Source organism: Qipengyuania pelagi, from assembly GCF_009827295.1.
Lineage (GTDB): Bacteria > Pseudomonadota > Alphaproteobacteria > Sphingomonadales > Sphingomonadaceae > Qipengyuania > Qipengyuania pelagi.
This window is the reverse complement of sequence record NZ_WTYD01000002.1, coordinates 452,706-510,115: the sequence shown is the minus strand read 5'-3', so window position 1 is coordinate 510,115 and position 57,410 is coordinate 452,706. Positions and strand designations below refer to the sequence as shown.

The 57,410-nt window shown below is 65.6% G+C and carries 50 protein-coding genes (2 of these 50 cut by a window edge); 30 read left to right on the top strand and 20 right to left on the bottom strand.

Going from position 1 to position 57,410, the window contains the following annotated elements; translation table 11 throughout:
• The 4 genes in view from GRI47_RS13230 to GRI47_RS13215 are tightly spaced (each overlapping or abutting the next) and all read left to right on the top strand, a layout consistent with a single transcriptional unit that may run on beyond the window.
• Positions 1-614: the 3' end of a sensor histidine kinase gene (locus GRI47_RS13230; protein ID WP_160661813.1), read on the top strand. It extends 925 nt beyond the left edge of the window; 614 of the gene's 1,539 nt are visible here — the last part of the coding sequence; its start codon lies beyond the left edge, outside the window; it ends in the stop codon at positions 612-614.
• Positions 611-1,144, top strand: coding sequence for a DUF995 domain-containing protein (locus GRI47_RS13225; RefSeq protein ID WP_160661812.1), 534 nt, complete (start codon positions 611-613; stop codon positions 1,142-1,144). The genes GRI47_RS13230 and GRI47_RS13225 overlap by 4 nt, the downstream gene beginning before the upstream one ends.
• Positions 1,141-1,917, top strand: a complete 777-nt coding sequence (locus GRI47_RS13220; RefSeq protein ID WP_160661811.1) for an ATP-binding cassette domain-containing protein — start codon at positions 1,141-1,143, stop codon at positions 1,915-1,917. Before GRI47_RS13225 ends, GRI47_RS13220 begins: the two co-directional genes overlap by 4 nt.
• Positions 1,914-3,461 carry an ABC transporter permease/substrate-binding protein gene (locus tag GRI47_RS13215; RefSeq protein WP_160661810.1) on the top strand — a complete coding sequence of 516 codons (1,548 nt, stop codon included), beginning with the start codon at positions 1,914-1,916 and terminating at the stop codon, positions 3,459-3,461. Before GRI47_RS13220 ends, GRI47_RS13215 begins: the two co-directional genes overlap by 4 nt.
• Before the next feature lie 3 nt (positions 3,462-3,464).
• Here GRI47_RS13215 and GRI47_RS13210 read toward each other — a convergent pair whose 3' ends face one another.
• The 3 genes from GRI47_RS13210 to lgt are packed head-to-tail and all read right to left on the bottom strand — an operon-like array spanning position 3,465 to position 5,873.
• A complete protein-coding gene (locus GRI47_RS13210; RefSeq protein ID WP_160661809.1) occupies positions 3,465-3,884 on the bottom strand; it encodes a DUF2147 domain-containing protein in 420 nt (139 codons plus the stop codon).
• Positions 3,885-3,930: 46 nt separating this feature from the next.
• Positions 3,931-5,016: a class I SAM-dependent methyltransferase gene (locus GRI47_RS13205; RefSeq protein ID WP_419957001.1), complete on the bottom strand. Its 1,086-nt coding sequence runs from the start codon at positions 5,014-5,016 to the stop codon at positions 3,931-3,933.
• Positions 5,013-5,873, bottom strand: coding sequence for a prolipoprotein diacylglyceryl transferase (gene lgt / locus GRI47_RS13200; protein ID WP_160661808.1), 861 nt, complete (start codon positions 5,871-5,873; stop codon positions 5,013-5,015). Before lgt ends, GRI47_RS13205 begins: the two co-directional genes overlap by 4 nt.
• 145 nt (positions 5,874-6,018) lie before the next feature.
• Between lgt and GRI47_RS13195 the strand changes: the two genes are divergently transcribed.
• From GRI47_RS13195 to GRI47_RS13185, 3 genes are all read left to right on the top strand, one after another.
• Entirely contained in the window at positions 6,019-7,707 is a 1,689-nt protein-coding gene (locus tag GRI47_RS13195) for a class I adenylate-forming enzyme family protein (RefSeq protein WP_160661807.1), read from the top strand.
• On the top strand, positions 7,704-10,463 hold the full coding sequence (locus GRI47_RS13190) for a [protein-PII] uridylyltransferase (RefSeq protein ID WP_160661806.1): 2,760 nt from the start codon (positions 7,704-7,706) through the stop codon (positions 10,461-10,463). The genes GRI47_RS13195 and GRI47_RS13190 overlap by 4 nt, the downstream gene beginning before the upstream one ends.
• Before the next feature lie 83 nt (positions 10,464-10,546).
• A complete protein-coding gene (locus tag GRI47_RS13185; RefSeq protein ID WP_202387530.1) occupies positions 10,547-13,309 on the top strand; it encodes a TonB-dependent receptor in 2,763 nt (920 codons plus the stop codon).
• Positions 13,310-13,406: 97 nt separating this feature from the next.
• Here GRI47_RS13185 and GRI47_RS13180 read toward each other — a convergent pair whose 3' ends face one another.
• Positions 13,407-14,078 (bottom strand): YggS family pyridoxal phosphate-dependent enzyme, encoded by a 672-nt coding sequence (locus tag GRI47_RS13180; protein ID WP_160661805.1) that lies wholly within the window; start codon positions 14,076-14,078, stop codon positions 13,407-13,409.
• Positions 14,079-14,099: 21 nt separating this feature from the next.
• Between GRI47_RS13180 and GRI47_RS13175 the strand changes: the two genes are divergently transcribed.
• The 5 genes from GRI47_RS13175 to ald all read left to right on the top strand — a co-directional run bounded on the left by GRI47_RS13175 (position 14,100) and on the right by ald (position 21,010).
• Positions 14,100-14,663 carry a thiamine phosphate synthase gene (locus tag GRI47_RS13175; RefSeq protein WP_160661804.1) on the top strand — a complete coding sequence of 188 codons (564 nt, stop codon included), beginning with the start codon at positions 14,100-14,102 and terminating at the stop codon, positions 14,661-14,663.
• Positions 14,664-14,746: 83 nt separating this feature from the next.
• A complete protein-coding gene (locus GRI47_RS13170) occupies positions 14,747-17,095 on the top strand; it encodes an FtsK/SpoIIIE family DNA translocase (RefSeq protein WP_160661803.1) in 2,349 nt (782 codons plus the stop codon).
• Positions 17,096-17,112: 17 nt separating this feature from the next.
• The gene (locus GRI47_RS13165; RefSeq protein WP_160661802.1) at positions 17,113-17,544 is read left to right on the top strand and encodes a hydrogenase; all 432 of its coding nucleotides are present in this window, start codon (positions 17,113-17,115) and stop codon (positions 17,542-17,544) included.
• Between the two features lie 127 nt (positions 17,545-17,671).
• Positions 17,672-19,753, top strand: a complete 2,082-nt coding sequence (locus GRI47_RS13160) for a S9 family peptidase (RefSeq protein ID WP_237452801.1) — start codon at positions 17,672-17,674, stop codon at positions 19,751-19,753.
• Between the two features lie 135 nt (positions 19,754-19,888).
• Positions 19,889-21,010: an alanine dehydrogenase gene (gene ald / locus GRI47_RS13155; protein ID WP_160661801.1), complete on the top strand. Its 1,122-nt coding sequence runs from the start codon at positions 19,889-19,891 to the stop codon at positions 21,008-21,010.
• 105 nt (positions 21,011-21,115) lie between these two features.
• On the opposite strand, the gene GRI47_RS13150 is transcribed toward ald, so the two are convergent.
• Together GRI47_RS13150 and GRI47_RS13145 are read right to left on the bottom strand one after the other, a co-directional pair.
• On the bottom strand, positions 21,116-21,508 hold the full coding sequence (locus tag GRI47_RS13150) for an acyl-CoA thioesterase (protein WP_337190697.1): 393 nt from the start codon (positions 21,506-21,508) through the stop codon (positions 21,116-21,118).
• A 2-nt stretch (positions 21,509-21,510) separates the two neighbouring features.
• Positions 21,511-23,697: a S9 family peptidase gene (locus GRI47_RS13145; RefSeq protein WP_160661800.1), complete on the bottom strand. Its 2,187-nt coding sequence runs from the start codon at positions 23,695-23,697 to the stop codon at positions 21,511-21,513.
• A 144-nt stretch (positions 23,698-23,841) separates the two neighbouring features.
• Here GRI47_RS13145 and GRI47_RS13140 point away from each other — a divergent pair, with 144 nt between their 5' ends.
• The 3 genes from GRI47_RS13140 to GRI47_RS13130 all read left to right on the top strand — a co-directional run bounded on the left by GRI47_RS13140 (position 23,842) and on the right by GRI47_RS13130 (position 26,920).
• The gene (locus GRI47_RS13140) at positions 23,842-25,674 is read left to right on the top strand and encodes an aminopeptidase P family protein (RefSeq protein WP_160661799.1); all 1,833 of its coding nucleotides are present in this window, start codon (positions 23,842-23,844) and stop codon (positions 25,672-25,674) included.
• Positions 25,675-25,747: 73 nt separating this feature from the next.
• The gene (locus GRI47_RS13135) at positions 25,748-26,149 is read left to right on the top strand and encodes a VOC family protein (RefSeq protein WP_160661798.1); all 402 of its coding nucleotides are present in this window, start codon (positions 25,748-25,750) and stop codon (positions 26,147-26,149) included.
• Between the two features lie 51 nt (positions 26,150-26,200).
• Entirely contained in the window at positions 26,201-26,920 is a 720-nt protein-coding gene (locus tag GRI47_RS13130; RefSeq protein ID WP_160661797.1) for a penta-EF hand family protein, read from the top strand.
• 50 nt (positions 26,921-26,970) lie between these two features.
• Here the strand turns inward: GRI47_RS13130 and GRI47_RS13125 are convergent, their stop codons facing one another.
• On the bottom strand, positions 26,971-28,497 hold the full coding sequence (locus GRI47_RS13125) for a helicase HerA-like domain-containing protein (RefSeq protein WP_160661796.1): 1,527 nt from the start codon (positions 28,495-28,497) through the stop codon (positions 26,971-26,973).
• Positions 28,498-28,575: 78 nt separating this feature from the next.
• On the opposite strand from GRI47_RS13125, the gene pabB reads away from it, so the two are divergent.
• From pabB to GRI47_RS13100, 5 genes are all read left to right on the top strand, one after another.
• Entirely contained in the window at positions 28,576-30,387 is a 1,812-nt protein-coding gene (gene pabB / locus GRI47_RS13120) for an aminodeoxychorismate synthase component I (protein ID WP_160661795.1), read from the top strand.
• The gene (locus GRI47_RS13115; RefSeq protein ID WP_160661794.1) at positions 30,384-31,055 is read left to right on the top strand and encodes an RluA family pseudouridine synthase; all 672 of its coding nucleotides are present in this window, start codon (positions 30,384-30,386) and stop codon (positions 31,053-31,055) included. The genes pabB and GRI47_RS13115 overlap by 4 nt, the downstream gene beginning before the upstream one ends.
• Complete coding sequence (arfB, locus tag GRI47_RS13110; protein ID WP_160661793.1) at positions 31,055-31,459, top strand: alternative ribosome rescue aminoacyl-tRNA hydrolase ArfB; 405 nt, start codon at positions 31,055-31,057, stop codon at positions 31,457-31,459. The genes GRI47_RS13115 and arfB overlap by 1 nt, the downstream gene beginning before the upstream one ends.
• A gap of 148 nt (positions 31,460-31,607) precedes the next feature.
• Positions 31,608-31,775: a 50S ribosomal protein L33 gene (rpmG, locus tag GRI47_RS13105; protein ID WP_067682697.1), complete on the top strand. Its 168-nt coding sequence runs from the start codon at positions 31,608-31,610 to the stop codon at positions 31,773-31,775.
• An 89-nt stretch (positions 31,776-31,864) separates the two neighbouring features.
• Positions 31,865-32,524 carry a LolA family protein gene (locus tag GRI47_RS13100; protein WP_160661792.1) on the top strand — a complete coding sequence of 220 codons (660 nt, stop codon included), beginning with the start codon at positions 31,865-31,867 and terminating at the stop codon, positions 32,522-32,524.
• A 526-nt stretch (positions 32,525-33,050) separates the two neighbouring features.
• Here GRI47_RS13100 and GRI47_RS13095 read toward each other — a convergent pair.
• Positions 33,051-34,478, bottom strand: a complete 1,428-nt coding sequence (locus GRI47_RS13095) for an alkaline phosphatase (RefSeq protein ID WP_237452800.1) — start codon at positions 34,476-34,478, stop codon at positions 33,051-33,053.
• 100 nt (positions 34,479-34,578) lie between these two features.
• Between GRI47_RS13095 and xth the strand changes: the two genes are divergently transcribed.
• Both xth and ribA read left to right on the top strand, forming a co-directional pair.
• Complete coding sequence (gene xth / locus GRI47_RS13090) at positions 34,579-35,388, top strand: exodeoxyribonuclease III (protein ID WP_160661790.1); 810 nt, start codon at positions 34,579-34,581, stop codon at positions 35,386-35,388.
• Positions 35,385-36,455 (top strand): GTP cyclohydrolase II, encoded by a 1,071-nt coding sequence (gene ribA, locus GRI47_RS13085; protein ID WP_237452829.1) that lies wholly within the window; start codon positions 35,385-35,387, stop codon positions 36,453-36,455. Before xth ends, ribA begins: the two co-directional genes overlap by 4 nt.
• A 9-nt stretch (positions 36,456-36,464) precedes the next feature.
• Here the strand turns inward: ribA and GRI47_RS13080 are convergent, their stop codons facing one another.
• Positions 36,465-37,412: a right-handed parallel beta-helix repeat-containing protein gene (locus tag GRI47_RS13080; RefSeq protein WP_160661789.1), complete on the bottom strand. Its 948-nt coding sequence runs from the start codon at positions 37,410-37,412 to the stop codon at positions 36,465-36,467.
• 53 nt (positions 37,413-37,465) lie between these two features.
• Positions 37,466-39,286: a DNA helicase RecQ gene (gene recQ / locus GRI47_RS13075; RefSeq protein WP_160661788.1), complete on the bottom strand. Its 1,821-nt coding sequence runs from the start codon at positions 39,284-39,286 to the stop codon at positions 37,466-37,468.
• Positions 39,287-39,439: 153 nt separating this feature from the next.
• On the opposite strand from recQ, the gene GRI47_RS13070 reads away from it, so the two are divergent.
• The 5 genes from GRI47_RS13070 to phhA are packed head-to-tail and all read left to right on the top strand — an operon-like array spanning position 39,440 to position 43,152.
• Positions 39,440-39,793 carry a hypothetical protein gene (locus tag GRI47_RS13070; protein WP_160661787.1) on the top strand — a complete coding sequence of 118 codons (354 nt, stop codon included), beginning with the start codon at positions 39,440-39,442 and terminating at the stop codon, positions 39,791-39,793.
• A 4-nt stretch (positions 39,794-39,797) separates the two neighbouring features.
• Positions 39,798-40,082, top strand: a complete 285-nt coding sequence (locus GRI47_RS14855) for a hypothetical protein (RefSeq protein ID WP_202387526.1) — start codon at positions 39,798-39,800, stop codon at positions 40,080-40,082.
• A complete protein-coding gene (locus GRI47_RS13065; RefSeq protein ID WP_237452799.1) occupies positions 40,079-41,281 on the top strand; it encodes an acyl-CoA dehydrogenase family protein in 1,203 nt (400 codons plus the stop codon). The genes GRI47_RS14855 and GRI47_RS13065 overlap by 4 nt, the downstream gene beginning before the upstream one ends.
• A gap of 14 nt (positions 41,282-41,295) precedes the next feature.
• The gene (locus GRI47_RS13060; RefSeq protein WP_160661786.1) at positions 41,296-42,150 is read left to right on the top strand and encodes an FAS1-like dehydratase domain-containing protein; all 855 of its coding nucleotides are present in this window, start codon (positions 41,296-41,298) and stop codon (positions 42,148-42,150) included.
• Positions 42,151-42,210: 60 nt separating this feature from the next.
• On the top strand, positions 42,211-43,152 hold the full coding sequence (gene phhA / locus GRI47_RS13055; RefSeq protein ID WP_237452798.1) for a phenylalanine 4-monooxygenase: 942 nt from the start codon (positions 42,211-42,213) through the stop codon (positions 43,150-43,152).
• A gap of 392 nt (positions 43,153-43,544) precedes the next feature.
• On the opposite strand, the gene GRI47_RS13050 is transcribed toward phhA, so the two are convergent.
• From GRI47_RS13050 to GRI47_RS13030, 5 genes are all read right to left on the bottom strand, one after another.
• A complete protein-coding gene (locus GRI47_RS13050; protein WP_160661785.1) occupies positions 43,545-43,787 on the bottom strand; it encodes a hypothetical protein in 243 nt (80 codons plus the stop codon).
• 73 nt (positions 43,788-43,860) lie between these two features.
• Positions 43,861-44,115, bottom strand: a complete 255-nt coding sequence (locus tag GRI47_RS13045; protein WP_160661784.1) for a GlsB/YeaQ/YmgE family stress response membrane protein — start codon at positions 44,113-44,115, stop codon at positions 43,861-43,863.
• A 136-nt stretch (positions 44,116-44,251) separates the two neighbouring features.
• The gene (locus tag GRI47_RS13040; protein WP_160661783.1) at positions 44,252-45,061 is read right to left on the bottom strand and encodes an undecaprenyl-diphosphate phosphatase; all 810 of its coding nucleotides are present in this window, start codon (positions 45,059-45,061) and stop codon (positions 44,252-44,254) included.
• Positions 45,062-45,138: 77 nt separating this feature from the next.
• Positions 45,139-47,322 (bottom strand): M13 family metallopeptidase, encoded by a 2,184-nt coding sequence (locus GRI47_RS13035; protein WP_160661782.1) that lies wholly within the window; start codon positions 47,320-47,322, stop codon positions 45,139-45,141.
• A gap of 160 nt (positions 47,323-47,482) precedes the next feature.
• Complete coding sequence (locus tag GRI47_RS13030; protein WP_237452827.1) at positions 47,483-49,210, bottom strand: ABC transporter transmembrane domain-containing protein; 1,728 nt, start codon at positions 49,208-49,210, stop codon at positions 47,483-47,485.
• Between the two features lie 294 nt (positions 49,211-49,504).
• On the opposite strand from GRI47_RS13030, the gene GRI47_RS13025 reads away from it, so the two are divergent.
• Positions 49,505-50,725, top strand: coding sequence for a polyhydroxyalkanoate depolymerase (locus GRI47_RS13025; protein ID WP_160661781.1), 1,221 nt, complete (start codon positions 49,505-49,507; stop codon positions 50,723-50,725).
• Between the two features lie 44 nt (positions 50,726-50,769).
• Here the strand turns inward: GRI47_RS13025 and GRI47_RS13020 are convergent, their stop codons facing one another.
• From GRI47_RS13020 to GRI47_RS14850, 5 genes are all read right to left on the bottom strand, one after another.
• Entirely contained in the window at positions 50,770-51,486 is a 717-nt protein-coding gene (locus tag GRI47_RS13020; RefSeq protein WP_160661780.1) for a hypothetical protein, read from the bottom strand.
• Positions 51,487-51,762: 276 nt separating this feature from the next.
• On the bottom strand, positions 51,763-52,941 hold the full coding sequence (locus GRI47_RS13015) for an acetyl-CoA C-acyltransferase (protein WP_160661779.1): 1,179 nt from the start codon (positions 52,939-52,941) through the stop codon (positions 51,763-51,765).
• 79 nt (positions 52,942-53,020) lie between these two features.
• A complete protein-coding gene (locus GRI47_RS13010; protein ID WP_160661778.1) occupies positions 53,021-53,470 on the bottom strand; it encodes a MaoC family dehydratase in 450 nt (149 codons plus the stop codon).
• Between the two features lie 96 nt (positions 53,471-53,566).
• Positions 53,567-54,973, bottom strand: a complete 1,407-nt coding sequence (locus GRI47_RS13005; protein WP_337190696.1) for a DUF5935 domain-containing protein — start codon at positions 54,971-54,973, stop codon at positions 53,567-53,569.
• Entirely contained in the window at positions 54,970-55,149 is a 180-nt protein-coding gene (locus GRI47_RS14850) for a hypothetical protein (protein WP_202387524.1), read from the bottom strand. The genes GRI47_RS13005 and GRI47_RS14850 overlap by 4 nt, the downstream gene beginning before the upstream one ends.
• Positions 55,150-55,237: 88 nt before the next feature.
• On the opposite strand from GRI47_RS14850, the gene GRI47_RS13000 reads away from it, so the two are divergent.
• On the top strand, positions 55,238-56,467 hold the full coding sequence (locus GRI47_RS13000) for a TIGR04063 family PEP-CTERM/XrtA system glycosyltransferase (protein WP_160661777.1): 1,230 nt from the start codon (positions 55,238-55,240) through the stop codon (positions 56,465-56,467).
• Between the two features lie 18 nt (positions 56,468-56,485).
• On the top strand, positions 56,486-57,410 hold the 5' portion of the coding sequence (locus tag GRI47_RS12995; RefSeq protein WP_160661776.1) for a hypothetical protein. It continues 245 nt past the right edge of the window; the window shows 925 of its 1,170 coding nt (coding positions 1-925); it begins with the start codon at positions 56,486-56,488; its stop codon lies beyond the right edge, outside the window.

The following is a 57,410-nucleotide window of genomic DNA, read 5'->3' as shown; positions in this document are numbered from 1 at the left end:
GCGACCTGCTCGCGCGGGAGCTGTCGCACCGGATCAAGAACATCTTCGCCGTCATCAACGGGCTGATCTCGCTCCAGGGGCGCAAGCATCCCGGCGCCGAGGAACTGGTCAAGGAATTGTCCGGCACGATCCGCACGTTGGGCAAGGCACACGATTTCGTCCGCCCCTTCGCCGGGCGGACCGAAAGCTCGCTGAACGGGCTCATCACCGAATTGCTGACGCCCTATGGCAGGATCGGCGGAGATCGCATCGCGATCAGCGGATGCGGCTGCCCGATCGGCGAGAAGGCGGCGACCCCGCTTGCCCTGATCTTCCACGAGCTGGCGACGAATTCCGCCAAATACGGGGCGCTGTCGCATTCCAACGGCCAGCTCAGGGTGGAAATCATCGATCGCGGCGCCGATGTCGCGGTCACCTGGCGTGAAACCGGCCTCAATCCGCAGGACAGTGCCGAAGACGCGGAGGCTCGCGGGGACGAAGCGGGGGAAGGCTTCGGCTCGCGGCTGCTGCGCACGGCTGTCGAAGGCCAGCTGACGGGCAAGTTCACGCGCCGCATTACCGAGGATTCGCTCGAGGTGGAACTGCTGCTGCCATGCGAGAAGCTGGAAGCATGAGCGCGGGGCGCGGTTTCCTGGCGGTCGCGGTGCTGGCCCTCACGGTCGCCTGTTCGCCGGACACGCCCGAGAACGAGGCCGCCGCCAATGATGCGCTGCAATCTGCGGAGAGCGCAGCGTTGGGCGAGCAGGCGGGCGACCAGAGCGGCGGACAGCAAGGCGCCGATCCGGCACTCAATGGCGAAGATATTCCCACCGATTTCGCGCGCACCGCATGGCGCATCGAGGATTCGGACGGCGCTCGCTACACCACCTATCTCGACGATGGCGGCCGCTATCGCGATTTCCGCAATGGCGATCCCTGGCACTCGGGTAGCTGGGAGGTGGACGATGAAGGACGGCTCTGCCTCACCCCCGAAGCCGACGAGACCTCTGACGAAACCGCTCCGGTCACCTGCTGGACCCCGCGCGGCATGGACGGGGATAGCGGCATGATCGTCCAGGCGAGCAGCGGCAAGCGGGTGCGCCTGCAACAGGTGGAATATCGGGCAGCGGAAGACCCTGCTGCGGAGGCGTCCGCGCCGGCATGAGCGAGGGCGAAGCCGCCCTCCGTTTCGACCATGTCGGCCGCCATTACGGCGATCTGCGCGCAGTCGATGATGTCTCGCTTGCGATCCCAAACGGCCAGTTCGTCGCGCTTGTCGGGGCATCGGGTTCGGGCAAATCGACTCTGCTCAAGACCGTCAATCGCCTGACCGTGCCTGATACCGGCCGCGTCCTGATCCATGGCGAGGATGCGGCGGACCTGCCGGTCGCGGCCCTGCGCCGCCGGATCGGATACGTCTTCCAGGGGATCGGCCTGTTCCCGCATATGAGCGTCGCCGAAAACATCGCCATCGGCCCGCGCCTTTCGGGCGAGCGGCTGGGCGAGGCGCGGATCAGCGAATTGCTGGCACTCGTCGAACTCGATACCGCGATGGCCCGAAGGATGCCCGACGCCCTGTCAGGTGGGCAGCGGCAGCGCGTCGGCGTGGCACGTGCGCTGGCGGGCGAGCCGAACCTGCTCTTGATGGACGAACCCTTCGGCGCGCTCGATCCGATCACGCGCGATGCGCTGGGCGAGCGCGTCAGGGCGCTCCACCACAATCTCGGCCTGACCACGGTGATGGTCACGCACGACATGGCCGAGGCGCTGCTGCTGGCCGAGCGCGTGCTGGTCATGGATCGCGGCAGGATCGTCGCGGATGAGACGCCGCTGGCCTTGCTGGAAGGCGCGGGCGGTTCGATCGCCCAGGGGCTCGTCGCGGTCCCGCGCGAGCAGGCGCGGCGTCTTGCGGCCCTTCCCGGCGCTGGTCCGGCATGAGCGGGTTCTGGCCGACCCTGTTCGGATTGGGCGACAAGCTCGCCGCCCATGTCGTCCTGTCGGCGAGCGCGATCGCTCTCGGCATCGCGGTCGCGCTGCCGCTGGCGGTCTGGGCCAGCCGCTCGCGCACTGTCGCGCGCACCGCATTGGGCTTTGCAAGCCTCGTTCAGACCATTCCCGCCCTAGCTCTGCTGGCGCTGTTCTTCCCGATCCTGCTGAGCCTGCGCGCGGTGTTCGGCGAGAATCTTCCGACGCTCGGCTTCCTGCCCGCTCTGCTCGCGCTCGCGCTCTACGCCTTGCTGCCGATCCTGCGCAACGCGGTGACCGCGCAGGCCAATCTCGACCCCGAAATCATGGAAGCGGCGGACGGGGTGGGGATGAGCGCGTGGCAGAAATTGCGCCTCGTCGAAGCGCCGCTGGCCGCGCCCTTCGTGATGGCGGGCATCCGCACCGCAGCGGTGTGGACCATCGGCGCGGCCACGCTTTCGACCACGATCGGCCAGCCGAGCCTCGGCGATCCGATCTTCGCCGGATTGCAGACGCAGAACTGGGTGCTGGTGCTGGCGGGCTGTTTCGCGAGCGCCGCCTTGGCGCTCGCCGCGGACCTGCTGCTCGGCCTGATCGAACGCGGCTTCGCCCTGCGCAGGCGGGCGCTCTGGCTCGGTGGGATGGTCACCGTCTCGCTCGGCGTGGGCGCGGCCCTGTTCGCGCAATTCGCCCCCGTCTGGCGCGGCGAGGCGCGCGACACGATCGTGATCGCAGCCAAGAGCTTTTCCGAACAATACATCCTCGCCCGGTTGATCGGCCAGAGGCTGGAAGATGCGGGCTATCGCGTGGAATATCGCGACGGTCTGGGGTCCGCCGTCGTTCACCGCGCGGTGACGAGCGGGGCGATCGACATCAGTGTCGATTACACCGGCACGCTCTGGGCGAACGAATTGGGGCGCGACGACAATCCGGGGCGCGAGGCGATGTATCGCGAACTCGTCGACTGGAAGGCGCGAACGAGCGACGCCCGCATTTTCGGGCGGCTCGGTTTCGAGAACGCCTATGCCTTCGCCATGCGGAGCGACCGGGCGCGCGAACTCGGTGTGGCGTCGCTGACCGATCTCGCGCGCGTGGCCCCGCGCCTGACCGTGGGGGGCGATCCCGAATTCTTCGAGCGCCCCGAATGGATCGCGGTGCGCGACGCCTATGGGCTGCGGTTTGCCGAGATGCGCAATTTCTCGCCCACCTTCATGTACGACGCGCTGCAATCGGGCGAAGCGGACGTCATCAGCGCCTACACCTCCGACGGGCGCATCGCCGCCGATCGCCTGACCGTGCTCGCAGATCCTCAGGAAGCCCTGCCGAGCTATGACGCGCTGATTGTGCTGAGCCCCAAGGCCAGCCGGGACGACAGGCTGCGCGCCGCGCTCGAACCTCTGCTGGGTGCGATCGACGTCGCGCGGATGCAGGCGGCGAATTACGCGGTCGACCGGACCGAGGACAAGCGCACCCCGGATCGGGCCGCCGAGGAGCTGGCGGACGCGATCGGGTTGTGACGGTCAGTTTGCGCGGGTCCAGTTCTGGGTCTGGCAGAACGGACCGATACAGCCCTGGACTTCGAGCTTCGACGCGGATGTGCGGCGAATGACCGAACGGTAATCCTTGCCCGATTTCGGATCGTAGATCCGTCCGCGCCACAAATCGCCATCCTCGCTGAACGAAGTCAGCACCGGCGTGCCCAGAAGCTTGCGGCTGCGCTTCGCCTTGTCGGGATTGTTGATGTCGCGCTGATCGACGCCCTGGGGCGGAGCGACCAGGAACTTGCTGATCTTGCCGCACAGGCTGGCACCGCACGGCGCGATGGTGATGACGGCATCGCGATCCTCGGTGATCCAGCGTCCGGTGATCGGATCGGCGGCCGAAGCGGGCACGGCGAGTGCCATGGCGACCCCGGCAAGGGTGAAAGCGGCGCGTTTCATCGAAATCTCCTTCGAAGGGATCAACAGTCGGGAAGCCAGATCGTTTCTATGGGGGCCCAGAACCGGCCCCGAAGCCAGCAGCGGCTGGCCAGCCCCCACCCCCGAGCGCCATCACCTTGAACAGATCGCCCATTTCGTCGGCGTGAACGAGGCGGTGGAGATCGCGCGCGATGGCTTCGCCGCCCAAAGCTGCCGCCCGCGCCTCGATCCCCAGCGCGCGCAGCCAGGCGCCCTGCGTGGTCGCGGACAGCCATTCGGCCCCGCCCGTCCGGGCGATTTCCGCCAGCGCGGCGAAATCGACCAGCGCGGTGAGATCGGCGCTGCCGGGAAAGGCGAGCGGATCGACCTTGCGATGGCCCTTCACCGCCTGAAGCGTCGATCCGAAGCGCGGCGCGAGATACCCGTAATCGATGAACAATGCCGCCCCGCCCTGATGGCCAAGCCGCCTTACGACCTCGCCCATCACCGCCGCCGCGCCGGGATTGGTCTCGATGATCGTGCCCGGTTCGGCCATCCGGCGATCTTGCGGCACGGCGTCAACCATCGGGTTGGGACCGGCGGCGAAGACGAAACCATCGTCCTCGTCCAGCGCGATCATCCTCTCGCGCCAGCCGGTTTCGGTGCGGACCAGCTGGCGCACCGGAAGCGCGTCGAGAAATTCGTTGGCGACGAGTAGTATGGGCGCATCTTCGGGCACGCTCGCCAGATCGTCGTGGAATTGGGCTTCGGGCAGTGCCGCGCGCTGCTTTGCGCGCAGGACGGGCGAGCCTTCGACCAGATGGATGCGCGGCGTGAGGCCCTGGCGGTGCATCACTCGCAGCGCGTCGCTCGCCAGCGTACCCCGCCCCGGCCCCAATTCGACATAGAGGATATCCTGCGGCCGTCCGGCACGCATCCACAGATCGGCGCACCACAATCCGACCATTTCACCGAACATCTGACTGATATCGGGCGCGGTGACGAAATCGCCCCCGCCCTCGGTTTCGCCATCAGGACCGGGCGCACCCAACGGATCGCGGCTCGCATAATAGCGGGCGTTGCTCTCCCCCATGAAGCGCGCCACCGGCATCGGGCCGTGGCTGCGGATCAGGCGCCGGAAGCGGGCGCCCAGATCGTCCGTCTCTCCGCTCACGCCGCCCGTGGTTCACTCGGCGTGGCGGGGGCGGGCTGGCGCGTCAGGCTGTAGGCGATCACGGCGAGGCCGATGGCGATCATCGGGAGCGTCAGCCATTGTCCGCGGCTCAACCCGGTTTCCGCGACGACATAGGCGAGATGGGCGTCAGGCTCGCGGAAGAATTCGTTGACGAAGCGCGCCAGCGAAATCCCTACGGTGAACACGCCGACCAGCAGGCCCGGACGATAGCGGGCGCGGGTATACCAGAACAGCGGCAGCAGGATCGCGATCATCAGCGCGCCTTCCAGCGCCGCCTGATAGAGCTGGCTGGGATGCCGCGCGAGGCCGAGCGGATCGGACGGGAACACCATCGCCCAGCTGACATCGGTCGGGCGTCCGTACAATTCCCCGTTCACGAAATTGGCGAGGCGGCCGAACATCATCCCGAACGGCACGTTGACCGCGATATAGTCGCACACGCGCAGCCAGTTCAGCCCGCCGCGCCAGGCGACCCAGGCGATCGCGATCAGCACGCCGATCACCCCGCCATGGAAGCTCATCCCCCCGGTCCACAATTTGAACAGAGCGAGGCTGCCGAACAGTTCGGGCTGATAGAAGGCGGCATAGCCCAGCCGTCCGCCCAGAATGATGCCGAGCGTGCAGTAGAAGAACAGGTCGTCGACATGGCGCTGCGCCATCGGGGCGCCGGGGCTCTTGACCATCTTGGAGAGGTGCCAATAGCCCAGCAGGATGCCGGCGAGATAGGCGAGGCTGTACCACCGCAGCGTGAAAAAGCCGAGATCGATCCCCGGCGTCAGGCCTAGCTCGGCCCACTGGATCGGGTTCGCGCCCGCATTCGCGAGTAGTGACAGCACTGGGTTATCCCTTATAGATGGACCGAAAGCCGCCACCGGGCGACCTCGTCGGAGGGCGGCTTTTGGCACAGCCCGGCGATGCGCGAAAGACTGCACGCCGCTCTGTTACGCCTTCGGAGACTTTTGGAGAGGATAGCCGCAACCCATGCAAACCGATCTCGACCGCGACATTACCCGGATCACCGATGCGGTGACCGCCGATGGGCAGATGTTCGCCCTCAAGACCGTGACCCGCCGCGGCGTGGACATGCCGGCCTTCGTCAACGCGCCGCCGAGCCTGGCGCATTATTTCGCCCATTTCTGCAATCAGAACAAGGATGCGCTGTTTCTGGTCGATGGCGAGCAGCGCCTGACCTTCGGCGAGGTCTATGGGATGGCCGCCAAGGTGGCGGACGGGCTGGCGACCGGTCACGGCCTGAAAAAGGGCGACCGCGTCGGGATCGCGGCGCGCAATTCGGCCCAATGGGCGATCGCCTATATGGGCACGTTGATGGCGGGCGGCTGCGCCACGCTTTTGAATGGCTGGTGGACGGGCGAGGAACTCGCCTACGGGATCGAGCTGTGCGAATGTTCGCTGGTGCTCGCCGATGCGCCGCGCGCCGCCCGGCTGGACGGGATCGACCACAAGGCGAAGATCGTTGTCTTCGACCACAGCGAGGAAGGCCTCGCCCCGATCATGGGCGATGGCGACACCGCCCAGCGAATGCTCGGCGAATTGGGCCCCGACGATCTGGCCACGATCCTTTACACTTCCGGGTCGACGGGCAATCCCAAGGGCGCCTATTCCGACCATCTCGGCGTCGTGTCGGGCACGATGAACTATATCTGCCAGACCGCGATGGTGCTGCAATTGCTGACCGAGCGCGGCGATGCGCCGACCGTGCAGCCGAGCGCGCTGGTCGCGGTGCCGCTGTTCCACGTCACGGGCGAGATCCCGGTCTTCCTCCAGTCCATCGCCATCGGGCGCAAGCTGGTACTGATGCCCAAATGGGACGCGCGCGAGGCGCTGCGCCTTCTCGACGAGGAGAAGGTGACCTATTTCGTCGGCGTTCCGCTGATGAGCTACGAAATGGCGACCCATCCCGATCGCGAGCAGTTCGACCTGTCGCAATGCAAGAGCTTCGCGGCCGGTGGCGCCCCGCGCCCGCTGGAACACGTCACGAAGATCAGGGAAGCGTTCCCTGACGGTTTCCCGCTGCTGGGATACGGCCTCACCGAAACGAACGCGGTCGGCGCGGGAAATTTGAACGAGAACTATCTCGCCAAGCCCGGATCGACCGGCATGGCCTCGCGCCCGCTGGTCGACATGGCGATCCTCGACGATGCGGGCAATGCGCTGGCGCAGGGCGAGGTGGGCGAGGTTTCGATCCGCTCCACTGCCAATTTCCTCGGTTACTGGAAGGACGAGGAAGCGACCAGGGCGGCCTATACCGACGATGCCTATTTCCGCACCGGCGATCTCGGCTATCTCGACCCCGAAGGCTATCTCTACATCGTCGATCGCAAGAAGGACATCATCATCCGCGGGGGCGAGAACATCGCCTGTATCGAGGTGGAGGATGCGATCTACGCCCACCCGGCAGTGGCGGAATGTTCGGTCTTCGGCCTGCCCGACGAGCGGATGGGCGAAATTCCGGCGGCGGTCTATCTGACCCAGCCGGGCGAAAGCCTGTCGCCGCAGGACCTCCAGGCCTATCTCGCCGAGCATATCGCGCATTTCAAGATTCCCGCGCGGCTCTGGCAGGCAGAGGAGCAATTGCCACGCCTCGGCACGCAGAAGGTCGACAAGCGCGCGGTGAAGGCGCTTTATGCGAAGGATAGCGCCCCGGCGTGAACCGCTCTCCCGTTCCGAACCAGCGCGCGATCATCGACCGGCGGCTCCTCGCCGGACGGATCGCCGAGCTTGTGGCGGAGCATGGCGACAAGGCGCGCCCGCATATCGTCCAGGCCCTAAAAGAGGCACTGGATGCGGGCCGTGCCGAGCTGACCCGGCGGCTGTGCGAGCGGCCGTCCGCCGGCCATGCCTGCACGCGCGGCCATGCCTTCCTGATCGATCAGCTGGTGCGCGTGCTCTACGATCACGTCACCGCCGATCTCTACCCTGCCCCCAATCGCAGCAGCGCGGAGCGGCTCGCGATCATGGCGGTCGGCGGTTACGGGCGCGCGGAAATGGCGCCCCATTCGGACGTCGACATCGCCTTCCTCACCGCGCAGCGCCACACCCCATGGTGCGAGCAGGTGATCGAGGCGATGCTCTATCTGATGTGGGATCTCGGCCTGAAAGTCGGGCATTCCAGCCGCACGATCGAGGATTCGATGCGCCTGGCGCGCGAGGATCTGACGATCCGCACCAGCCTCCTCGAAGCCCGCTACGTCTGGGGCGACGAGGCCTTGTACGACGAGGCCTCGCGCCGGTTCTGGAGCGAGGTGGCGCGCGGGACCGAGCGGCAGTTCGTGGTCGAGAAGCTGGCCGAGAGAAACGCGCGGCACAAACGGATGGGCGACAGCCGCTATGTCGTCGAGCCCAATATCAAGGACGGCAAGGGCGGATTGCGCGATCTTCAGACGCTCTACTGGATCGGGAAATACACCCATCAGGTCAGAAGCGCGAAGGAGCTGGTCGATATCGGCCTGTTGACCAAGGCCGAATACAGGGGCTTCCGCCGGGCCGAACGGTTCCTGCTGGCGGTGCGCTGCCACCTCCACCAGATCACGGGGCGCGCCGAGGACCGGCTGACCTTCGATTTCCAGCGCCAGATCGCGGAACGGATGAATTTCGCCGATCGCCCCGGCAAGAGCGCGGTCGAACGGTTCATGCAGTTCTATTTCCTGCAGGCCAAGCGGGTCGGCAGCCTGACGGGCGTGTTCCTCGCCCAGCTGGACGAGGAATTCGCCCAGAAAAGCGCCAAGCGCGGCTTCTTCGCCGGATTTCGCAGCCGTCCGCGCGAATTGAAGGGCTATGTCGTCCATGGCGGCAGGATCGCGGCGCCGTCGGACGACTGGTTCCGCAAGGACCCGGTGCGCCTGATCGAGGTGTTCCAGCTGGCCGAGGCGGAGGAGCTGGAGGTCCATCCCCGCACCATGCGCCAGGCCGCGCGCGACGCGAAGACGATCGATCACGCGGTCCGCCATAATGCCCGCGCCAACGCTTTGTTCCTCGACCTGCTCTGCGGTCGCAACGATCCGGCGAGCGTGTTGCGGTGGATGAACGAGGCGGGCGTGATGGGCCGCTTCGTGCCCGATTTCGGCCGCGTCAACGCGCAGATGCAGTTCAACATGTATCACCATTACACGGTGGACGAACACACCATCCGCGCGATCGGCCTGTTGTCGCGGATCGAGAAGGGCGAACTCGCTGACGATCACCCGCGCGCCACGCGGCTGATCCACAAGGTCGCCAGCCGCCGGGTCGCCTATGTCGCGGCGCTGCTCCACGATATCGCAAAGGGCAGGAAAGGCGACCATTCGATCCTGGGCGCTGAGGTCGCGCGCGATCTGTGCCCCCGCTTCGGCCTGTCGGACAGCGAGACCGAGCTGGTCGCATGGCTGGTGCTCCATCACCTGCTGATGAGCCACACCGCGCAGAAGCGCGACCTGACCGATCCCAAGACGGTGGAGGATTTCGTCAACACCGTGCAGGGCATCGAGCGGCTGCGCCATCTCGCCATCCTGACCGCGGTCGATATCCGTGCGGTGGGGCCGGGGACGTGGAACAGCTGGAAGGGCCAGCTGCTGGGCGAATTGTTCGACCTGTCGCAGGAACGCCTCAGGCTCGGCCATGCCCGCCACGGGCGGCAAGAACGGGTCGAGGCGAAGCGGGCGGAGGTGTCGAAACGGCTCGGGCCGCGCAGCGATCTCGTGGCGAGCGTCGGCGGGCGGCTGGACGATGCCTACTGGATCGCCGAGCCTGCGGACATCGCCGCGATCAACCTCGTCCATTACCAAGCCGCGCGCGAGGCCGATCACGCGCTCTCGATCCATTGCGAATTCTACGAGCAGCGCGGCGCCACGCTGGTGACGGTGATCGCCGCCGACCATCCCGGCCTGTTCTATCGCATCGCGGGTGGCATCCATCTAGCGGGCGGAAACATCATCGACGCGCGCATCCACACTTCGCGCGATGGCTGGGCAGTCGACAATTTCCTCGTGCAGGACCCGCATGGGCGCCCCTTCATGGAGGAGGGACAGCTCGACAGGTTGAAGAAATCGATCGCCGACGCGCTCGCCAACCGGATCGATCTCGAACCGCGCCTCGCGCAGCGGCCTTTGCCGCACAGCCGCTCCAAGGCGTTCGATGTCGATCCGCGCATCGTGTTCGACAACAAGGCGTCGAACCGCTTCACCGTGATCGAAGTCAATGCCCGCGACCGCTCGGCCCTGCTGAACCGCCTCAGCCGGTCCCTGTTCGAGGAAGGGCTGGTGGTCCATTCGGCCCATGTCACCGCCTATGGGGAGCGGGCGGTGGACACGTTCTACGTGACCGATGTTACCGGCTCCAAGATCACCGGCGAAGCCCGCCTCGCGCGTATCGAAGGCTCGCTCCTCGTCGCCGCGAGTGATGCATTACAGGCACAATTGGAAGACGCGTGACGGTTGTCCGTCGATAGATTGTTGCAAGTTTGCCGTGCATAGCTATGCAATCGTGTCATAACCATAAAATCAGGAGAGAGTGCATGAAATCCCAGTTCGCGTCGCTGCGCGTGCTTGCCCTGCTTGGGGCCGGTGCGGCTCTGGCTCCCCAAGCCGCCTTCGCCCAGTCCCAGGCTTCCGAAAGCCAGCTCGAAAACGCCGATGTCGAGGATAATGCAGTCATTATCGTGACAGCGCAGGGCCGCGCGCAGGTTTTGGCTGACGTGCCGGTCGCCGTCTCCGCCGTCTCGGGCGAAACCTTGCAGAATTCGGGCACCAGCGACATTCGCGAACTCAACCAGGTCGCCCCTTCGCTCCTCGTCTCCTCGACGGGCAACGAAGCGAACGGATCGGCGCGTATCCGCGGCATCGGTACGGTGGGTGACAATCCCGGCCTCGAAAGCTCGGTCGCGGTGTTCGTCGACGGGGTCTATCGCTCGCGTTCGGGCAGCGCGCTGTCCGAACTCGGCCCGCTCGACCGGGTCGAAATCCTGCGCGGGCCCCAAGGCACGCTCGGCGGTCGCAACGCCTCTGCCGGCCTTATCAGCATCTACACCGCCCCGCCCGAATTCGAGTTCTCGGGCTACGGCGCATTCACCTACGGCAATTACGACGCCATCAAGGTCGAAGGCGGCGTGAACGCACCGTTTAGCGACACGATCGCGGCGCGCGTCGATGGCGTTTATTTCAAGCGTGACGGCTTCTACAACGACGTCGTCAACAATGTGAAGATCAACAACCGCGACAGGTATCTGGTGCGCGGCCAATTGCTGTTCGAACCGACCGAGGATCTGACCTTCCGTCTCGTCGGCGATTATTCGAAGAAGGACGAGGCGTGCTGCGCCGCGACCTTCGTGCAGCCCGATTTCGCCCCGCTCGCACGCGTATCGCCGGGACTCGATCCGTTCAGGCGCCCGGTCGGCGGCTCGCCCGCGCTGACGAGCACCGGCAATCCGATCATCCCGATCCTGCTCGGCCTCGGTCAGAACCGCAATGCGCTGACCCAGTCGACCTTCGACCGCGACATCTACATCACCCCCGGCCGCAGCTATGAAGGCGAGACCGAGGATTACGGTATCTCGGGCGAGCTCAACTGGGATTTCGGCAATGTCTCGCTGACCTCGATCACCGGCTATCGCGAATATTCGAACTTCCAGGGTTCGGACACCGATTATACCCAGGTCGACCTGCTCTATCGCGCGCCCAACGAATTCGGCGGCGCGCGTGCCTTCGAAACCTTTACCCAAGAACTGCGCCTGACCGGCACCGCGTTCAACGACCGGCTCGACTGGCTGGTCGGCGGTTATTACGCCAACGAAGATCTGACGGTTAAGGACAACCTGCGGTTCGGCAGCCAGTACGGCACCTTCGCCAATTGCCGCATCGCGCTGGCGATCAATCCCGCGCTCGCCAATCCGGGTGCCACCAACTGCTTCGGCGCCAATATCGCGGCGCTGACGGGAGCAAACGGCGGCGCTGGCGCCTTCGGCCCCGCGACCCCGCTGATCGTGGGTGCGATCAACAATCTGGCCCAGGTGCGCGATCGCGGTTCGACCGGTGACCAGTACAACCAGAACAGCGAGAACTTCGCCCTGTTCACGCACAACATCCTGCACATCACCGACAATATCGATCTGACGCTGGGCCTTCGTTACACCAACGAGAAAAAGACGCTGGATGCGACCTTCGGCAATGACAACGTGTTCTGTCCGGCCAACCGGACCCTGCTGCGTCCGCTCTTCACGCCTACTGTCGATACAAATGGCGATGGCGTACCCGATCTCGCCCCGCTCGGCGGTCTGGCCGGTGGTCTTCTGGCCTTGTCCTGCCAGGGCAATTCGACCTCCGAGCTGAATGGCGTGTCGATCGCCGACGAGCGCAAGGAAGACGAATTCACCGGCACCGCGATCCTGAGCTGGAAGCCGACCGACGATCTGATGACCTACGCGTCCTATTCGCGCGGGTACAAGGCAGGCGGTTTCAACCTCGATCGCTCGGCGCTGTCGAACCCGGTGCTGTTCAACGCCGCCGCGATCAATCCGTCGGTGCTGCAATTCGCCGAAGAGACGGTGAACGCCTATGAAGTGGGTGCGAAATACTCGACCCGCGAATTCGGGCTCAGCATCGCGGCGTTCCGCCAGGAATTCACCAATTTCCAGCTGAACACCTTCAACGGCTCGGTCTTCCTGGTGCAGAACATCAACTCCTGCGACGACAATCTGGGCGGTGCCGATCAGGATGCGAGCGCGGCGACCGGCGCCTGCAACCCCGACGCAGTGGCGCCGGGCGTGATCGCGCAGGGCGTCGAAGTGGAAGCGACGGTCAATCCGGCCACCGATCTGGGCTTCACCTTCGGCTTCACCTATTCGGACACCAGCTACGAGGACAATCTGATCGGGAACGACAGCGGCGTGCCGCTCGACCCGGCGCTGCGTCTGCTGCCGGGCGACAATCTGTCGAACGCGCCGCAGATCGTGGCGACCTCCTCGGTCACCTGGACCCCGCCGCTCGGCAATAGCGGGATGGAAGGCCTCGTCTTCTTCAACGTCCGCATGACCAGCGATTACAACACCGGTTCGGACCTGCTCTACGGCAAGGAACAGGACGGGTTCGCGATCGTGAACGGCCGTATCGGCGTCACCAACATCGCGGATCGCTTCGCGGTGGAAGGCTGGGTGCAGAACCTGTTCGACGTGGATTACACGCAGGTCGCGTTCAACACGGGGTTCGTGGCGCCGCAGCAGACCTATTCGGCCTTCCTCGCCGAACCGCGGACCTACGGCATCACGGTGCGCGGCAAGTTCTGATCGGTTTTCCGCTTGGAGAGGAGAGGGGCGTCCCGCGAGGGGCGCCCTTTTCCGTTTGGGAAGGACTCCGTCCGGTCAGTCGCAAATCAGACGCAAATCAGTTTCGGGGGCCGAACAACGCCGTGCCCACGCGCACATGCGTCGCGCCGAGCATGATCGCGGTCTCGTAATCCCCGCTCATCCCCATGCTCAGATCGGCCAGTCCGTGATCCATGGCGAGCTTGCCCAATAATGCGAAGAACGGCGCCGGTTCGATATCGGCGGGCGGCAGGCTCATCAGCCCGCGCAGCGGAATATCGGCCTCGCGCGCAAGTTTTAGGAGCGCGGGCAGTTCGGCGACCGGGCACCCGCCCTTCTGCTTCTCATCCCCCACATCGACCTGGACGAAGCACGGCACGCGTCGCCCGGTCTTGTCGAAAGCCTTGCCCAGCGCCTTGACCAGGCTCGGCCGGTCGAGCGCGTGGATGCAGTCGAACAGCTCTGCCGCGTCCTCTGCCTTGTTCGATTGCAGCTGGCCGATCAGATGCAGTTCCGAGTCAGGAAAGCTCTCGCGCAGCTCCGGCCATTTGGCCTGCGCTTCCTGCACGCGGTTCTCGCCGAACACGCGTTGGCCCTGTTCGAGCAGCGGCAGGATATCCTCGGCTGAACGCGTCTTGCTGACCGCGATCAGCGTCACGTCCTCGGGCTCGCGGCGGGCGATCTTGCACGTGCGGGCAATCGTCTCGCGAACGAGGGCGAGCGGCGTGGAAACGGGGGCGCGTTCGGTCATGGCGCGCGCTATAGCGGCTTGGTGACCATTCGCCAGCCTTCCGCCCCGCTGCCGCTCCTCTGGCTGCTCTCCGATGCGCGCAACGATGCGGGAATCGAAGAGGCGCTCGATCGCCTGCCGCGGCAATCGGGCTTCGTGTTCCGGCATTATCACCTCGACCCGCTGGCGCGCGCCGCGCGGTTCGCCGAGCTGGTAGAGCGGGCGCGCGAAAACGCGCATCGCGTCATTCTGTCGGGCACCGCCGATCAGGCCATCGAATGGGGGGCGGACGGAATCTACGGCGCGCCCTCCCGCCTCGGCCCGAACTCTGCCAGTCTGCTGCGTCTCGCCACGGCGCATGACGCAGGCGAACTGCGCGAAGCCGAGCGCGCCGGGGCCGATGGCGTGTTCGTGTCCCCCGTCTTCCCCACCCGCTCGCACGAAGGCGGCGCGACGCTGGGCATGGACGGCTTCCATACGCTCGCGCAGAGGACATCCCTGCCCGTCATCGCTCTGGGCGGAATGACGGCGGAGCGCGCCGCGGCGCTCGGCTGGCCGCGCTGGGCCGCGATCGACGGGCTGAGCCGTTCGCCGAACAGCGCTTGACCTCACCCTGACCCCGGACTCATAGTAAGCACGAGCCGCAGGTGGGGTCGCCCTGATACCATGCCGGGCGGGAAGGATTTCGGATGGCAAGCCAGGCATTGACGGTAACCGACTGGAAGGCCGCCTTCCGGCGTTCGCTGCGGCGCGCCGGACAGATCGCAGGCGCTGCCGTGCTGACCCTCGGCACGCTGTTCCTCGCGCTGTCGCTGGCAAGCTATGCGCAGACCGATCCCAGCCAGTCCACCGCCGCCGCCGACACCGATATCGCCAACTGGATGGGGGCGAGCGGCGCCTGGGCGGCGGAACGTGCCCTCTACTGGTTCGGTCTCACCGCAATCCTGCTGCTGCCGCTGCTCTATATTTCCGCACGCCGGTTATGGCGCGGGATCGAGACCGACAGTTCGGCGGATGAGGGCCGCTGGTGGCGGCCCTTCGCCATGCTGCTGGCCGCCATGGTCCTGCTCGCCACGGTGCTGGCCCTGATATTCGAAGGCAGCGCCAATGGGCTTCCCGCCGGGTTCGGGGGCCTTGCGGGCCTGTTGGGCGCGGGCGGGATCGAGGCGGTGGCGGGCCGTTTCCCCCCAGGCGCATCGGGCTGGATCATCGCGATTGCCGGGATCGTCGCGCTGTTCGGCGGTGCGGCGCTGGTCACCCGCGTCTTCGCGATCGACTGGGCGCAATTCCTCACTCTCCCCGAATTCATGCACCGCGCCCCGCGCCTCGCGGACAAGCTCGCCGATAGCGACATCCTGCCCCTTCCCCGCCGCAAGGAACGCCGCGCCCGCGCCGAAGAGGCCGCCGAGCCGCTTTCGGAAGAGCCCGCCTCGCCGCGCCGCGCGCCCGAAATCTCCGACCCGACCTCCGCCCCGCGCCGCGCGGAACCGGCCGCCAAGCCCCGCCAGCGCGACATGTTCGCGCAATACGACCTGCCCAGCCTCGACCTCCTTGCCGATCCCGGCGAACAGAAGGTGGCGAAGCTCGACAAGATGGCGCTCGAAAGGAACGCCCGCCTGCTCGAAAACGTGCTCGACGATTTCAACGTCAAGGGCGAGATCGTGGCGGTGCGCGCCGGGCCGGTGGTGACCATGTACGAATTGGAACCCGCGCCGGGCATCAAGGCCAGCCGCGTTGTCGGTCTAGCCGAGGATATCGCCCGCAACATGTCCGCGATCAGCGCGCGCGTCTCGCCCATTCCGGGCAAGACCGTGATCGGCATCGAACTGCCCAATGCCGACCGCCAGACGGTCGCTTTCAAGGAACTGGTCGAATCGGAGGATTTCGCGGAGGCCAAGGGCAGCCTCCCGATGATCCTCGGCAAGGATATCGCGGGCGAGCCGATCATCGCCGACCTTGCCGCCATGCCCCATTTGCTCGTCGCGGGGACTACCGGATCGGGCAAGTCGGTGGGGCTGAACTGCATCCTGCTGTCGCTGCTCTACCGCTTCACGCCGACCGAGTGCCGCCTGATCCTGATCGATCCCAAGGTGCTCGAACTCAAGAGCTATGACGACATCCCGCATCTCCTGTCGCCAGTGGTTACCGAACCGCACAAATCGGTGCGCGCGCTCAAATGGGCGGTGGGCGAGATGGAGAAGCGCTATCGCATGATGTCGAGCGTGAATTCGCGCAACATCCATTCGTTCAACGAGAAGATCAAAGCCTCGATCGCCAAGGGGGCGCCGCTGGGTCGCCGGGTCCAGACCGGCTTCGACCCCGAGACGGGCGAGGAGATCTACGAGGAAGAACAGCTCGATTACGAGGTCCTGCCCCAGATCGTGCTGATCGTCGACGAGCTGGCCGACCTGATGGTCACCGTCGGCAAGGAGATCGAGGTGCTGATCCAGCGCCTGTCGCAGAAGAGCCGCGCGGCGGGCATCCACCTGATCATGGCGACGCAGCGCCCCTCGGTCGACGTCATCACCGGCGTCATCAAGGCGAACCTGCCGACGCGCATCAGCTTCAAGGTGACCAGCCGGATCGATTCGCGCACCATCCTGGGCGAGCAGGGATCGGAGCAGCTGCTCGGCAAGGGCGACATGCTCTACAAGCCCAACACCGGCGCGATGGTGCGCGTCCACGGCCCGTTCGTGTCGGACGAGGAGGTCGAGGCTGTGGCCGATCACTGGCGCGGCCAGGGCAGCCCGGACTATGTCGACGCGGTCACCGAAGAGCCGGAAGAAGGCGGCGGTTTCGGCTTCGACGACGAACTCACCGCGAGCGACGATCCCGAAGAGCGCAAATACCGTCAGGCCTGCCAGATCGTGTTCGAGAACCAGAAGGCGAGCGGATCGTGGCTCCAGCGCCAGATGGGCGTGGGGTACAACACGGCAGCGAAATGGATCGAGCGGATGGAGGGCGAAGGCCTCGTCAGCGGCGCCGATCATGTCGGCCGACGCGAGATCTTCCGCGATCGCGACGGGAATCCGATCTGACACCGGTTACCGGACCGATGCGCGATGCTGCGCGGATGCCGATCCTGGCCGGTGCGGTGCTGTTCCTGTTCGGCCTGATCGAAGGGGCGCTGGTCCAGACCTTCGTGAACCCTCGCATGGCTCTCTCCGCGCATCTCACCGCCGTGCAGAGCGGCATGGCACTGATGATCTTCGGCGTGGTGTGGCGCTGGACGGACCTCCCCGCCCTCTGGTCGCGCGTGGCCCGATGGGCCGTGACGGTCGGCATGTATATCTTGTGGATCGGATTGACCCTCTCCGCCGCCACCGGCGCGGGCGAAAGCCTGCCGATCTCGGGCGCGGGCTACGATGCCGGGCCGGTGGCGCAGAGTGCGGTTTCGGCACTGGTCCTCGGCGGCAGCGTGGCCATGACGATCGGCTGGGCGCTGTTCGTGGTCGGGCTGATGAGACACCGCAGCGCGAGCCGTTGAGAGCACCATTCGCGATCCACGGCCAAGAGTTTTGACGCCCGCCCACGCTCGTGTATTATCGCTGCAACACAGGGCCGTTACCAAAAAGGTGCGGCCCGACATTTGAACCAGACAGGGGGAACCTCATATGACCATGCTTCGTAAAGCCAGCCTATTCGCTCTTGCCGCGGGGCTGATGTCCGCCGCGCCCGCCGCCAGCCAGGATTCCTCGATGACCTCTCCCGCTTCCCCTGCAAGCACCGCCGCGCAGGACCTGTCCGCCTATCCGCTGATCGCGCGCGACGCCCTGTTCGGCAACCCCACGCGCGCCGCTGCACAGATCAGCCCCGATGGCGACTATCTCACCTGGCTCGCGCCCAAGGATGGCGTGCTCAATGTCTGGCTTGCCCCCGCCGACAGTCCCGATCAGGCGCGCGCCATCACCGCCTCCACCGACCGTCCGATCCGCCAGTATTTCTGGGCGCCCGACGGCAAGAGCGTGCTCTACGTCCAGGACAAGGGCGGGGACGAGAACTACCTCCTTTATGGCGTGAACGTCGCGACGGGCGAGGAGACGGTGCTGACCCCGTTCGAGGATACGCGGGTCCAGCTGATCGGCGCCTCGACCACGATCAGGGATGCGATCCTCGTCGGCCTCAACAACCGCGATGCACGCTTCCACGACGTCTATCGCCTCGATCTCGGCACGGGCGAGCTGACGAAGCTGATCGAGAACAACGGCTATGCCGGGTTCATGGCCGATGACAATCTCGACGTGCGCATGGCGATCCGGCCCAACCAAGACGGCGGCATGGATTTCTTCAAGGTCACCGATAACGAGATCGCCGCCGAACCGTTCAGCGCCACCGCGATGGAAGATTCGCTGACCACCAATCCGGCCGGTTTCACCACCGATGGCAAGACCATGTACTGGTATGACAGCCGGGGACGGAACACCGCCGCCCTGGTCGCGATGGATGTCGATACGGGCGAAACGCGGGTGATCGCCGAGGACGAGCGGGCCGATATCGGCGGTTCGATCCGCGATCAGCAGACCGGCGAGATCGAGGCCTATTCGGTCAATTACCTGAAGACCGAATGGACCGCCACCGATCCCGAGATCAAGGCTGCGCTCGATTTCCTCGATGCCGAACTCGAAGGGCAATACGGCATCCAGTCGCGCACCGATGACGATCGCAAATGGATCGTCGGCAACGATCCGGTGGTGGCGCCGGGCGCCGCCTATCTCTACGATCGCGATGCCGGGACGCTGACGCAGCTCTATGTGGGGCGCCCGGAACTGGAAGGCGCGCCGCTCGTGCCGATGCACACGCGCGAACTGACGAGCCGCGACGGGCTGACCCTGCCGACCTATCTGACGCTGCCGCCGGGCAGCGATGCCGATATGGACGGCATTCCCGACAGCCCCGTGCCGATGGTCCTCCTCGTGCATGGCGGCCCCTGGGCGCGCGACGGGTATGGCTACAATTCCAGCCACCAATGGCTCGCCAATCGCGGCTATGCGGTGATGAGCGTCAATTTCCGCGGCTCGACCGGGTTCGGCAAGGATTTCATCAATGCCGGCAATCTCGAATGGTCGAAGAAGATGCATGACGACCTGATCGACGCGGTCGAATGGGCGGTCGGCGAAGGCATCGCGCCGCGCGATCAGGTGGCGATCATGGGCGGGTCCTATGGCGGCTATGCCACGCTTGTGGGCCTGACCTTCACGCCCGAGACCTTCGCCTGCGGCGTCGATATCGTCGGCCCGTCCAATCTCGAAACGCTCTTGTCGACCATCCCGCCCTATTGGGCGCCGCTGATCTCGCAATTCCATGACCGGATGGGCAATCCCAACACGCCCGAAGGCCTGGCGCTGATCAAGGAAGCCTCCCCCCTCTACAAGGCGGACCGGATCGTGAAGCCGCTGCTGATCGGCCAGGGCGCCAACGATCCGCGCGTCAACCAGGCGGAGAGCGACCAGATCGTGGCGGCGATGGAGGAACGTGGCATTCCCGTCACCTATGTCGTCTATCCCGACGAAGGCCACGGCTTCGCCAAGCCGACCAACAACATCGCCTTCAACGCCATCACCGAGAATTTCCTCGCCTCGTGCCTTGGCGGACGCGCGGAACCGATTGGCGATACGCTGGGCGCATCGACCGCCGAAATCGTGACCGGGGCCGAATATGTCGACGGGCTGGACGTCGAGGCCGAGGCCGAAGGCTGAGCCCGGGCAAAAACGCGGGACACGCGATAGGGCCGCACCCTTTCCGCTACGGTGCGGCCCCATTACCGCCGCGCATGGCTCTCATTGCGCCGCGCCAGTTTCACTTGTAACGGACAGCGCGACAAGGAGAATCCCATGCGCGTCGGTTGCCCCAAGGAAATCAAGAACCACGAATACCGGGTCGGCCTGACGCCCGAAAGCGCCTACGAGCTGGTTTCGCAGGGCAACGAAGTCTGGATCGAGAGCGGCGCAGGCCTCGGCATCGATGCGACCGACGAGCAATATATGGCCGCCGGCGCCAAGATCGTCGACGGGCCGGACCCGATCTTCGCCGAATGCGAAATGGTGGTGAAGGTCAAGGAACCGCAGGCCGAAGAGCGCAAGAAACTGCGCCAGGGCCAGATCCTCTACACCTATCTCCACCTTGCCCCCGATCCGGACCAGACGCGCGACCTGCTCGACAGCGGCGTGACCGCAATCGCCTATGAGACGGTGACCGGCCCGCGCGGCCAATTGCCGCTGCTTAAACCGATGAGCCAGGTGGCCGGGCGCATGAGCGTGCAGGCGGGCGCATCGGCGCTCGAAAAGGCGCATGGCGGGCGCGGTGTCCTTTTGGGCGGCGTTCCGGGCGTCATGCCGGGCAAGGTCGTGGTGATCGGCGGCGGCGTGGTCGGCTTCAACGCCGCGCAGATGGCGGTCGGCCTCGGCGCCAACGTCACCATTCTCGACCGCGACCCCGAAGTGCTCGAAAAGGTCGGCACCCATTTCGAGGCGCGGGCGAGCACGCGCTTCTCCAACGCCGCGAACCTGCTCGACGCGGTGAGCGGCGCGGACCTCGTGATCGGCGCGGTGCTGATCCCCGGCGCGGCGGCCCCGAAGCTGGTGACCCGCAATATGCTCAAGCGGATGCAGAAGGGCGCGGTCCTCGTCGACGTGGCGATCGACCAAGGTGGCTGCTTCGAAACCAGCCGCGCGACGACTCATGCCGAGCCGACCTATGTGGTCGATGACGTGGTGCATTACTGCGTCGCCAATATGCCCGGCGCGGTGGCGCGCACCAGCACCTATGCGCTCAACAACGTGACCCTGCCCCACGCGCTCAGGATCGCGCGGATGGGGTGGAAGGAAGCTTTGAGGGCCGATCCGCATCTGGCGGAAGGTCTCAACGTCCACGAAGGCAAGGTGACCTACGAAGCGGTCGCCACCGAACTCGGCCACGAATACCGCAGCACGGCGGATGTGCTCGGGATAGCCTGAGCCTCCGTCCGTCATTCCCGCGAAGGCGGGAATTCAGGATCGGCGCTGCACCATGGATCCCCGCCTTCGCGGGGATGACGAATTGGAAGTCAGCGCGGGATTGGCCTAACCTGCGCGAAACGGCGCGAGCACCTCGGCGCGCACCCGCAGGGGGCGTAAGCTCTCGCGGTCGAGCATGGCCCAGGTCGTGGCGGCGGAGACCATTACGCGCCCGTTCGCGTCGGTGAAATCCACCCGCCGCAGCGATTTCGCGCCCTTGGGCTCGCCTTCGATCCAGGTCTCAGCAGTCACGCTTTCGCCCGGACCGATATTGCCGCGATAATCGATCTCGTGCCGGACGACGAGCCAGACCACGGCCTCCCGGTCCTCGGGCCGCGCCACCGCGTCCCAATGCGCGGTCGCCATGTCCTGCACCCACTGGACCCAGACCGCGTTGTTGACGTGGCCCATCACATCGATGTGCTCGGGTCCGGCCGTGAAGCTCCTGATAAAGCGCAAGACTACTCCGCCCTGCCATTCTGCCACAGGATGAAGGCGACTTCCTCGGCCATTTCGCGGATCGATTCGAAACGGCCCGACTTGCCGCCATGGCCCGCGCCCATATTGGTCTTGAGCAGCAGCGTGTTGTCGTCGGTCTTGTATTCGCGCAGTTTCGCGACCCATTTGGCCGGTTCCCAATAGGTCACGCGCGGATCGTTGAGACCCGCGGTGACCAGCATGGGCGGATAATCCTGCGCGATGACCTGATCGTAAGGCGAATAGCTGAGCATATAGGCGAAGGCCTGCTTGCTCTCGATGGGATTGCCCCATTCGGGCCATTCGCCCGGCGTCAGCGGCAGATCCTTGTCGAGCATGGTGCTGAGCACATCGACGAAGGGCACATGGGCCACCACCGCGCCCCACAATTCGGGATCGGTGTTGGCGACCACGCCCATCAGCTCGCCGCCCGCGGAGCCGCCCGAAATGCTGATCTTGCCCGGCGCGGTATAGCCTTCGGCGACCAGCCCCTTCGCCACGTCGACGAAATCGGTGAAGGTGTTGGTCCGCTCGTTCAGCTTGCCGCCGAGATACCAGTTGCGGCCCAGATCGTCCCCGCCGCGAATATGCGCGATGGCATAGGCGTAGCCGCGATCGACGAGGCTGAGGCGCGTGGTCGAAAAGCCCGGCGGGGTCGCATAGCCGTAAGCGCCATAGGCATAGAGATGGAGCGGTCCGGGCTCTGCCGGGCGATCCTTCCGGCGCACCACGCTGACCGGCACCATCGCCCCGTCGCGCGCGCGGATCGTCAGCCGCTCGGTCACGTAGAGATCGGGATCGTAGCCGCTCGGAATCTCCTGCTGCTTCAACAGTTCCAGCTCAGCGGTATCGACCAGATAATCATAGACCGAATTGGGCGTGACCATGCTGGCATAGGACAGGCGCAGCCGATCGGTATCGTATTCGGGATTGTCGGAGAGGCCGGCGGAAAAGCTCGGCTCCATGAAGGCGATCGGCTTGACCAGCGCGGGCTCGGCATAGGAGCGCAGCTGGATCTGGTCGAGGCCTTCGAGCCGTCCTTCGGTGACGAAGAAATTCTTGAAGAGGTCGAATCCGGTCAGGTAGAATTCGTCCGACCCCGCGATCAGCGTGGTCCAGTCGCCCGGATTGTCGAGCGGCGCGGTGGCGAGGCGGAAATTGACGTGATCGTCATTGGTGTGGACCCATACCGTGCCGTCCCGCACGTCGACATCGTATTCGACGCCTTTCCGGCGCGGTTTGACCAGGATCTGCTCGCCAGTCGGATCGGCGGCGGGGACGAGGCGGACCTCGCTCGTCTCGTTGTCGCCCGTCGCGATGACCAGCCAGTCTTCCTGCGCGGTGAGTCCCGTGCCGACGCGGAAGCCCTCGTCCCCCTCGTGATAGATTTCGACATCCTGTTCGACCGGCTGGCCGATGACGTGGAGCCGCGCATTGTCCACGCGCCATTCCTTGGTCGCGAGCCCATAGACGAGGCCGCGATCACCCATCACCCAGGTGAGGCCGGACAAAGTGCCGGGAATTTCATCAGGCAACAATTCGCCCGTTTCGAGATCCTTGATCCGCGCCGTGAACCGCTCCGATCCGTCCGTGTCGGTCGAGTAAGCGAGATAGCGCCCGTTCTTCGAGACCGAGAAGCTGCCGAGGCGGAAATATTCGACCCCGTCGGCCAGCGCGTTTTCGTCGAGGATCAGCTGCGCATCGCCGCCCGCGACCGGTTTGCGGTAATATTTGCGATATTCCGCGCCCTCTTCGAATTCGGACCAGTAGAGCCAGTCGCCATCCTTCTGGGGCACGGTCGAATCGTCTTCCTTGATCCGCGCCTTCATCTCTTCGAACAGGGTGTCGACCAGCTTCTGATGCGGCTCCATCTGGGCTTCGAACCAGGCGTTCTCCGCCTTTACGTGATCGAGAATGTCCTCGTCATCGATGGTCGGGTAGCTCGCATCGCGCAGCCAGTGATAGGGATCGGAAATCGTGATCCCGTGATGGCTGTAGGAATAGTCGCGCTTCTCGGCGACGGGGGGCGCGGTCGGTTCGGAGGAAGGTTTGGACACGGAACTCTCTCGATTGGCATCGGTAGCCTGGGCGGCGAGCGGAGCGGACAGCGCCAGGCTCGATACGGACAGGCCAAAGACGGAAAACGCAGCCACTAGACGCTTGGACGACATGGATGAACCCCTCGGATGGCGGCGCAGAGGTGGAAAGCGGCGCCGCGATGCCCTACACAGGGGGCCATGATTATGCGGCTGCGTGACGCGCCGCAAGCCGCGCTCGCCCGATGGGCCCGCGCGAACCGACAAAAGGATACGCCGATGCTGATGAACGCCCACGAAGCCCGCCTGACCGACCTGCGCAAGGAATTGCAGAAGCGGGGCCTGTCCGGCTTCATCGTGCCGATTTCGGATGAGCATATGGGCGAATATGTCGGCTCCTATGCAGAGCGGCTGAAATGGCTGACCGGGTTCAAGGGCAGCGTCGGCAGCGCGGCGGTGCTGGCGGGCGATTACAGCGGCAAGGGCGCGGCCATGTTCACCGACGGGCGCTACACCGTCCAGGTGCGCGAACAGGTGTCGGGCGAGCTCTACGATTACGAGGACGTGCCTGCGACCGGCCCCGCCGAGTGGATCGCCAAGCACGCGCCGAAGGGGGCGCGGATCGGCTACGATGCCTGGCTGCATGGGATCGAATGGGTGGAAGCGGCGGAAAAGGTGCTGGCGCGCAAGGGCATCGAACTGGTCCCGGTCGACGGAAATCCGGTCGATGCGATCTGGCAGGACCGGCCCGAGCCCTCCGCTGCCCCCGCCGTCCCCTATGGCGACAAGCTCGCCGGGCGATCGAGCGCGGACAAGCGCGCCGAAATCGCCGACTGGCTGAAGGAGGAAGGCTATGACGCGACCATCGTCACCGCGCTCGATTCGGTGGCCTGGCTGCTCAACATTCGCGGCGCGGATATCGACAAGATGCCGGTCGCCCTCTCCTACGTGATCGCGCGGGCCGACGGGACGGCCGATCTCTTCATCGCGAAGGACAAGGTCTCGTCGGACCTCGTCCAGCATCTCGGCAACGCCGTGACGGTGCGGGACCGCGCGGATTTCGAACCGGCGCTGGCGGAGTTTGCGGGCAAGACCGTGGCGGTCGATCCCGAACGCGCCGTTGCGGGAATTTTCCATGCGCTCAATGATGCGGGCGCGAAGCCCGCCCGCGCGACCGATCCCGCCATCCTGCCCAAGGCGATCAAGACCGCCGCCGAACAGCAGGGCCATCGCGACGCGCAGGCACGCGACGGGGCGGCGCTGGTCCGGTTCCTGCGCTGGATTTCGGAAGAAGCGCCCAAGGGCCATGTCGACGAATTGTCCGCCGCCGCCAAATTGCGCGAGTTCCGCGGGATCAGCCCCGATCTGAAGGATGCGAGCTTCGACACGATCAGCGCCGCGGCGGGCCACGCCGCCCTGCCGCATTACAAGGTCGACGAGGACAGCAATATCACGATCCCGCCGTCCAGCATCTATCTGTGCGATTCCGGCGGGCAGTATCTGGGCGATGATTCCGCCGGCACGACCGATATCACCCGCACCGTCTGGGTCGGTCCGGGCGAGCCCTCGGCTGAGATGATCGATCGCAACACCCGCGTCCTCAAAGGCTATATCCAGCTCGATACGGCGCGCTTCCCGCTGGGGACCAATGGCGGCCAGCTCGACACGCTGGCGCGGATGCATCTGTGGCAGGCGGGCGTCGATTACGGCCATGGAACCGGCCACGGCGTCGGCAGCTTCCTGGCGGTGCACGAGGGGCCGCAGCGGATCTCGAAATCGGGCGGCGCCTTCGCGGGCACGGGGACACCGCTCGCGGCGGGCATGATCCTTTCCAACGAGCCGGGCTATTACAAGCCGGGCGAGTACGGCATCCGCATCGAGAACCTGATCCTGACCGTCCCGGTCGAGATCGAGGGCGCGGAAGGCGACTGGCTCGGTTTCGAGACGCTGACCTTCGTGCCGCTCGACCGGAGGTTGATCGATGCGGATATGCTGACGACGAGCGAGCGCGAATGGGTCGACAGCTATCACGCCAAGGTGCGCGCGCTGCTGGCGCCGCAGCTGGATGGCGAGGACCTCGCCTGGCTCGAGGCGGAGACGGCACCGCTCTAAGGGGCTTGTCCTGCGCCAATGTTCTGGTAATGTTCTTCCCGGCGGTCGCGAGTCGCTTTAAGGGAGAAGCCTGATGCTTGGATATGTGACTGTCGGCACGAACGATCTCGAACGCGCGGCGACGTTCTACGATGCGATCGCGAAGGAAATGGGCGTCGGTCGGATGATGGAGTTTCCGACCTTCATCGCCTGGGGCGAGATGGGCGGCGCCCCCGGCCTCGCCGCGACCAAGCCCTTCGATGGGGAAGCGGCGACGGTCGGAAACGGCATGATGGTGGCGCTGGAGGCCAAGGATACGGCGCAGGTCCATCGCCTGCATGAAATCGCGCTCGAAAACGGCGGCAGCGACGAAGGCGCGCCCGGCCCGCGCGGCGAGGCGGACGATAACGGCATGGTCTTCTACGCCAGCTATTTCCGCGACCCGGACGGGAACAAGCTCAACGCCTTCACCATGGCGAAAGCTTCGGCGGAATAGCCTTCGTGATTGGCAGGTGCCGCTTTGGCGCCGATCGCAGGAGCTTGTCCGATGAAGCATTCGATCCTCACCCTGTCCCTCTCCACGCTGGCGCTCGCCGCAGGCGGTGGCGCGATTGCCCAAGGCCAGACAATGGCTCAGTCTCAGGCGCAGTCCTCTCATGGTGAGGAGCGCACGATCACGCTCGCCGCCATGCAGGAACGCGGGGCGCGGATGTTCGCGCGCATGGACGCGAATGGCGATGGCGTTCTCGACCAGACCGATCGCGCGGCGCGCCGGGCCGATCGATTCGCGAAACTGGATGCGAACGATGACGGCGAAGTCTCGCGCGCCGAAATCGAGGCCGCCCGCGAGGCGCGCGCGGAACAGCGCCGGGAACGCCGCGCTGCTCGCCCAAGTGCTCGGCAAGATACGGGCAAGGCCGACCGCTTCGCCGCGCTCGACACCGATGCCAGTGGTGGCCTCTCTCAGGAGGAGTGGGCCGCCGCGCGGGCGAAGCGCGGGGAGCGGGCGGGCGCCGAGGACCGGGCGCGGCCGGAGCGCAGAGCCGCCATGCATGGCCGGATGACGGCCGGAATGGCGCGTGGTATGATCCGCGGCGCCGATGCCGACGGAAACCGCGCCATTACCCGAGCCGAATTCGACGCCGCCTTGATGCAACGCTTCGCCCGCATGGATATCGATGGCGACGGGACGGTGACCGCCTCCGAACGCAAGGCCGCGCGGGACGCGATGCGCGAGACCATGCGCCAGCGCCGGTCGCAAGGCTAGGCACGGACCGCTCGATCAAGTGAACGGGCGGGCCTGAAATCCCGCCCGCTCTACCGCATCAAGCCGCCGATAATGTTGCGCACGAAGGCGGTCGCGCCGGTGCGGATCGGATCGGCGCTGGATTTCTTGCCCAGCACGCGCGCCACCACGACCGAGGAGAGCGAGCCCGCCGCCGCAGTCGCCGCGGCCTTGCCTGCCCTGCCCCAGAGCGAGGTCGATTTGCGCTCCCTTTTGCCGACCTCCCTGCGCCCCTTCTCCTCCACCTCCGTTGCCGTCGCGGCGGCATCGGCAGCCTTTTGCGCCAGAACTTCCTCCGCACTCTCGCGATCGACCGCCTCGTCATATTTCCCGTCGAGCGCGCTGACCGAATTGACGATCGCGCGTTCCTTGGCCGTGACCGGGGCGAGCCGCGAATGGGGCGGCGCGATCAGCGTGCGCTGGACCACGGTGGGCGCGCCATCCGCGTCGAGTGTCGAGACCAGCGCCTCGCCCACCTTCAGCTCGGTGATCGCGCTTTCGACGTCGAGTTCGGGGTTGATGCGGAACGTCTCCGCCGCCGCGCGGATCGCCCGCTTGTCGCGCGGAGTGAAGGCCCTCAGCGCGTGCTGGACACGATTGCCAAGCTGGCCCGCGATCTTTTCGGGGATGTCGATCGGGTTCTGCGTCACGAAATAGACGCCCACCCCCTTCGACCGGATCAGCCGCACGACCTGTTCGATCGCATCCTCCAGCGCGGGCGGAGCGTCGTCGAACAGGAGATGCGCCTCGTCGAAGAAGAACACCAGCACCGGCTTTTCCGGGTCGCCCACCTCGGGCAACGCCTCGAACAGTTCGGCGAGCAGCCAGAACAGGAAGGTGGCGTAGAGCTTGGGGCTGCGCATTAATTTGTCGGCGGCGAGGATGTTGATCGTGCCACGCCCCTGTTCGTCCACCGACAGGAAATCCGCGATCTCCAGCGCGGGTTCGCCGAAGAACTGGTCCGCCCCCTGCGCCTCGAAGCTCAGCAATTGGCGCTGGATCGCGCCGACGCTGGCCTTGGTGACGTTCCCGTAACGCGCCGACAAATCCTTCGCGTTCTCTGCCGTATGCGCCAGCATCGCCTGAAGATCGCCGAGATCGAGCAGCAGCAGACCCTGTTCGTCGGCATGGCGGAACACGATCTGCAACACGCCTTCCTGCGTGTCGTTGAGATCGAGCAGACGCGCGAGCAATAACGGCCCCATTTCGCTGACCGTGGTGCGGATCGGGAAGCCCTGTTCCCCGAACAGGTCCCAGAACACCGCCGCATTGTCGCGATAATCGAGCGGGCCGATCCCCAGCTCCTCGGCGCGCGCTTCCAGCTTGTCGGCGTGCTTGAAGGCGGGGCTGCCCGCCATCGCGATGCCCGACAGATCGCCTTTCACATCGGCGAGGAACACCGGCACGCCGCGCGCCGAGAAGCTTTCGGCGAGGCCCTGCAAGGTCACGGTCTTGCCGGTGCCCGTCGCGCCGGCGATCAGCCCGTGGCGATTGGCGCGGTCGAGGCGCAGCTCCTGGCGCGATCCGTCCGCGCCCAGTCCGAGAAAGAGATCATCCATGGAAGTCAGGTTTTGCCGCCCGCCCCGTGCGGGTCAAGCGTCTCGACAGGAGGGCGCACCTTGCTAAAGGAGGCGGCGATGAATGCCCGCCCGCCCATGGTCCTGCTCGACGACGCGCGCAGCGAGGGTGCGGCGGATGCCCTGCTGCTCGAGCGGCCCGAACGGATCTTCGTCGCGCGCACGCCGGGCGAAGTCGTCGCAACGCTCGAGCAAGCGGACAGCGCGCGGGTCGAAACCGGGCAGTCGCTGGCGGGCTATGTCGCTTACGAGGCGGGCCTGGCGCTGGAGCCGCGCCTTGCGCCCCTCTCCGCGCAACGGACGGGCGCAGCAGGTCCGCTGGTATGGCTCGGCCTGTTCGGCGAGCCGCGCCGCATTCCGGCGAGTGAGGTCGCGGCCTATCTGGCAGAGCAGAGCCAAGGCGAGGCGCGGATCGGCCCGCTCGACCCGCAAATCTCGCCCGGCGCCTACGAAGAGGCCTTCGCGCGGCTTCAAGAGGCGATCCGCGCGGGCGACATCTATCAGGCCAATCTCACTTTCCCCCTCGCAGGCGGGTTCACCGGCGATCCGCTGGCGCTCTATGCCGCGCTGCGTCCGGCGGCGCGGGCCGGCTATGGCGGACTCGTCTTCGATGGCGCCCACTGGCTCTTGAGCCTGTCGCCCGAATTGTTCGTTTCGCTGAAGGACGGGGCGGCGCGGACCAAGCCGATGAAGGGCACTCGCCCGCGCGGCGCGGATGCCAATAGCGACGCAGCCTTGCGCGAAGAACTGACCCTGTCCGAAAAGGACAAGGCCGAAAACCTGATGATCGTCGACCTGTTGAGGAACGATCTGGCGCGCGTGGCGCAGGCGGGCAGTGTCAGCGTCGACAAGGCCTTCGCGGTCGAGACCTATCCCACCGTCCACCAGATGGTGAGCACGGTGAATGCGAAGCTCGCGCCAGAAAAGGGCGCGATGGACCTCGTGCGGGCGCTGTTCCCTTGTGGATCGATCACCGGCGCGCCCAAGATCCGCGCGATGGAGCTGATCGACGCGATCGAGCGCGATGCGCGCGGGCCCTATTGCGGCGCGATCGGGCGGATCGACGGGGATGGCAGCGCCGCCTTCAATGTGGCGATCCGCACACTGCGCCTGACCGAGATCGAAAACGGACGCGGCAAGGCGGTGCTGGGCGTGGGCGGCGCCATCGTGGCGGACAGCGATCCTCAGGTCGAATGGCGCGAGGCGGTATTGAAGGGCGGCTTCGCCCGCGCCTCCTCGCCCGAGCGCACGGCACCCGATTTCGACCTCATCGAAACCATGCGCTTCACCCCCGATCAAGGCGTGACGCTGCTCGAACTGCACCTCGAGCGCGCGAAGGAGAGCGCGCGTACGCTCGGCATCGCGTTCGACCGGCACGAGGCGCGCAACCAGATCCAGGCCCTCACCTTCGATCTCGACTCGCCCCACAAGGTCCGCCTGAGAGTCGCGCGCGGCGGCGCGATAGCGCTGGAAGCGAGGCCGGTTCCGCTGCCGCTGGACGGTCCGGCGCGCTGCATCCTCCTGCCTCTCCCCGTCGATCCGGGCGACTGGCGGCTGCGCCACAAGACTTCCGATCGCGGTTTCTACGAGGATGCGCACGCCGTGGCTGTGGAAGCGGGCGCGGACGAGGCTCTGTTCCTGCGCGATGATGGGCTGGTGACCGAAGGATCGATCGCGAACCTGTTCGTGGAGCGCGAGGGGATCTTGCTGACTCCGCCTCTCAAACTGGGCCTGTTGCCGGGCGTCCTGCGGCGTTCGCTGATCGAACAGGGCCGGGCGCGCGAAGCGGAATTGACGATCGCGGACCTCGAAGGCGGGTTCCGGCTCGGCAATGCGGTGCGCGGATTATGGCGGGCGGAACTGACCGAATGACACTGATACCCATCCTCTACGAAGACGGCGAAGCGCTGGTCATCGACAAGCCTTCCGGCCTGCCGATCGATCGCCCGCGGCGCGGCGGCAAAAGCCTCGACGATCATCTCGACGGGCTGAAGCTCGGCTTCCAGCGCCTGCCGCTGCCCGTCCACCGCCTCGACACCGATACCAGCGGATGCCTGCTGCTGGCGCGCAACCCCAAGGCGCATAAACGCTTCGCCCGCGCCTTCGAGGACCGGCTGGTCGGCAAACGCTATCTCGGCGTGCTCGCCGGGATACCCAATGGCGAGGAAGGGACGATCGAGTTGTCGCTTTCCAAGATCAGCAGCGCGGAGAAGGGCTGGCGCATGATCGCCGCGAAGAAGGGCAAGCCTTCGGTCACGCATTGGCGCCTGCTCGATACGAAGGACGGCCGCGCTCTGATCGAATTCCGGCCGGAGACAGGCCGCACCCACCAGATCCGTATCCATTGCGAGGCGGGGCTCGGCCTGCCGCTGCTCGGCGATCCGGTCTATGGCAATGGCGCCACGAAGGGCGCCGCGCCGCGCACCATGCTCCACGCCGTCGGCCTGACCGTGACGCGCGAGGGCAAGACGCCGATCGAGGCCGTCGCCCCCCTGCCGCCGGAATTCGCCGCGCTCGGATTTGCCGATACGGCCGCATAATGGGCAAAATCGCCGATCGCGCGCTGGAGATTGCGGAGGAGAAGTTCATCGCTTCCTCCGGCCCCGGCGGGCAGAACGTCAACAAGGTGGCGACGGCGGTGCAATTGCGAGTCGATGTGTTCCGCATCGGCCTGCCGCCCGAAGCATTCGAGCGGCTGAAGGAGATCGCGGGCAGCAAGCTGACCAAGAATGGCGAGATCGTCCTGACGGCCAACGAATATCGCACGCAGGACCAGAACCGCGAAGCGGCGCGCGAACGGCTGACCATGCTGCTGCGCGAGGCGCTGACCCCGCCCAAGCGCCGCGCCAAGAGCCGGGTCAACCGCGTCGGCAAGGTGAAACGGCTGAAGGCCAAGAAGGAACGCGGCGCGGTCAAGGCGAACCGGGGCAAGGTGGATTGGTAACAGGCCCGCCGGTCTGCACCCGCCCGCTTGACTTTTCCCCCGGAATCACCCAATGGCCCCGGCCTGACCGGCGGCGTTGCGGCGTCGCCCTTTGTTTTTGGCCTGCCGGAAAGTCTGGCGGCCCCAGCGAAAGTTTTAGGAACACGCCATGGCGAAGCCTGCCACCGTCAAGATCAAGCTCGTCTCGACCGCCGATACGGGCTTCTATTACGTGACGAAGAAGAACCCGCGCAACATCACGGAAAAGATGACCTTCCGCAAATACGATCCCGTCGCGCGCAAGCACGTCGAGTTCAAGGAAGCGAAGATCAAGTAAGCGCGTCTCGGATGCGGGCCGGGTTTGCTGAACCGCGGGAACGCCTCCAGTTCAGTGATGGTTCAATGCTCCGATCTCATCAACGGAGCATGACCCACGTGTTTTCAAAACCCAAGAAACTCGCCGCCGCCCTGACGCTCGCCGTCGGCGCCGCGCTCCCGCTCGCCATGATCGCCGCGCCGCCCGCTGCGGTCGCCCAGTCGGGCGATCTCGACCGCGCGGTCGCCGCCCTGCGCGGCATATCGACCATGAAGGCGAGCTTCACCCAGACCGACCGCGCCGGCCAGACCATGGCGGGCGAGCTGACGCTGAAGCGCCCGGGCAAGATCCGCTTCGATTACGGCAAGAGCGCGCCGATGCTGGTCGTCTCGAACGGCAAGAGCCTCTATCTGGTCGATTACGACGTGAAGCAGGTCGAACGCTGGCCGATCAGCAATTCGCCGCTGGGCGCGCTGCTCGACCCCAGTCGTGACGTGAAGCGCTATGGCAAGCTCGTCCCGACCAGCCATTCGGACGTCGTCAGCGTCGAGGTGCGCGATCCCAAGCGTCCCGAATTCGGCGTGATCACGCTGATCTTCCAGCGCGACGCGAAGTCGCCCGGCGGGTTGAAACTGACCCACTGGGTCGCGCTCGACGCGCAGAACAATCGCACCACGGTGAGATTGTCGAATCACCGCTACGGGATGTCGGTCGCGGACAGCGCCTTCACCTTTTCCGACCCGCGCAAATCGTCCCGTCGACCGGGGTAAACGCAAGGGCGACAAAACGACGCTGTGAAGCGTCAGTCGGAGCGCGGATGTTCATCCATCAGCAAGCCCGGCGGGCCTAGAACATAACTCACAGGACGGATGAAGACGGGTTCCCCCCTGTTGCCCAGATCTTCACAGATATCCGTTCTGTCCAAGCGTGACGAACGCAAGAAGGAACCCTCGTGCCAATGCCCCCGGCACGAGGGTTTTTTGCGCCTTGGTGTTTCGCTCGCGCCTCCGCGCGAGCGTTCTCGGTAATAGGTTTGTTTTTCGAACCCGCCTCCGCGGGTTCGTCCTCGGTGCTATTCCCTTCGCTTCGCTACGGGGCACCTGCGGGCGCGCGGTCGCGCTTGCGGTCCGCTGGTCGCGGACCGGACCATTCCCAGCTTTAAGCCTTAGTCGCGGAGTACGGACCCGCAGGGTCCGCAAGGGCGACCGCCCGCCCGCAGCGCCGATAGGCGCGAGGATATCGCACGCCGGATGGCGTGCGGAAAATAGCAAACGCGCGGAAAACCAAACCTTGAATTCATTCCCACCCAAACGCCGCGCGGATGATATCGTAGATCCTGTTCTGCTCGATCACGCCGCGCGCGCGCTCGGCGCCGGGGCCTTGGGCGAACAGCGCGACATCCTCGCCGCCATGCGTTTCCGATCCCATGGGGACGAGGGATTGCTGGCGGGCCATCACGCCCGTTTCGGGCACGCCGCGTTCGCCCTTCACCGCGCCGGGGCCATTGGCGTAACCGAGCGTGGTGTAGGGCTTGCCGTCCGAGTCCAACGAGGGGCCGTCGCCGCTATCGCCGTCCTCGCCGCCGCCTTCGGGCGGATGGACCAGGCCGAGAATGTCGTTCCCGCGCCGGGGATAGCCCGCGATCGTGAAGACGTGGCTGTGATCGGCGGTGACCATGATGAGCGTCTCTTCGGGATCGGTGTTGTCGATCGCGTACTGGATCGCGCGCGCGAACTCGACCGCTTCCTCCAGCGCATAGCCCGCCTGCCCCGCATGGTGGCCGTGATCGATTCGCCCGCCTTCGACCATCAGGTAATAGCCCTGCGGATCGGATTTCAGGCGCGCGATCGCACTGGCGGTGAGGTCGGTCAGTGTCGGCTCGGTCGTGTCCGCCTTGCGGTCGACCATGTAGGTCATGTGGCTGGGCGAGAAGAGGCCCAGCACGGGGCGATCCGCAGGGGCCGCCGCCAGCTCCTCCGCCGTCCTCACATAGCTGCCGCCGGTGCGCGCCGCCCAGTCGCGCGGCAGGTCGCCATCCGCCGCCATGCGCTGGACGCTGCCGTCCGCTCCGAAGAAGGCCGCGCGCCCGCCGCCCAGCGCGAGGTCGAAATCGCTTTCGACCAATTGCAGCGCGATATCGCGGCACATCTGCCCGCGCTGGCCTTCGGGAATGCCGATATCCGCCTCCCAATTGCGATCGACGCTGCGGGCATAGACCGAAGCGGGCGTCGCATGGGTGATCCGCGCGGTGCTGACGATGCCGAGCGCGAGGCCGCGCCGCTTCACCTCTTCACCGAGCAGCGGCAATTCATGCCCCCGCCCGCTGGCGCAATCGCCGGTGATCGCTCCCGGCCCCATGCCGAGCATCCCGATCTTGGTCTTCACGCCCGAATGGATCGCGGTGGCGGTGCCCGCGCTGTCTGGGGTCTGGGCGTTGGTGTTGTAGGTCTTCACCAGCGCGACGTTCTCGAACGTCTCGAACGGGAGCACGTGCTCCTCGCCCGATTTGCCGAGCTTCTGCCCGGCATAGATGCGCGCGGCGGTGATCGTCGAGATCCCCATCCCGTCACCGATGAAGAGGATGACGTTCTTGGCCTTGGCCTGTGCCGGAGCGGCGGGCGGTGCCGAAGCGACCGGCGCCGTTCCCCCCTGCGCGGTGGTGCAGGCACCCAGCGTCAGCGTGAACACACTTGCGACCAATGCCGCCTTGCGACCAAACCCCATCCTCATTCTCCTCGACTGTCCGATCCGCCCTAAATGACATTCGCGTGTGGCGAAACGGTGAAACTTGCCCCCCGCGCGGCCTGTGCCTAAGTCCGCCCGCATGACCTCCCCCACCCTTTCCGTCGCGACTTGGAACATCAACTCGGTGCGGCTGCGTATGCCGATCGTCGAACGCTTCCTGACCGAACAGGCGCCCGACGTGCTCTGCCTCCAGGAGATCAAGTGCCAGGAGGACCAGTTTCCCTACGAGGCGTTCCGCGCGCTCGGTTACGAGCATTTCGCCGTGCACGGCCAGAAGGGCTATCACGGCGTTGCCACCGTGGCGAAGGTGCCGATCCGCGATTTTTCCAGGCATGACTGGCAGGACAATGGCGAGGCGCGCCATATCGGGGTGGAACTGACCGATCCGGCGCATCAGGGGATGATCGTCGAGAACGTCTACGTGCCCGCGGGCGGCGACATTCCCGACCGCGAGCAGAATGTGAAATTCGGCCAGAAGCTCGACTTCTTCGAACGCATGACCCGCTGGGCCGACACGGTCGACCGCCCGACGCTGATCGTGGGCGATTTCAACGTCGCCCCGCTCGAAAGCGATGTCTGGAGCCACAAGCAATTGCTGAAGGTCGTCAGCCACACGCCGATCGAGGTCGACACGCTGCAACGCTTCATGGACGCGCATGGCTGGGCCGATATCGGGCGCCAGCACATTGCCGCGCCCGAACGCTATTACAGCTGGTGGAGCTATCGGTCCAAGGACTGGAAAGCCAATGATCGCGGGCGCAGGCTCGACCATATGTGGGCGAGCCCCGAACTGGCCGCGCAGGCGGTCGCCCACCATGTCCACGAAGGCGCGCGCGACTGGGAAAAGCCCAGCGATCACGTCCCCCTCGTCACGGAATTCGCGCTCTGAGCGAGGCCGAACCTTCGCCGCGTCGCGCGGCACAGGGCGTCGATGCGCTGCGCCATGGCTGGCCGATCCAGCTCGATGGCGGGCCGGTCCTGCAACCGATCGAGACGTGCTACGACGACGCGTTGGCTGCCGAAACGCTGCTGATCTCCGCCAGCCGCGCCGCGACGCTGAAGCTCGCCAATCAGCGCGAGGCGGCGATTCCCGGGGAGCCGGTGCTGTTGCGTGGGGCCGAGCGGTTTTCGCGCGATGCGGCGCTGGCGGTGGCGGACCCGGCGCTCGATCTGGCGCATCCGATGAAGGGACCGTTCAAGGCGCTGCCGCACGGCGATTGGGCGGATCAGGCGCGCGCCGCGCTCGACCTCGCGCGGATCGCGGGCATCCTCCCCGCCTTCATGGTCGCACCCGAGGGGGCGGAGCCGCCGGTCGCACTGACGCTGGCCGATGCGCGGGCCTATGCCGATCCGGCGAACCTCATCATCGCCTCGCGCGCGCGCCTGCCCGTCGAGGCGTTCGAACAGGCCGAGATTATCGCATTTCGCAGCCCCGCCGACACGCGCGAACACGTCGCGCTGGTGATCGGACAGCGCCGCTCCGGCATCGCGCCCCTCGTGCGCCTCCACTCTGAATGCCTGACCGGAGACGTGCTCGGCAGCCTCAAATGCGATTGCGGCCCGCAATTGGACGCCGCGCTCCACGCCATGGCGGACGAAGCGCGGCGCGGGAGCTGGGGCGTCCTGCTCTATATGCGGCAGGAGGGGCGCGGGATCGGCCTCGTCAACAAATTGCGCGCCTACGCCTTGCAGGATCAGGGCCACGACACGGTGGACGCGAACACCCGTCTGGGCCTGCCCGACGAAGCGCGCGATTTTCCGACCGCCGCGCGCATCCTCGACCTGCTGCGCGTCTCCAGCATCCGGCTGATGACCAACAATCCCGCCAAGGTCGCGGCGCTGGAGTCAGAGGGCGTGACGGTTGCCGAACGCGTCCCCCACGCCCTGCCCGACAACCCGCACAACGCCCGCTACCTCGCCACCAAGCGCGACCGGGCGGGGCATCTGCTGCCGTAGCTTACGCCCCTACCTGCTTTCGAACGGCTTCAGGCCCGCGCCCAGCTCGTTGTTCGCGATCGACAGGCGGTCGCCCGTCCAGTCGGCGATGAAGGCCGGGCTGCGCCTGAGGCCGGGGACGAGGCGGGCGTCGTTGTCCGATATGACCAGGCCGTCGGACGAGTAATTCCCCTCTTCCGCCCCCACCGCGATGAAGGCGGACCAGTTCTCCTTGTCGCGCCCCTGGACGAACCAGTTGCGCACGATCCGGCCATTGCCGCCATTGGGCAGGTCGATCATGTAATTCGTGCCGCGCCCCGCCGCATCGTCGAAGCTGGAATCCTCGACGATCGTGCGCGCCGCGCGGCTCTTCAGGTAATGCCCGCCCGTGCCCGCTTCGAAGCGGCTGCGCGTGACGGCGGTCTCGGCGATTTCGCCGGTATAGATCGAATGGGCGCAGCCCCCGTCGCCCTCGCAGGTGCCGAGCCGCGTGAAGGTCGATTTGTCGATGCGCAGATGAATGTTCGGATCGTGCGCGGTCAGGATGCCCTGCTCGCTGTCGCGGAACCAGCTCTGCGTCACGGCGAGATCGCCGCTTTCGAGGCGGATGCCCGCCCCGTTGCGGTCGGGCACGGCGATATCCGAGAAGACGAGGCCGATCACCGTCGCCCCTTCGCCGCCGAGGACCAGCGCGCCCTTGCCTTCGCAGGCGACGCCGGAAAGCGTGGCCGAACCCGGCTCCATCGCGCGATAGGTGATCGTGCCCGCGCGCTGCACGGCGCATTCATTGTAGGTGCCCGGCGCGAACACCACCGTGCCCGTGCCCGCGCCGATCGCATCGACCGCGTCCTGAAGCGAGGCGTAGCTCCGCCCGGTCTCGGCGACGGAAAACGGCGCCCGTTGCTGGGCGGAAAGCGGGAGCGTGACGGCGGCGAGCGCGATCAGGGCAGGGGCGGCGATACGGGTGCGAGATCTCATGTCGTCACTGTAGCGCGGCGAGACTTACCGGCACGATAATTTTACCGCGTGTCTCAATTCTCGACGATACAGCGCAGGAAGCGGTCTCCGTACGCTTCCAGCTTCTTGGCGCCCACGCCGCCGATCTGGCCGAGTCGGGTCAGCGTATCGGGCCGCGCCAGCGCCATTTCGCGCAAGGTCGAATCGTGGAAGATCACATAAGGCGGCACGCCCGCTTCCTCGGCCAGTTCCTTGCGCAAAGCGCGCAGCGCTTCGAACAGGGGATTGCCGACCGGATTGGGCGTCGCGCCCCCACCGCGCCGTCCCCTGCGTTCGCGCTTGGGAGGAATGACGATCGCCACCTCGCGCTCCCCCTTCAGGATTTCGCGCGCCCCTCCGCCCAAAGCCAGACCGCCGTGATCGTTCGCGACGAGGTGGCCATGGGCCTGCAACGCCCTTGCGACCGGCTTCAGCAGCCCCGCCTCCTCGCCACCGACGATCCCGAACACGGACAGAGTGTCATGCCCGCGCTGGCGGACACGATCGTCGGCGGTTCCGGTGAGGACCTTCTCGAGGTGACCCATGCCGAAACTCTGCCCGGTGCGGTAGACCGCGCTGAGCAGCTTGCGCGCCAGTTCGGTCGCATCGGTCACGCCGGGCGCATCGAGGCAATTGTCGCAATTGCCGCAACTCTCGGGCGGGTCCTCGCCGAAATGCCGCAGCAGGATGGCGCGGCGGCATTGCGCGGTCTCGACCAGGCCCGCCAGCGCGTCCAGCCGCTGGCGTTCGGCCATGCGGCGATCCTCGGGCACTTCCTCCAGCCGCGCCCGCGCGGTGGCGAAATCGCTCGCCCCCCACAGCATCACCGCGCCCGCCGGATCGCCGTCACGCCCCGCGCGGCCGGTTTCCTGATAATAGGCCTCGATCGATTTCGGCACGCCGACATGGGCGACGAAGCGCACGTCGGGCTTGTCGATCCCCATGCCGAAGGCGATCGTGGCGACGATCACCATATCCTCGCTCGCGACGAAGCGCGCCTGGTTGTCCGCCCGCTCCTCGGCGGGAAGCCCCGCGTGATAGGGCAGGACGGGACGCCCGGTCGCGCTGGCGAGCTTTTCGGCGATATCCTCCACCTTGCGGCGCGTGGGCGCATAGACGATACCGGGGCCGGGGCGATCCTGCATGATCCCCGCGATCTGGCGCACCGGATTGTCGCGCGGCGTGATCGCGTAACGGATATTGGGCCGGTCGAACCCGGCGAGGACGAGGCCGTCTTCCGGGATCCCCAGCTGCGCCATGACGTCGGCGCGGGTCTGCCGGTCGGCGGTCGCGGTCAGCGCGAGGCGCGGGACGTCTGGAAACGCGTCCATCATCGGGCGCAGCATCCGGTAATCGGGGCGGAAATCATGGCCCCACTCACTAACGCAATGCGCCTCGTCCACCGCGAAGAGCGAAAGCGGCGCGGCGCTCAGCAGTTCGCGGAAATGCGGCTGACTGGCGCGTTCGGGCGCGACGTAGAGCAGATCCAGCTCGCCCGCGCGGAACGCATCCTGCGTCTCGCGCCAGTCGGCATCGGCGCTGGTGAGGGTCGCGGCGCGGATGCCGTTGGCGCGCGCGCTGCGCAATTGATCGTGCATCAGCGCGATCAGGGGGCTGACCACCACGCAGGTCCCCGCCAGCATGGTGGCGGGCAGTTGATAGGTCAGGGACTTTCCCGCGCCCGTCGGCATCACCGCCAGCGTGGACCGGCCCATCAGCACACGCTCGACCACCGCCGCCTGTCGCCCGCGGAAATCGTCGAACCCGAAGGTGCGGCGCAATTCGGCGCGCGCATCGTCGAGCTTTCCATCCAGCGCATCCGTGCTGGGGCGATCCGGGGCGAGAAGGTCGTCCATCGGCCCCGCCCTGCCAGAGATCGCCGCACGCGCGAAGGGCCGGGCGGGTGTTTTCGGCCATTTTCCCCTTGCCCCCTATGGCCGCGTGGCGCTTTAACAGCGCAGCACACTATCAGGGTCGCCTCGCGCCGCCCGCCTGTTTTGGAGAGACCGATGAAATTCCGCCTGACTTCCCACACGCCCGCCCGCACCTGCGCCTTGGTCGCCGCCGTGATCGCCGCTCCGCTCGCGCTCGCCGCGTGCAGCGATTCCGACGATGCCGCCTATGAAACCGACACCGAAACGGTCGAGATCGAAGCCAATGAGGCGCTCGAGAATGTCGATGCGATGCCGGTCGAGGACCCGCAGGCCTCGATGCCCGATCCGGTGGTTCCGAGCACCACGCAGACGGTCGACCCCGAGGCTGCCGCCGCTGCCGAGGCCGCGCGCCAGCAGTCGATCCAGGATGAAGGCGACGATGCCGCCGCCACGGCCGCTGCGGCGATGGACGCGATGAATCAGGATTAGGCCGGTGCGCTCTGCGCATGTTCTGGGGCCTGTCCTCGCGATAACCGCCCTCCTCGCCGCCTGCGGCCCGTCGGACAACGATCCGGGCCCCGGCGGCGTGACGGTGGGCGAGGCCCGCGCGCTCGACGAGGCGGCTCAGATGATCGAAGAGCGCCGCATCCCCGCCGACGTTCTGGCCGAACAGGACGGGGCCGAACAGGACGGGGCCGAACAGGACGGGGCCGAACAGCGCACGGACGAAGCGGATATGGGCCAGGATATGGGCCAGACTACGGGAGAGAATGAATGAACGCACCGGCCACCAAGCCCGCCCCCGCCCGCAATCCGGGCATGGACGCGGACACTTTCGCCCAGTTCCACGAACAGCTCGAACGCTATGTCCGCGAACGGCTGATCCCGGCGGAAAAGGACGTGATCGAGAACGATCGCGTGCCCGACGATATCCTCGACGAGATGAAGGACATGGGCCTGTTCGGCCTCTCCGTGCCCGAAGATCACGGCGGCGCCGGGCTGAACATGACGCAATACGCCAAGATCGTGAAGACGATGAGCTATGCCGCGCCCGCCTTCCGATCGATCTTCTCGATCAATATCGGGATGTTCAATTCCGCCCTGAAGAATGGCGGGACCAAGGCCCAGCAGGACGAATGGTGGCCGCGCATCGCGGCGGGCGAGATCGCCTGTTTCGGCCTGACCGAGCCGGGATCGGGCAGCGATTCGGCGGCGATGGCGACCACGGCAAAGCCCGATCCCGACGGTAACGGCTGGATCCTCAACGGATCGAAGCGCTACATCACCAACGCGCCCCATGCCGATGTCGCGCTGATCATGGCGCGCACCGAGAAGGATGCGCTGCCCAAGAACGCGCATGTCAGCGCCTTCATCGTGCCGATGGACACGCCCGGCGTTTCCACCGGCAGCCCGGACAAGAAGATGGGCCAGGCCGGATCGCACATCGCCGACGTGATGCTCGACGACGTGCATGTGCCCGGCGACGCGCTCTTGGGCGGAGAGACCGGGCAGGGCTTCCGTTTTGCCATGATGAGCCTCGACAACGGACGCATTTCGGTGGGCGCGGCGAGCACCGGCTATGCCCGCCGCGCGCTCGATTCCGCGCTGCGCTACGCCACCGAGCGCAAGGCGTTCGGCGAACCGATCGCGAACTTCCAGCTGATCCAGCAGATGCTCGCCGAAAGTGAGACCGAGATCTACGCCGCCGAATGCATGATGGCGGACGTGACGGCGCGCGCCGATGCGGGCGAAAGCACGATCAAGCAGGCCGCCGCCTTCAAGGTGTTCGCCAGCGAGATGTGCGGCCGGGTGGTCGACCGCGTGGTGCAGATCTATGGCGGGGCGGGCTATCTGGCGGAATACGATGCCGAGCGGTTCTTCCGCGATGCGCGCATCTATCGCATCTACGAAGGCACCACCCAGATCCTGCAATTGCAGATCGCCAAGCATATGCTGCGCGAATACGCGGCGCTGTGATGCGCGGCTGACCAGTGAAGGATTTCGCCGACTGGATCGGGCGCGAGCAGCGGTCCGCCGATCGGCTGGACGCGGCGCTGGCGGCCCGCTGGTGCGCGACCTTCGATCGCGATGCGCCTTCGGACGAAGCGATGCCGCAGGGCATTCACTTCTGCCTCTGCACGCCCGAGGCGCGCACGTCCCGGCTGGGCGAGGACGGCCACCCGGCGCGCGACGACAGCGCGGCGAGCTTCCTCCCGCCCGTGCCCCTGCCGCGCCGGATGTGGGCGGGCAGCGCGATCCGCTTCCATGCGCCGCTCACGGTCGGCGCGACGGTCGAGCGGGTCAGCCGTCTCGCCTCCATCACCGATAAATCGGGCAGTCGCGGCCGGATGGTCTTCGTCGAGGTCGAGCACGAGACCGCGGCGGACGGCGCGCTCGCGGTGAGCGAGACGCAGACTCTCGTCTATCTCGAAGCGCTGGCGGGCGACGCGCCGCTCTCCCCTCCTGAACCGGGACCGGAGGCGTTCGATGCGAGCGGCTGGACCATGCATCGCGCGCTCACGCCCGACCCGCGCCTGCTGTTCCGCTATTCCGCGCTGACCTTCAACACCCATCGCATCCATTACGATGCGCCCTATGCGCGCGATGTCGAACGCTATCGCGGGCCGGTCGTGCACGGCCCGCTGACCGCCAGCCTGTTGTTGCAGCTTGCCGCCGAACGATGCGGCGAGAACCGACTAACGAGCTTCCGCTTCCGTGGTCTCAGCCCGGCGATCGCGGACGAGCCACTGCATCTGACCTTGCGCGAGAAGGACGATGCTCTCGAACTGGCGGCGTTCGCCGCAGACGGGCGGCAGGTCACGCAGGCCTCCGCCACGCTCGCCTGAAATCCGGCCCGTTCGGATCGGAGATTTGGTTTTTCGAGCGCAAGGGCTTACATCGCTCGCATGGCTACACTCGCTGAACCCGAACAGGATTTCACCCGCCTTCCCGAAATGCCCGAAGGCGTGTTCACCGCTCCGCTTAAGCGGCCCGACCACCTCGGCGAAGACTGGCTGGAACCCAAGCAGACCGAATACGATTCGGACGACGACGCGATCTGGAACGATCTGTTTGCGCGCCAGATGGAGGTGCTTCCCGGCCGCGCGGCGACCGCGTTCATGCAGGGACTCGAAAAGCTCGATCTCGGGCGCGGCGGCGTGCCCGATTTCGGCGATCTGAGCGCGGAACTGGGCAGACTGACCGGGTGGAGCGTGGTGCCCGTCCCCATGCTGATCCCCGACCATGTCTTCTTCTGGCATCTCGCCAACCGCCGCTTCCCGGCGGGCAATTTCATCCGCACGCGCGAAACGTTCGATTACATTCAGGAACCCGACGTCTTCCACGACGTGTTCGGCCATGTGCCGATGCTGACCGACCCGGTCTATGCCGATTACATGCAGGAATACGGCAAGGCCGGATGGAAGGCGATGCGCCACAACCGGTTGAAGGCGCTGGGATCGCTTTACTGGTATACGGTCGAATTCGGCCTGTTGCAGGAAGCGCCCGGCGATATCCGCGCCTACGGGGCGGGCATCCTTTCGGGGCCGACCGAGGTGGTCTACGCGGTGGAGGCGGAAAGCCCCAATCGCATCATGCTCAATGTCGACCGTGTCATGCGCACGGATTACGTCATCAGCGACCTCCAACCGACCTATTTCGTGATCAAGAGCTTCGAGGATCTCTATCAGCAGACGGTGGAGCGCGATTTCGACCGGCTTTACCGCACGCTCGATCCCGGCTTCACTTACGCCAACACCGCCGTGATCGATGTCGATGACGTGCTGCATCCGGGAACGCTGGAATATACGCTCAGAGGCGGACGAGGGAGCGGCGCGAAGGCTGTTTAGTTTTCAAAGCCACCTCCGTGGCTTCGTCCTCGGTGCTGATCCCTGCGCTTCGCTCCGGGGCACCTGCGGGGCGGCCGCGTGGCCTTGCGGTCCGCTGGTCCGGTTTTTGTAAAGCGAACCCGCCTCCGCGGGTTCGTCCTCGGTGCTGATCCCGGCGCTTCGCTCCGGGGCACCTGCGGGGCGGCCGCGTGGCCTTGCGGTCCGCTGGTTGCGGACCGGACCATTCCCGGCCTTGAGGCCTGGCGGCGGAGCTCGGACCCGCAGGGTCCGCAAGGGCGACCGCCCGCCCGCAGCGCCGAAGGCGCGAGGACATCGCATCCCGGAGGGGATGCGGAACAAAAAAAGGCCCCGGATCGCTCCGGGGCCCTTTCTATATCGGTAGAATACCGGACTTACGGGGTGTCCATATTGTCCGCTTGTTCTTCCATCTGCTCTTCCATGGCATCGGTCTGATCGTCCATGGCGTCGGCCTGCTCGTCGGTGATTTCGCCCGAAGCTTCCATGTCGTTGACCATCGCGTCGCGATTGTCTTCCATGGTTTCCGCCTGGTCTTCCATGGCGTTTTCCTGCGGGCTGTCACAGGCGGCGAGCGTCAGGCCGAGCGCGGCCATCGATGCAAAAGCAATTTTCTTCATTCTTCTTCCCCTTTTTATCGGATTCTCCACACTGCGTGGAAAAATCCCTTCTAGTGACTCGTAATCGGGCCGATCACCGAAAGGCCCGCTGGCGGGCGACATCGGCGAGGGCGATCGCGGCGATCGCACCCAGAACCGCCCAAAGCAGGTCGAGCGGGCCGACTGTTGCCAACAGATTGGCATTGCCGAGTATAGCCCCGGCAAGCAGCGAGCCGACGATGCCAGCCCCGATCATGGTCAGGATCGCACCGCGATCTTCGCGGCGCAGCACGATGGAACCAAGCCATCCGAGCAAGGCGCCGACCACGATGAGAATTATCAGACCCATGAAAGCTTATCCGACTGGCTTATGGGTGCAATAAGCGCCCAAGAGCGGTTCGGTTCCCGATTATGGCGGGATTTTGTCGAAGTAGCCGGATTGTTCCTGGCGCAGCCCGCAGGCAGCCTCACATTATGGGGCTCGATCACGCAATCGCGAAGAACCACACTGCGACCAGACCCAAGGCGATACGATACCAAGCGAAAGGCGCGAAGCCATGCTTCGAAACATAGGCGACGAAGGCGCGGATCACCGCCAGCGCCACCAGGAAGGCGGCGACGAAGCCCAGCGCGATCTCGGTCCATCCGATCGCCGCTTCGCCTGCGAGAAGGGCCGGTTCGTCGAGGATCTTGACCGTCGCGGCACCCAGCATGGTCGGCACGGCGAGGAAGAAGCTGAATTCGGCCGCCGTCTTGCGCCCCACGCCCATAGCCAGCGCCCCCATGATCGTCGCTGCCGAGCGGCTGGTGCCCGGCACCATCGCCAGGCACTGGACGAGGCCGATCGTGAGGCAGGATTTCCACGACAGCGCCGCCACCCCGTGATCGGGGCGCGCGGGAATGATCTTTTCCAAAACGAGGATCGCGATCCCGCCCACGATCAGGGCACCCGCCACCACGAGCGGACTTTCGAGCATCACGTCGATCGCGTCCTTCGCGAGCAGGCCGATGACCGCCGCGGGCAGGAAGCCGAGGAAAATGTTGCGCACGAACCGAACCGATTGCGCATCCCCCTTCAAGAGGCCCGTCCCCATCGACCAGAACAGCGACCAATAGCTCACCACCACCGCCAGGATCGCGCCCAACTGGATCACGATGTTGAACTGGCGCCACTGGGCCGGATCGTAGCCGAAGAAGCCCTGCGCCAGGATCAGGTGCCCGGTCGATGAAACGGGCAGGAACTCGGTCAGGCCTTCGAGGATGCCGAGGAGGATAGCGGTAAGGGTGGTGGACATGCTTGCCCCCAAGACAAAAGGGGGCGGCAAGTCAAGCGACCTGCCGCCCCCCGGGATAGTCTATGCGACCAGCGCGATCAGAAGATCACGATCCGCTGTTCGGGCGGAAGATACAGATCGTCCTGCGGCGTCACGTTGAAGGCGTTGTACCAGGCGTCCATGTTGCGCACGACGCCGTTGACGCGGAATTCCTCCGGGCTGTGCGGATCGGTGCGCAGGCGCTGACGAGCGGCATCCTCGCGCTGCTGCGAGCGCCACACCTGCGCCCATGCGAGGAAGAAGCGCTGATCGCCGGTCAGCCCGTCGATCACCTTGTCCTCCTTGCCGTTCAGATGCAGCTTGTAGGCGCGATAAGCGAGCGCCAGGCCGCCGAGATCGCCGATGTTCTCGCCCAGCGTCAGGCGCCCGTTCACGCAGGTTTCCCCATCGTCGAGCGGGCAGAACGCGTTATACTGTTCGACCAGCGCATTGCCGCGCGCATCGAACGCCTCGCGATCGGCATCGGTCCACCAATTGCGCAGCATCCCCGTACCGTCGGACTTCGAGCCCTGATCGTCGAAACCGTGCCCGATCTCGTGCCCGATCACGCCGCCGATCCCCCCGTAATTCACCGCCGCATCGGCGGTGATACCGAAGAAGGGTTGCTGGAGGATGCCCGCCGGGAACACGATCTCGTTCTTGGTGGGGTTGTAATAGGCGTTCACCGTCTGGGGCAGCATCCCCCATTCGGTGCGATCGATCGGACCGCCGAGCTTCGACAGCATATCGTCCCACTGCCACTGCGCCGCCGCCATGCGGTTGGCGAGCGGGCCGTCGGCATCGATCGCCAGCGTGTCGTAGGTTTCCAGCTCGTCGCGATAACCGATCTTGGGATCGAACGCGTCGAGCTTGGCCAGGGCTTCCTTCTTGGTCGCCGGGCTCATCCACTCGATATCGTCGATGCTCTGGGCGACGGCCTTGCGCAGATTGGCGACCAGATCGACCATCGCGGCCTTGTTCTCGGCGGGGAAATAGCGCTCGACATAGGACGCGCCGACCAGCTCGCCCAAAAGGCCTTCGGTCTCGTCGATCGAACGCTTCCACCGTGGGCGCTGTTCGGGCGTACCGTTCAGCGTCGTGCCGTAGAAAGCGAACTGCGCGTTATCGAGCGCACTCGGCAGGACCGCCGCGTTCGAATTCAGGAAGCCCTTGACCGTCCAGGCCTGCAACACGTCGAGCGGGGTCGCCTGAACGAGCTTCATCATCGCGGGCGTGCCGCCGCCGATCTTGGCAAGCGTCGCTTCGTCGAGGCCGAGTTCCTGCGCCCGCGCATCGCTCGGCGGCAGGTCGGAAACGATGAAGCGGTCCGTGTCGGCAAAGCCCGAATTGGTCAGCATCGCGTCAATCGGGAAATCGCCCGCCATGGCGCGCAATTCGGCAGGCGTCAGCGCGTTATAAGTCAGGTCGCGATTGCGGCGCGTGGCGCGGTCCCAGGTGACGGTGCGCGCGATCTGGTCTTCGAAATCATAGACCTGCTGCGCCATCGCGGCGGCATTCTGGTATCCGGCCTGTTCGTAGAGGAAGGTCAGATAGTCGCGATATTTGGCCTGGATGGCCTGGCCCTTCTCGCTTGTGTCGAGATAGTAATCGCGATCGGGCAGGCCGAGGCCGCCCGAGCCGAGATAGACAGAATAGCGCGTCGGCTCCTTGGCATCGACCGAGACATAGCCGCCGAGCGGGCTGGAATAGCCGGGCTTCGACCACAGCGTGACGAGCTGCGCCAGATCGTCCGTGCCCCGGATCGCATCGAGATAGGGCTGCGCGGGCGCGAGACCCGCGGCGTCGATCGCGGCGGTGTCGTTATAGGCGTTGTAGGCGGCCACGATGCGACGCTCGTCATTCGACAGGCTGGCGGCATCGCGCGCGACCAATTCGTCGACGAGGGTCTTGACGTCGCTGGTCGATTTCTCGCGCAGCAGGTTGAAGGCGCCGAAGCGGCTGTATTCGGGCGGCAGCGGATTGGCATCGAGCCATTTCTGGTTGGCGTAGGCGAAGAAGTCGTCACCCGGATCGATCGAGGGCGACAGGCTCGTGGGATCGAAGCCCCAGGTCCCGAAGCTCATGGTCGGCGTGGCGACCGTGGCGGCGGCAGGCGCATCGCCCTGCTCGACATGGAACACCTCGTGGACGCCCTCCATCTCATGCGCGTCCTGCGCGGCGGCGGGCACGGCGAGCGACAGGGTGAGGACGCTGGCCCCGGCGGAAAGAATATGGCGGATCATAGAAAGGCGACTCCCAAACTTGCGGACGAAATGTCCCGAAGGTCACCCGGCAGGGTGAAGCGCGCCCGGTGCGACCCGTCAACGCCGTTCGTCGGAACGAGAGCGGGCTTTATAGAATGGTGCGGCTGAAAGCGGCCTGAACCGCCGAAAACGCAAGCGATCAGGCGCTTTCGAGCCCGAACTGGAGGGTCGCGAGACGGGCATAGAGGCCCTCGCCCGAAGAGAGTTGGGCGTGCGTGCCCTGTTCCACGATCGCGCCATCCTCCATCACCACGATCCGGTCCGCCGCGCGCACGGTGGCGAGGCGGTGGGCGATGACGAGCGTGGTGCGATCCTGCATCAGCCGTTCGAGCGCATCCTGCACCAGCCGCTCGCTTTCCGCATCGAGCGCGCTGGTCGCCTCGTCCAGCAAGAGGATCGGGGCATCGCGCAACAGCGCGCGGGCGATGGCCAGCCGCTGCTGCTGTCCGCCCGACAGGCGGGTGCCGTTCTCGCCCAGATAGGTGTCGAGCCCGTCGGGCAGGCGTTCGAGGAAATCGGCGGCATTGGCCGCGCGCGCCGCATCCCAGATCTGTTCATCGCTCGCCGCCCAGTTTCCGTAGCGCAGATTGTCGCGCGCATTCGCGCTGAACAGGACGCCGTCCTGCGGCACCATGGCGATCCGGTCGCGGATGTCGGCGGGATCGGCGCTCGTCAGCGCGACCCCGTCGAGGCGGATCGTGCCGGCCTGGGGGTCGTAGAACCGCTCGGCGAGCTGGAAGATGGTCGATTTACCGGCCCCCGAAGGCCCGACAATGGCGACCGTCTCGCCCGGTTCGACCTCGAGGCTGAAATCCTTCAGTGCCGCGACATCGGGCCGGGTTGGATAGCGGAAGGTGACGTTGCGGAAGGACAGGCTGCCGCGCGGTGGGACGGGGAGGCTCTGGGGCCTTGCGGGCGGCGCGATATCGGGCGTTTCCTCCAGCAATTCGCCCAACCGGCTCGCCGCGCCCGCGCCGCGCAACAGGTCGCCATAGACCTCCGTGAGCGATCCGAAGGCGCCCGCCACCAATCCGGCTGTAAGGACGAAGGCCGCGATCGTGCCGCCCGTGATCGTCCCTTCGCTCACGGCGGTCGCCCCGCGCCAGACCAGGATGGTGATTCCGCCGAACACGAACAGGATCACGATCGCGGTCATCGCCGCACGGATGAGGATGCGGCGCCGCGCCACGCCGAATGTGCGCTCCACCGCCTCCTGAAACCGATCCGCCTCGCGCTTTTCCTGATTGAAGCCCTGGACGATCTTCATCGCCGAGAGGACCTCGGTCACCATCGCGCCGATATCGGCCACCCGATCCTGGCTGGTGCGGCTGACCGTTCTCAGGCGGCGCCCGAAATAGGTGATCGGGATCACGATCGCCGGGATGATCAGCACGAGGCCGATGGTGAGGCCGGGCACGAGGTAGAACAGGTAGATCGTCCCCCCGATCGCCATCAGCAGATTGCGCAGCGCGACCGAGACGGTGGTGCCGACGACCTGTTCGATCAGCGCGGTATCGCTGGTCATGCGGCTGGAAATCTCCTTGGGGGAGTTCTCCTCGTAGAAGGCGGGGGCGAGCCGCAGGAGATTGCGGTGCACGCGCAGGCGGATATCCGCGACCACCCGCTCGCCCAGCCAGCTGACGAAATAGAACCGCATCGCGGTGCCCGCCGCGAGGACGGCCACGATCATCAGCAGATAGCGGAACCAGCGCCCGATATCGTCCGCATTCCCGCCTGCCGAGAACCCGCGATCGATCACCATCTTGAACCCGGCGGGGATCGCCAGCGTGGCCGCCGCCGTGATGATCAGCGCCAGGCCTGCGAGCGCGAGATAGCCGGGATAGTTCGCAACCGCAGAATAGACCATGCGCAGCGGCTTCAGCGAGCGCGCCTCGCCAGTGCCGATGTCCGTCCCCGTGTCGGGCCCCGCCCCCTCGGCGCGCGAACCACGGCCGAAGCGGCGCTTGCGGGAGATTTTGCGCGGAGTGGCATCCATGCCCCGCACGTAAGCCCGCAGGCCAAGAAAATCCACTCGCCAGAGGCGCGGTTTGCCGCCTTTTCGTGCATTGTGCGTTGCACACAAGGCATTCCATCGCCACCTTGTCCCGACAAACGAAGCACGCCACAAAGAACTCGAACAGGCGTCCGCAGGGGAACCGCAATGCTTTACCAGGCCTACGAACTGCAACGCAGCTGGCTATCGAGCGCCAGCGCCCTGGCCGCGATCGGCTCGGAAATGCTGAGCAATCCGGCGCTTCCGCTCGGCTATTTCGGCATGGGCCCGATGGCGGCGAGTGCGCTCGAAGTGTTCGCCCACGCCACCGCCACCTATGGCAAGCCCGCCTGGAATATCGACGCGGTCAAGGTCGATGGGAAGGCCCGCCCGGTCGAGGAAGCGACCGTGGTCAACCGGCCCTTCGGCGATCTCAAGCGCTTCCGCCGCGACGGGTTGGCCGACGATGCGCCCAAGCTGCTCGTCGTCGCGCCGATGAGCGGCCATTACGCCACCCTGCTGCGCGGCACGGTCGAACGCATGGTCGAAAGCTGCGAGGTCTATGTCACCGACTGGGCCGATGCGAAGACGGTGCCGCTGTCCGAAGGCCAGTTCGATCTCGACGATTACATCGATTATGTGATCGGTTTCCTCGAACATATCGGGCCGGACGCGCACGCCATGGCCGTCTGCCAGCCCTCCGTCCCGGTGTTCGCCGCAGTCGCGATCATGAACCGGGACGATCACCCCTGTGCGCCCAGGACGCTCACCATGATGGGCGGGCCGATCGACACGCGCTGTTCGCCCACCACGGTCAACGATCTCGCCATGGATCGCCCGATCGAGTGGTTCCGCCACAACGTCATCGCCACCGTGCCGATGCAGTATCGCGGCAGCGGGCGGCGCGTCTATCCCGGCTTCCTCCAGCTGGCGAGCTTCATGTCGATGAATCTCGGCAACCACATGCAAAGCCATTACGAGATGTTCAAGCATCTCACCGCCGGCGACGATGCGAGCGCGCAGGCGACCAAGGATTTCTACGACGAATATCGCAGCGTCTGCGACATGACGGCGGAATTCTATCTCCAGACCGTGGTGGAGGTGTTCCAGGAACATTCGCTCCCCAACGGCACCTACGAACACCGCGGCCGCCGTATCGATCTGGGCGACATCACCAAGACCGCCCTCCTCGCCATCGAAGGCGAGCGCGACGACATTTCGGGGCTAGGCCAGACCCGTGCCGCGCTGGAACTGACGCCGAATTTGGATGCTTCCAAGAAGCGCTACTACATGGCCGAGGGCGCCGGGCATTACGGCATCTTCAACGGCAGCAAATGGCGCGGAAAGATCGCCCCGGTGGTCGAGGAGTTTATTGGGGAGCATGGGTGATAGAGCGGAGGCGAAAGGGCGGCCTCCCTGTCAAATCTAGGACCTCAGGAGGAAATCAATGTGACCCGGAAAGCCGACATGCGCAATTTCGTGAGGGCTTGGGTAAACTCGGGAATTAGAGCGAAACTATTATGAATTTTGCTAGCCAAGTGAACGACCTTGTCTCGATTCTGCTCGCTTAGACTGCCCCTGATAAGACATTTGAGCCAATAGCTGTTCTCCTCATCGAATACGTAGGACGGGTGCTTCAGCAGGATCACAGCGTCGACGTAAGGTATGTTGTCGTCCGCAGGGCTATAGCCGCCCATCTTCCTTCCAATAAATGCTTCGTCGGCTGCATTGCCCCCCGGTTGCGTTGAATGGTCGGAAACGATGACGACGCGAGTGCTGTGCGCAGCAGGATTGTGCTTGGCAAAAACAATGAACTTCTTGTTTGCTTCTCGTAGCCGCTTAAGCATCTGGCGGAAAATATAGTCGGTAATCTCACGATTCGCTGCCACCAAATTTGGAAAGTCGGACATAATCCGGTCAAGGCGATGCTTACCGTAAGCACCTCCGCGCCAGCCCTGAGCCAGCCCCAATTTCGTAAGGCGGCGAACGACCTTCTCACTTAAGTCATCCGATCGGGATTTTCGTTCAATGAGAAGCGAGCCACCCAAAACAGAATGGTCGGGCGCTTTGTACCGTTTTCCGTCGGGGAGCAGATTATGTTCATCCGGAGCAAAATGGTCAGGCATAGTTTCGATGATTGCCTTCACCATTAAGTCCAAGGTCGGCTCGGGGGTTTGCGTTCGCTTTGAATTTGCTTTTATCGCCATCACACAAATACGCCCCAAGGAGTTTAAGAAAAAATTCTATTAGCACATTAAACGAAGATTGTCGGACATATTGTTCAAAATTTACCTCAACAGATAAGCGCATCTTTGTCTCTAGCGTCTGAAGCCGACACACCCAAAACCAGCCATTAGTTGATGCCAAAAAAGATGGGCGGCGCCGTTTTCCGGCACCGCCCATCTTTGTCCAGCCTGTCTTTTCTCTCAAAAAATCTCGAACAGGCCCGCTGCGCCCATGCCGCCGCCGACGCACATGGTGACGACGCCGTATTTGGCGCCCATGCGCTTGCCTTCCAAGAGCACGTGGCCGGTGCAGCGCGCGCCGGTCATGCCGTAGGGGTGGCCGATCGAGATCGAGCCGCCATTGACGTTCAGTCTGTCGTTATCGATCCCGAGCTTGTCGCGGCAGTAGAGGACCTGGACGGCGAAAGCCTCGTTCAGCTCCCAGATACCGATATCGTCGACCTTCAGGTCGAAGCGTTCGAGCAGCTTGGGGATCGCGAAGACCGGGCCGATGCCCATCTCGTCGGGTTCGGTGCCCGCGACCGCCATGCCGACATAGCGGCCGAGCGGCGTGAGGCCCTTCTTCTCGGCGACCTTGGCTTCCATCAGCACGCTGGCGCTCGAGCCGTCCGAAAGCTGCGAAGCATTGCCCGCCGTGATCGTGGTGCCTTCGCCCATCACCGGCTTGAGGCTGTTGAGGCCTTCGAGCGTGGTCGAGGGGCGATTGCCTTCGTCCTTGTCGATGGTGATCGCGACGTCCGAGATTTCGCCCGTTTCCTTGTCCTGCACCTTGTGGGTGGTGGAGACGGCAACGATCTCGTCATCGAACTTGCCCGCTTCCTGCGCGGCGGCGGTGCGCTGCTGCGACTGGAGGGCGTATTCGTCCTGCTGGTCCCGGCTGATGCCGTAACGCTGGGCGACCGTTTCGGCGGTCTGGAGCATCGGCATATAGATCGCGCCGTGCATCTGCATCAGCTCGGGATCGGGCATGACGCGCATATCCTTGGTCTGGACGAGCGAGATGCTCTCCTGACCACCGGCGGCGACCACGTCCATCCGGTCGGTGATGATCTGCTTCGCCGCAGTGGCGATGCTCATCAGGCCGGAGGAGCACTGGCGGTCGATCGTCATGCCGCTGGTGCCGATCGGGCATCCGGCGCGCAGCGCGACCTGGCGGGCGAGATTGCCGGCCTGCGCACCCTGCTGCAGGGCGGCGCCCCACAACACGTCGTCGACCTCGCCCGGCTCGATCCCGGCGCGTTCGATAGCGGGCTTCAGGGAATAGGAGCCGAGCGTCGCCCCCTTGGTGTCGTTGAACCCGCCCTTATAGGCGCGGCCGATGGCGGTGCGGGCGGTGGAGACGATTACTGCGTCACGCATGGTGGAAATCCTCAGGGGTTCTGGAGCCCCTCCCCCTTCAAGGGAGGGGTCGGGTGGGGAATGTCACGATCGAAGGGGATCAGACGAAATACATCGTCATCCATTCGCAGATCAGCGCGGGCTTGTCCTCGCCTTCGATCTCGATCGTGATCTCGACCGTCTGCTGCCACTGGCCGGGGCGCTTCTCGGTCATTTCAAGCAGCTTCCAGTGGCCGCGAATGCGCTTGCCCGAACGGACCGGGTTGATGAAGCGCGTCTTGTTGCCGCCGTAGTTCACGGCCATCTTGATCCCGTCCACGCGCGGCACGTCGCTGTTCGCGGTGAGGTAGGGGATCATCGACAGGGTCAGGAAACCGTGGGCGATGGTGCCCCCGAACGGCGTCATCTTGGCGGCTTCTTCGTTGACGTGGATGAACTGGTGGTCACCGGTCGCTTCGGCGAACTGGTTGATGCGCTCCTGCGTCATCTCGACCCATTCGCTGGTGCCCAGCTGTTCTCCGGTCTTGTCTGCCACTTCCTGCGGGGTCATCGGCCTCTCCTTCTTTGATGCGGCGCGAAAGATCACGCCTGTCAGAGGGCCTCATGGCGCAAGGAAAAGCATGGCGCAACCGCGCCGCGCGTGCCGTTACGGCATGGCAGTTTCGCGAACCGGCGCGGAAGACGGATTGCGGTGCGCACGCTTCTCGCGCCGCGATCTGCGTTGCTGGCTACCCTCATCAGGGGCGAGCGATTCGCGTTTCGCGCAATAGGTCCACAGCGCGATCTGGAGGCCGAGGAACAGGTAGATGACGGGCTGATAGCCGATCCCCTGAAACGCCGCGCCGACGAGATAGACGACATGTGCGTTCTGCAATCCCGCCGCGAGCGGGCCGATCCAGGCGTCCTCCGGCCCGTCCCGCGTGCGATAGCGGCGACGCAGGCGCTCCATCTGCCACAGGCCCGTCAATTGCAGCATCATCCACACGATGAAGCCGGGATAGCCCTGTTCGCCCAACAGCTCGAAATAGGACGAGTGGAAGGCGCGCCCCTTGTCCTCCACCTCGACATATTCGATCGAGACCGAGCTGCCTTCCTCCTTGCGCTCGGGCATGATGTATTTGAAGCTGTTGCCCCTGTAGGCGTCGAACCCGCCACCGAAGGGATGTTCGCTCACATAGTCGATCGTCCATTCCCACACCGCCACGCGGGTGGAGGCCGACTGGTCCCCGCCATGCTCGGTAATGGTCGCCATGCGCTCCCAGTAACTGGCGGGCAGGAAGGGCAGCGCGACGAGGCCGAGCATGGCTGCCCCGGCGATATAGGCGATCCGGTTCTTGACCGTGCGCAGCAGCAATATCCCCAGCACCGCGATGCAAAGCAGGCCGGTGCGCGCCTCGGTCCCCACCGGGATCAGCAGGCAGGCGAAGATCAGGCACACGCCGAAAACCTTCACGCGCCAGTCGGGCGGGAAGACGCGCCCGTATTTCATCAGCCAGGCGACCAGCGGCGTCATCCCGATCGCGACCGTGGCGAGCGTCGAACTTTCGTAGATGTTGGAGTTGTCGTTGACGAAGAAATAGAGGCTCCCATACCCGCCCCCGCCCAGCGCGGTCTTCATCCCGGCGCTGATGACGATCGCCCCCACCGTCAGCACGATGGTCAGGATCACCCCCTCGATCCGGGTGCGCGTGGTGAGGGTGAAGGGGAGGAAGATCGCGAAGACCAGCGCCTTCCACACCCATTCCCACTTCGTCGCCGCCTCGACCGGGAAATCGGCGGTCTGCGTCGTCGCGAAGCAATATAGCAGCAGGAACAGCATCAGCCCCTGGCGATAATGGAAGCGCGTCTCGCTCTTGGGATCGGTCAGCAGCCAGCCGGCAAAGGCGGCGCAGAAGGCGATCAGCGAGATGGGAAGCGCGGGCGTCAGCACCCAGCCGATCTTCTGGGGCGCGAGGATGTCGATATAGATATAGGCGAGCACCCACAGGAACGGGCGCGCGACCCCCAGGGCGAGGAACGCCATCACGAAGGCGAACAGGGCGAGATCGATCACGGTTCGCGTGCCGTGGCGGACAGCTTGCGCCGCTTCGCCCGCTTTTCGCGCGCGGAGAGCGTGTCCGCCTCGTCCTCCAGCGCGGCATCTTTGTCGACATCGCTGCGCCGCGCCAGCCTGAGCAAAGCGATCAGCAACAGTCCATGGCACAGGGCAAGGGCGAAATAGTCGATCAAGTGCGCGCGTTTCCGATGAGACGAAGACGGCTCTTACGCGGAGGCGGTTGACGCCGCGTTAAGCCTGATATGCAAGAGATATAGCGCAATGACCCGTATCCTGCACATCCTCGACCATTCGCTGCCGATCCATTCGGGCTATACCTTCCGCACGCGCGCGATCCTGAAAGCGCAGCAGGCGGCAGGATACGAAGTGCGCGCGATCACCGGCCCGCTTTATCACGAAGGCGAGACGGGCACGGCGACCTATGACGGCCTGACCTTCGAGCGCGTGCCCGGCCCCGTCACCGGTCCGCCGGGAGTCAGGGAATGGCGCACAATCGAGGCGTTGCGCAGCGGTATCGAGCGGGTGAGCGAAGACTGGAGGCCTGATATCCTCCACGCCCATTCGCCCGCCCTGTGCGGGATGGCGGGGCTGAGAGCCGCGCGCCGCATGGGCCTGCCCTTCGTCTACGAAATCCGCGCGTTCTGGGAGGATGCGGCGGTCGGCAATCTGACCGGGCGCGAGGGATCGGTGAAATACCGCCTCACCCGCGCGCTCGAAAACCGGGTCGTCGCGGGGGCCGACGCGGTGTTCACGATCTGCGACGGCCTGCGCCGCGATCTGGTCGAACGCGGACATGACGCAGGAAAGATCGCGCTCTCTCCCAATGGCGTCGACCTCACCCTGTTCGGCGAGCCGCCTGCCCGCGACACGGCGCTGGCGGAGCGATTGGCTCTGGATGGAGGGCCGGTGATCGGCTTCATCGGCAGTTTCTACGATTACGAAGGGCTCGACGATCTCATCGCCGCGATGCCCCTGTTGCGCGAGCGCCATCCGGGCGCGCGCCTGCTCCTTGTCGGTGGCGGGCCGATGGAGGACAGCTTGCGGGCGCAGGCAGTCGCCAGCCCGGCGCATGACGCGATCGTCTTTGCCGGGCGCGTGCCGCATGACGAGGTCGAGCGCTATTATTCGCTCGTCGACGTGCTCGCCTATCCGCGCAAGAAATCGCGGCTGACCGATCTCGTGACGCCGCTGAAGCCGCTCGAGGCGATGGCACAGAAACGGATCGTCGCCGCGAGCGATGTGGGCGGGCATCGCGAACTGATCACGGATGGAGAGACGGGTATCCTGTTCGCGCCGGACGATCCCGCCGCCTGCGCCGCCGCGCTCGCCGATCTGATCGACCGCCGGGACAGTTGGGACGCGATCCGCGAGGCGGGCCGCGCCCATGTCGCCGCGCGGCATGACTGGGCGCGCAATGTCGAAAATTATCGTCCCGTTTACCAACGTCTGGTAGGCGACCGGCCTGAAAACGGCGCCCGGCGCGCCGCCTGACCGAGTGAGCGCCCTGCCATGACCTCATCCTCTTCCCGCCCCCTCAGCAGCCATCCGGCCTTTCCGGTGCTGGTGGCACTCTGGTTCGCGGCCCTGCTCGGCGCGGGGACCTTCGTCCTGCCCGCCGCGATCTTCGAAAGCGCGGCGAGCGCGACCGGCCTTGCCGATATCATCCCGGCCGCGCAGCCCCCGCTCGGCACCACCGCGCGACTGGCGATCACCCTCGCCGCAGCTGGTCTGGGGGCGCTGATCGGGCTGTTCGTGGCCTGGCAGGTCCGCCGCGCATCGCGTCCGGCCGCTTCTGCCGATCCTTCCGACGCGCCTATCGCCGCTGCGGACCAGGCAGACCATTCAGCGGCGGAAGACGACGAAGCGCCCACCGCCTGGCAGGCCTGGCGCGAGACGATGGCCGAGGATGCTGACGATTACGGCGAAAGTGATTACGCCCATTCGCCGGATCTCGACCCGGCGGATGGCCCGAAAGAGGCGGAGCGCGGCGTGGATTTCGCGCGCCTCGAAGCGGCGCTTCGCGAAGAGGAAGCGGGCGAATATCCGGGCGACGGGACGGATATGGATACGGCAGATGGCACCGATAGTCCGCCCCCCGCTGACGATCCCCAGCGCGCCGAGGCGGACCGTCTGGTCGCCGGTCTTGCGCGCCTCCGCCGCGAGGACGATGCGCCGCGCGCCTTCGACGATGCCGACCCGATCCCCCCTCCTGCAATTCCGTTAGTGGACGCGGACGATCACGAAACGCTGTCCTTCCGCGAGGATGGCCCCAATGAGGACGCGGAAGTCGGCATTTTCGATCCCTCCTTCGTTTCGGGAACGCCGCCCCTGCGCGACGAAGCCCCCGACAGGGACCCGGAGCAGGAGGCGGAGAGCGAGCTTGCGCCGCAGATCCGCGAAGGGGCGGAGACCGCTCCTTACCCGCCGACCGATA

Bases quoted from the DNA above. Each gene is read 5' to 3' on its own strand.
- GRI47_RS13225 (WP_160661812.1), top strand. From the start codon at position 611: ATGAGCGCGGGGCGCGGTTTCCTGGCGGTCGCGGTGCTGGCCCTCACG.
- GRI47_RS13220 (WP_160661811.1), top strand. From the start codon at position 1,141: ATGAGCGAGGGCGAAGCCGCCCTCCGTTTCGACCATGTCGGCCGCCAT.
- GRI47_RS13215 (WP_160661810.1), top strand. From the start codon at position 1,914: ATGAGCGGGTTCTGGCCGACCCTGTTCGGATTGGGCGACAAGCTCGCC.
- GRI47_RS13210 (WP_160661809.1), bottom strand. From the start codon at position 3,884: ATGAAACGCGCCGCTTTCACCCTTGCCGGGGTCGCCATGGCACTCGCC.
- GRI47_RS13195 (WP_160661807.1), top strand. From the start codon at position 6,019: ATGCAAACCGATCTCGACCGCGACATTACCCGGATCACCGATGCGGTG.
- GRI47_RS13185 (WP_202387530.1), top strand. From the start codon at position 10,547: ATGAAATCCCAGTTCGCGTCGCTGCGCGTGCTTGCCCTGCTTGGGGCC.
- GRI47_RS13180 (WP_160661805.1), bottom strand. From the start codon at position 14,078: ATGACCGAACGCGCCCCCGTTTCCACGCCGCTCGCCCTCGTTCGCGAG.
- GRI47_RS13170 (WP_160661803.1), top strand. From the start codon at position 14,747: ATGGCAAGCCAGGCATTGACGGTAACCGACTGGAAGGCCGCCTTCCGG.
- GRI47_RS13165 (WP_160661802.1), top strand. From the start codon at position 17,113: ATGCGCGATGCTGCGCGGATGCCGATCCTGGCCGGTGCGGTGCTGTTC.
- GRI47_RS13160 (WP_237452801.1), top strand. From the start codon at position 17,672: ATGACCATGCTTCGTAAAGCCAGCCTATTCGCTCTTGCCGCGGGGCTG.
- ald (WP_160661801.1), top strand. From the start codon at position 19,889: ATGCGCGTCGGTTGCCCCAAGGAAATCAAGAACCACGAATACCGGGTC.
- GRI47_RS13145 (WP_160661800.1), bottom strand. From the start codon at position 23,697: ATGTCGTCCAAGCGTCTAGTGGCTGCGTTTTCCGTCTTTGGCCTGTCC.
- GRI47_RS13140 (WP_160661799.1), top strand. From the start codon at position 23,842: ATGCTGATGAACGCCCACGAAGCCCGCCTGACCGACCTGCGCAAGGAA.
- GRI47_RS13135 (WP_160661798.1), top strand. From the start codon at position 25,748: ATGCTTGGATATGTGACTGTCGGCACGAACGATCTCGAACGCGCGGCG.
- GRI47_RS13130 (WP_160661797.1), top strand. From the start codon at position 26,201: ATGAAGCATTCGATCCTCACCCTGTCCCTCTCCACGCTGGCGCTCGCC.
- GRI47_RS13125 (WP_160661796.1), bottom strand. From the start codon at position 28,497: ATGGATGATCTCTTTCTCGGACTGGGCGCGGACGGATCGCGCCAGGAG.
- pabB (WP_160661795.1), top strand. From the start codon at position 28,576: ATGAATGCCCGCCCGCCCATGGTCCTGCTCGACGACGCGCGCAGCGAG.
- GRI47_RS13115 (WP_160661794.1), top strand. From the start codon at position 30,384: ATGACACTGATACCCATCCTCTACGAAGACGGCGAAGCGCTGGTCATC.
- arfB (WP_160661793.1), top strand. From the start codon at position 31,055: ATGGGCAAAATCGCCGATCGCGCGCTGGAGATTGCGGAGGAGAAGTTC.
- rpmG (WP_067682697.1), top strand. From the start codon at position 31,608: ATGGCGAAGCCTGCCACCGTCAAGATCAAGCTCGTCTCGACCGCCGAT.
- GRI47_RS13100 (WP_160661792.1), top strand. From the start codon at position 31,865: ATGACCCACGTGTTTTCAAAACCCAAGAAACTCGCCGCCGCCCTGACG.
- GRI47_RS13095 (WP_237452800.1), bottom strand. From the start codon at position 34,478: ATGGGGTTTGGTCGCAAGGCGGCATTGGTCGCAAGTGTGTTCACGCTG.
- xth (WP_160661790.1), top strand. From the start codon at position 34,579: ATGACCTCCCCCACCCTTTCCGTCGCGACTTGGAACATCAACTCGGTG.
- GRI47_RS13080 (WP_160661789.1), bottom strand. From the start codon at position 37,412: ATGAGATCTCGCACCCGTATCGCCGCCCCTGCCCTGATCGCGCTCGCC.
- recQ (WP_160661788.1), bottom strand. From the start codon at position 39,286: ATGGACGACCTTCTCGCCCCGGATCGCCCCAGCACGGATGCGCTGGAT.
- GRI47_RS13070 (WP_160661787.1), top strand. From the start codon at position 39,440: ATGAAATTCCGCCTGACTTCCCACACGCCCGCCCGCACCTGCGCCTTG.
- GRI47_RS13065 (WP_237452799.1), top strand. From the start codon at position 40,079: ATGAACGCACCGGCCACCAAGCCCGCCCCCGCCCGCAATCCGGGCATG.
- phhA (WP_237452798.1), top strand. From the start codon at position 42,211: ATGGCTACACTCGCTGAACCCGAACAGGATTTCACCCGCCTTCCCGAA.
- GRI47_RS13050 (WP_160661785.1), bottom strand. From the start codon at position 43,787: ATGAAGAAAATTGCTTTTGCATCGATGGCCGCGCTCGGCCTGACGCTC.
- GRI47_RS13045 (WP_160661784.1), bottom strand. From the start codon at position 44,115: ATGGGTCTGATAATTCTCATCGTGGTCGGCGCCTTGCTCGGATGGCTT.
- GRI47_RS13040 (WP_160661783.1), bottom strand. From the start codon at position 45,061: ATGTCCACCACCCTTACCGCTATCCTCCTCGGCATCCTCGAAGGCCTG.
- GRI47_RS13035 (WP_160661782.1), bottom strand. From the start codon at position 47,322: ATGATCCGCCATATTCTTTCCGCCGGGGCCAGCGTCCTCACCCTGTCG.
- GRI47_RS13030 (WP_237452827.1), bottom strand. From the start codon at position 49,210: ATGGTCTATTCTGCGGTTGCGAACTATCCCGGCTATCTCGCGCTCGCA.
- GRI47_RS13025 (WP_160661781.1), top strand. From the start codon at position 49,505: ATGCTTTACCAGGCCTACGAACTGCAACGCAGCTGGCTATCGAGCGCC.
- GRI47_RS13020 (WP_160661780.1), bottom strand. From the start codon at position 51,486: ATGGTGAAGGCAATCATCGAAACTATGCCTGACCATTTTGCTCCGGAT.
- GRI47_RS13015 (WP_160661779.1), bottom strand. From the start codon at position 52,941: ATGCGTGACGCAGTAATCGTCTCCACCGCCCGCACCGCCATCGGCCGC.
- GRI47_RS13010 (WP_160661778.1), bottom strand. From the start codon at position 53,470: ATGACCCCGCAGGAAGTGGCAGACAAGACCGGAGAACAGCTGGGCACC.
- GRI47_RS13000 (WP_160661777.1), top strand. From the start codon at position 55,238: ATGACCCGTATCCTGCACATCCTCGACCATTCGCTGCCGATCCATTCG.